Genomic DNA, 55233 nt, shown 5'->3' with positions numbered 1-55233 from the left:
TGCGGCCGGAGGGGGCGGCGCCGGCCATCGACATGCCGGCGATCCGCCGGGCGCTCCTGTCGCTGGAGCGGCACCAGCCGCTGAACGACGAGACGCGGGCGGTCCATGCCGCCGCTTTCGCCGGGGCGGATGGCACCCTGCGCGCGGTGCGGGAGGATGTCGGCCGGCACAACGCGCTGGACAAGCTAGCGGGGGCCCTGATGCGGGGCAGGGTGCGGGCGGCGGAGGGCTTCGTGATCGTCACCAGCCGCTGCTCCTTCGAGCTGGTGGAGAAGGCGGCCTCCATCGGGGCGCGGACCCTGGTGGCCATCTCCGCCCCCACGGCCCTGGCGCTGGACCGGGCGCGGGCACTGGACATGAACCTGGTGGCGGTGGCGCGGCGGGATACGGTGGCCGTGTTCCACGGGATGGAGCGGGTGCGGGACGGGGTCGCCGGCTGAGGCGTCGCGGGGTTTTCACCAGGGGTGCGCTGGCCGCCCTTCCCTCCCCTCGCTACACCTGCGGCGCTTCTCGCGAGGAGGACCGCATGAAAATCACTTGGTTCGGCCATTCGGCCTATCGGTTCGAGATCGGCGGCGCGGTGCTGCTGGTCGATCCCTTCCTGACCGGCAACTCCACCTTCAAAGGCACGGTGGAGGAGGCCTCCAGGGGCTGCACCCACATCGCCCTCACCCACGGCCACGGCGACCACATCGGCGACACGGCGGCGATCGCCAAGGCGACCGGGGCCAAGGTGATCGCGAACGCCGAGATTTGCGGCTACCTGAAGGGCAAGGGAGTCGAGAAGCTGGAGATGATGAACACTGGCGGCACGACCGACCAGGATGGGTTCAGCGTCTCCCTCACCATCGCGTTCCACTCCTCCTCCATGCCCGGGGAGAATGGGACGATCATCGACCTGGGCCTGCCGAACGGGGTGGTGATCACGCCCAAGGACCCGTCCGAGCCCGTGGTGTACCACATGGGCGACACGGACGTGTTCTCCGACATGGCGCTGATCGCGGAACTGTACCAGCCGAAGGTGGCGATCGTGCCGGTGGGCGACCGCTTCACCATGGGCGCGCGCGGCGCGGCCCTGGCGATGCGCCGCTTCCTGCCGGACGTGCCGGTGGTGCTGCCCTGCCACTTCGGCACCTTCCCGATCATCGACAAGTCGGCGGACGCCTTCATCGCCGCCATGGGCGAGGAAGGCGGGCGCGTGCGGGTGCCGGTGATCGGCGAGACCTTCGAGGTCTGAACCGGATCAGGCGGCCGGGATGAGGTGCCCGGCCGCCGGATTCCAGGAGAGGGCGACCTCGCTGCCCTCCGAGATGCCCTGCGCGGCCAGGCCGGGCAGGCGGGCGCGGAGCGGAGTGCCGCCGACGTCGCCGAGGACCAGGGCGCTGTCGCCGAAATGAACGACCGTCTCCACGGCCAGGCGGCAGGTGTTGGGGGCGCCTTCCGCCGCCAGGCCCAGCACTTCCGGGCGCAGCAGCAGGGTGGCGGCCTCGCCGGCGCGGCGGCCGGGTTGGGCGGGAATGCGGACGGGGCCGATGCCGGCGATCTCGCCCGTGCCCGCGGCCGGGTCGGTCAGGCAGATGGGCAGCAAGTTGCTGTCGCCGACGAAGCGGGCGACGAAGTCGTTCACCGGGCGGTCGTAGATCTCAAGCGGGGTGCCGGCCTGCTGGATGCGCCCGCCCTCAAAGATCACGATGCGGTCGGACATGGCCATCGCCTCGGACTGGTCATGCGTCACGAAGATGGTGGTGACGCCGAGGCTGCGCTGGATGCGCTTGATCTCGATCTGCAGGCTCTCGCGCAGGTTCTTGTCCAGCGCGCCCAGGGGCTCGTCCAGCAGGAGCAGGGCCGGGTCGAAGACGAGGGCGCGGGCCAGGGCCACGCGCTGCTGCTGGCCGCCGGACATTTCGCGCGGGTGGCGGTCCGCGAAGCGTTCCAGCCCGACGAGGGCGAGCATGTGGCGCGCCTTCTCGGTCGCCTGGGCCTTCGGCATCTTCCGCATCTGCAGGGGGAACAGGATGTTCTGCAGCGCCGTGCGGTGGGGAAACAGGGCGTAGTTCTGGAAGACGATGCCGATGCCGCGCTTGTGGGGCGGCACGCGGGTGATGGAGGTGCCGTCCACGAGGATCTCGCCCTCGGTCGCGCCCTCGAACCCCGCGATGAGCATAAGGGTGGTCGTCTTCCCCGAACCGCTGGGGCCGAGGAAGGTGATGAACTCGCCCTTCCCTGCCGTCAGGTTCACGCCGTCCAGCGCGCGGCTGCGGCCGTCATAGCTCTTGGAGAGGTTGCGCAGCTCCAGATAGGGTTTGGTCACGGGCGGGCTTCCGATCGGCGGCGCGACAGGGCGCGCCAGAGGACGGGCACGATCACCAGCGCGGCGACGGCCAGGAACAGCAGGGTGGAGACGACGGCGATGACGGGATCCGCCTGAGTGCGGATGCTGTCGAACATGCGGCGCGGCAGGGTTTCCGTGTCGCGGCCGGAAATGAAGAGGGCGACCACCGTCTCGTCGAAGCTCTGCACGAAGGCGAAGAGGGCGGCGGCGGCGAAGCCGGGCCAGAGCACGGGCAGGGTGACGTGACGGAAGGTGGCGGCGGGGCTGGCGCCGAGGGAGAGGGCGGCGCGCTCCAGCGTGCGGTCGAAGCCCTTGAGATTGGCCGAGAGCACAAGGAAGGCCATCGGCACGGAAAGCGCGGTGTGCGCGAGGATAATGCCCGGGAAGGTCTGGAGCAGGCGCACATCGGCGAGGAAGGCGTAGTAGCCGATGGCCATGACGATATGCGGCACGGCCAGCGGCAGCATCATCAACAGATTCACCACGCCCTTGCCCGCGAAGCGGTGGCGGACGAGGGCAAAGGTGGCGGGGGTGACGAGCAGGACGGTGAGGACCGAGACGGCGAGCGCGATGCCGAGGCTGTTTAGCGTCGGCGTCGTCCAGCGGGCATCGTTGAAATAGGCGGTGTAGTAGCCCGTCCACCAGCCCGGGGGCGGGAACTCCAGCGAAACGGCCGTGCTGAAGGACATGGGCACGACGATGAAGAGAGGTGCCGCGACAAAGGCGAGCACGAGAGCGCCGAGGAGGAGAAGGGCGAGGCGCATCGGTTCAGCCCCAGAGCCGGTCGAGGCCGAAGCGGCGATGATAGAGGCCGAGGATGACGAGAGTGCTGGCAAGCAGCAGCATCGCCATGGCCGAGGCTTCCCCGAAGGCCAGGAACTCCTCCACCTGCTGGCCGATCACGCCGGCCACCATCTGCTCCCGCGGGGAGCCGATGAGGATGGGGGTGACGTAGAAGCCGAGGCAGAGGACGAAGACGAGGGTGAGGCCATTCGCGATGCCCGGCGCTGCCAGCGGCAGGACCACATGGCGGATGACGCCGGCCGGCGTGGCGCCGAGGCTGGCGGCGGAGCGCGGAAGGGCGGGTTCGATCCGCTTGAGCACACCGTAGAGGCTGAGGACCATGTAGGGCAGCAGGATGTGCGTCATCGCGACGGTGGAGCTGAAGCGGGTGAAGAGCAGTTCCGGCGAGGCGAAGCCCATCCACTCGACGAACCGGGCGATGGGCCCGCGATTCCCCAGCAGCACCATCCAGGCATAGGTGCGGACGAGGAAGCTGGTCCAGAAGCTCATCGTCACCACCACCATCATGGCGGCGGCAAGGCCCTGCGGGGCGGCGGCCATGGCATAGGCCAGCGGGAAGCCGAGGACGAGGCAGCAGAGCGAGACGGTGAGCGCGGTGATGAAGGTGTCCAGCAGCACGCGCAGGTGAAAGCCGTCCGTCGCGATGGCGACGTAGTGCTCCAGGCCCCATTCGGGATCCGAGACGCTCATCACGGCCACCTGGGCGAGCGGCACGAGGAAGAAGGCGGCCAGGAAGACCAGCAGCGGGGCGAGAAGCAGCCAGGGGCGCAGGCTGCCCCCGCCCGCCGCGGCGGTGGTGGCGCTCAAGTGCCGATCCAGCGCTCGAAGCGCTGGGTGGCGGCGTTCACGTCGCCGCCGAAGTTCAGGATGTCCTGCTCGAACACCTTGTCCTTGTAGGCGGGCGCGGTGGGCATGCGCGCCGCCTCGGCCTCCGAGACGAAGTTGAAGGCGGCAGGGTTGAGCGGGCCGTTCAGCGAGTCCTTGCAGAACCCGGCCACGCGCTCCGGTTTGAGAGCGGATTCGATGAAGCGCAGGGCGTTGTCCCGGTTCGGGGTGCCGCGGGCGACCACCCAGTAGGCGCGCTCGATCTCCGCCTGATTCCAGACGATCTCCACGGGCTGGTTCTGGTCGATCAGTTCCAGCGTGCGGGCGTGCCAGAGGGCGATGCAGTCGATCTCGCCGTCCCGCAGCAGCTGCTGGGATTGCTGGCCCTGAGTCCACCACACGCGGACGGCGGGCTTGATCTTGTCCAGGCTGCGGAAGGCGCGGTTGAGGTCCAGCGGATAGAGCTTGTCGGCCGGCACGCCGTCCGCCGCCAGCGCGATGGGCAGAATTCGGGAGGCGTAGCGCTGCATGCAGCGGCTGCCCGGGAACTTCTGCAGGTCCCAGAAATCCGCCCAGCTCTGCGGGCCGCCATTGGGGTACTTGGATTTCTGATAGGCGATGACGGTGGCGAAGGCGTGGCTGCTGGCGCCGTTCTGGAAGGCCGCGCCGGCGAAGGGCGGGTTCTTCACCAGGTCGGTGTTGTCCAGCTTCTCCACCAGGTTCGCCTGGTTGGCGCGGATGATCTCGCCGGCGCCGAGGGTGGTGACATCGAATTCATAGGCGCCGCTGCGGACCTGCTGCGCCAGCTTGGCGAAGGAGACGGGGGAGACCGGGCGGATCTCCACGCCCGTGTCCTTCGTGAAGGGCTCGAAGAGGTTCTTGATGGCGGCGCGTTCCCAGATGCCGCCCCAGGTGTTCACGTGCAGCACTTCCGCCGCGCGGACGCGGCGGAAGTAGGGGGCGGCGAGGCCCGCCACGATGCCGCCGCCCAGGGTGAGGGCCGCGCGGCGGGAGAAAACCTGGGATGCCATCCTCGTCTCCTCAGTTCGGCCGGAAGGTGGCGGCGTAGAGCCGCATCCAGTTGCCACGGATGATCTTCTCGATCTCCGGCGGCTGGAAGCCCACTTCGCGCAGGCCATCGGGGATCTGCCCGAGGCCCGAAACGCCCTCCGCCAGCCACTCGGCCTTCGGCGTCCTCACCGGCTTGCCCGCGGAGGAGGCGCCGTGGTCGATGCCGCGGGTCCAGCGGCCCATGCGCATCCAGGCGTAGTCGGCGGGGGTGTTGTCGTGGCCGTAATCGGTGCCGATCGCGACCGTGTCGATGCCCGCGATGTCCACCGTGCGCGCCACCATCTCGCACCAGTTGCGGACGGAAGCGCAGTAGTAGTCGCCGGTGATGTTGCGGTAGACGGCGCAGCCCATCACGCCGCCCGTGTCGCGCAGGGCGTGCAGGATGGCGTCCCCCTTGTTGCGGCTATGGGGAACGAGGCTGGTGGCGTTGGCGTGGGTGACGGCAATCGGCTTCTCGCTGTGCGCGATGGCCTCCAGCGTCGTGCGCTCCCCCACATGGGAGCAGTCGATCAGCATCCCCGCGCGGTTCATCTCCCGCACGACTTCCTTGCCGAAGCGGGCCAGGCCGCCGTCATTCGGCTCGTAGCAGCTGCCACCGACCGCATTCTGGTTGTTGTAGGTCAGCTGCACCACGCGCACGCCGAGTTCCGCGAACATCTCCACCAGCCGGATGCGGCCGCCAAAGAGGTCCGTGTTCTGGAAGCCCAGGATAATCGCGGTGCGGCCGGATGCGTTCACCGCGTCGATCTCGGCCGGCGTGCGGGCGATGGCGCAGGTCTCCGCGTTCTCCGCGATCAGGTCGCGCCAGCGGCCGAGGGCGTCGAAGGACTCCATTGGGTCCTCCCAGAAGCCGCAGGTCACGGTCACGGCGGCGATGTTGCCGCGCCGCAGCGCCGCGAAGACCTCCGGCGTGAAGTGGCCGCACTGAAGACCGTCAATGAGCATTCGCGGATTCCGGCTTGGCGCTGGTGAGGAGGGAAAGGTCCGTGTCGTCGTCGTGGTCGGTGCGGCCGGTGATGCGGCCATCGGCCTCGACGATCACCGGGCCGGCATGGCGGCGCGACTCCGGGGTGTCGGTGGAGAGGGCGGTGTTGGAGAGGTGGTGCAGGTCCCACCACAGGGCCGGCTCCACCACCACGCCCTGGCGCAGCACGCGCTCCAGCACGGCGTCTCGCGCGGCGGTGGGCGCGGCGGCCAGCGTGATCGCGCCCTGCCCGGCCCGGAGCAGCGCGGCGTCGCGGCCCGTGGCGGGGCCTGTGCAGGCGCCGTCGGTGACGAAGACGGACAGGCCCTCGCGCGGAGCGTAGGCGCTGGCGGTGCAGAGCTCCTCCGGATCGCGCAGGTTCGTCACCTCGGCCAGGGCCGCCCCTTCCCGCGCGGCGGCCTCGCCCAGCGCGTCCAGGATCGCCGGCAGAACCACCCAGGCGTGCCCGCCGCCGGCGTCCACGGTCAGGTGGCCGGGCGCGGGCTCGGTGATGCGGAGGGCGGCGACATCGGCGGCGCGCAGATCATCGAAGCGCCGGCGCAGCAGGGGCAGGCCGCCCAGGCCGGCGGCGGCGGAATAGAGCACCACGTCACGCACGGCGGGGATCAGGCCGTGCGGAACCGTGGTGAGGAGAAGGATGCGTTCCACCACCAGCCGCACCTCGCGCGGCAGCAGGGTGACGGGGGCCTCCGTGCAGGCGGCGCTCATGCGTGCGGCTCCGGCGGATAGAACCAGTCGGGATCGGCGCCCGTGGCAAGATCGGCGGCCACCGGGGCGCCGTGGAACAGCACGCCGCGCAGGTTGCGGGCGAGGTAGTCGCGCGTCTTGTCCACCCCGTGCAGCGCGACGTTCATCAGCCGCACCATGTGCGCGGGCACGAAGTCGTCCGCCATGATGTTCACGCGCGGCTGGTGATAGGGCAGGCCCGAGAGGCTCTGCACGCGGGCCACGATCTGGCGGAGGTCCGGACGGACGAGGAGGAGGCGGGCCACGGGCTCCTCGGTGTCGCGCCCGGCCAGGGCGGCGTCCAGCGTCTGGACAAGGCCCGGCACGTCGAGGCCGAGGTTGAAGGTGCCGGGCGGGGCTTCGGCCTTCGGGCCGCGGCGCGGCTCCTCGGCGGTGGCGGACTTGTACCAGACGTGCTCGTAGGCACCCGGCCTCGCCAGGTCCATCGCCAGCGCCCAGTCGTATTCGCGCCGCAGGATGGCGCGCAGGGCACCGGCATGCATGGCGGGCTGCACCGCCATCTCCTCCGTCACGATCATGGAGCGGGCGAGGTGGTCGGCCTCCTCCGGCACCAGCTCGATCATGAGGGAAAGGAGGGTTTCCTCCGTCTCCGGGTGGAAGCGGGCGGTGACCTGTGCGGCGAGTTCGTCTAGCGGATAGGCGGCCTTGCTGCCCGTCGCGTGCAGGGCGGCGACGAGGCCGGCCACCGCCTCCAGTTCCTCCGCGATCAGGGCGCTGGGGGCAAAGGCGTCGTAAACCATGCGGTCCTCGCGCCGGAAGCGCGCGGCGCGGCGGACCAGGGTTTCCAGATTCGCCAGGCGCTCGTCAGCGGCCTGAACCGGCAGGGCGCGGGCGGCGGCGATGGCCTTCTCCCGCGCGGCGATCCAGGCGTTGATCAGGCGCGGGTGGTTGTTGATGAAGAGGATCAGGCCCAGCGCGGAGCCATTGCCGATGCCGAGGAAGCGGCGCACCTCCGGGGAAAGGGCCACCGCATCCGGCGATTGCAGCGCGGCGAGGTGGTTCGCGAGGTCGGCGGCGAATTCCCGCATCATGTAGGCGGCCAGCATCTGCGCGGCGAGCGGGTGGCGCAGCGCGTGGCCTTCCTCCAGCGCGAGGAAGGAGCGCGTGCCGAAGGTGCCGTTCCCGTCCAGCCCCGTGTTGCGCATGAGGTAGCAGGACTGCGCGACGAGCGCGGCATCCGGCTGCCGGCCGGAGGCCAGGGCCGCCACGGTGGCGTCGAAGACTCGCATGGATCGGTTGGAGCGGCACCAGATGAGCGTGCCGGGCGTGGCGCGGCCGGCATAGAGCTTCGGCAGCTCCCGCCGCGTGGTCTCCACCACCTCCTCCGTCGCCACGCCCTCCACCAGCGCCCCGGTCATGTCCCAGGTGCGGCCGATGATGCGGCCGGTGCGGCCGGCACGCTGCGGCGTGTTGGAGTAGACGAGGAAGGAGAAGGTGCCGCCGGGCGTCGCGATCTCGTAGATCGCGGTGCCCGCGGAATCCGCGCCGATGTCGAAGCGCCGGGTGGCGATCCGCCAATGCTCGGCGATGGCCTGGGCCATGAGCGCGCGGGAGGCGGAGACGCGGCTGGGCTGGAAGGCCGCCAGCCGCTCCGGCTGCATCAGGAAGGCGGGGTCGCGCGGCGCGGGCCGCGCGGTGTCGTCTTGCGGCGCGTGCGCCGCGGCGGGTTCGAGCGCGGCGCTCACGCGGGGCGGCCCTCCATGATGGCGCGCAGGCGGCGGGCCGCGGCGCAAAGGGGTTTGATCCAGCCGTCCGGCGCGAAGCGGTGGGCCGGCGCGACGAGGGAGAGGGCGGCGGCGCAGGCGCCGTCATGCCCGAAAACCGGGACGGCGGCGGCGCGGATGCCCTCCATCGTCTGGCCGGAGGAGATGGAATGGCCGCTCTGCCGCACCTCCTCCAGGACCGCGGGGTCGAGGCCGGGGGCGAGACGACGTGCTTTCGCCGGATCGAGATAGGCGAGCAGGACGCGGCCGGAGGCACTGCCCTCCAGGTCCATGGCGGCGCCGACGCGCATCTCCACGCGCAGCACGCCGCTCGGCTCCACGCGCTGCACGATGCGGGGCACGCCGTCCTCCAGCACGGCGAGGGAGGCGGCCTCACCCGTGGCGGCGCAGAGCGTCTCGAGGACGGAGAGGGTGCGATCCCCGAGCCCGGCCTGCTCCGTCGCGGCCTGGGACAGGCGCGCGGCGCGGAGGGTGAGGCGGAACTGGCCCTCGGGCGTCTGCTCCACCCAGCCAGCCGCCATCAGGGTGACGAGGCGCTGGTAGATCGTGGCCCGCCCGGCGCCGAGTTCGCGCGACAGCACGGAGAGCCGGACGGGGCGCCGGCTGTGGCTGAGGTGATCCAGCAGGGCAAGGGTCTTCAGCGCGGAGGCAAGGGGGCGGACGCCACCCTCACTCGCCGCCTCGGCCTCCTCCGGGATATCGGTTCCGTCGGGCACGTTGTATCCTGAATGAATACGATGTCTTCGAACTGAAGCGATAGTTCACCGGCCGGCGATCTCCGTCAAAAGGTTTCTGGCGCAGCGAGACGGTTTTCTCTGGGCGGCGCGGCGGAGCGCGCAGCGCTGCCGGCGGAGCAGCACGGCCGGGCGGCCTAGTATCCGCCCCGGAAATCAGCTTCGGCGCAGGTCCCTCGTGCCCGCGCTCGCCCAACCCTACCGGTTCGCCCCGCCGCCCCAGAGCACCACGCCCGCGCCGAGGAGGCAGAGCGCGCCGCCCACGAGGTCCCAGCGGTCGGGCATCCGTCCTTCCACGGCCAGAAGCCAGGCGATGGAGGCGGCGACATAGACACCGCCATAGGCCGCGAAGGCGCGCCCCGCACCAGAGGCCTCGGAGAGCGTGAGCAGCCAGGCGAAAAGGGCGAGGGAGGCGAGGCCGGGCAGCAGCGCCCAGGCGCTCCAGCCCAGCCGGCGCCAGCCCCAGAATGCGAAGCAGCCGCCGATCTCGGCAAGCGCCGCCGCGGAATAGACAAGCGCGGTTCCCATGCCGGAAAGCTTGCCATGGCACCCCCGGGAACCCCAATTCCCGGCCATGAAGCGTTTCTGGGAACAAGCTGCCATCCAACCGGTCGAGACCGGCTGGGGCATCGCCCTCGATGGGAAGCCGCTGCGCCTGCCGGGCGGCACCACCCTGCACCTGCCGAGCCGCCCGCTTGCCGAGGCCGTGGCGGCCGAATGGCATGCCGCCGGCGGCACGAAAGGCGGCGAGATGTCGATGGAGGAGGTGCCGCTGACGCGCCTCGTCGGCACCGCCGTGGACCGGATCGCGCCCGATCCCGCGCCCAGCGTGGCCGCCATCGCGGAGTACGGGGAGAGTGACCTGCTCTGCTATCGGGCGGAGGACGCGCGTCTGGCCGCGCTGGAGGCCGAGAACTGGCAGCCCCTGCTGGACTGGGCGGCGCTGCAATACGACGCGCCGCTCTACGTGGCGAAGGGCATCGCCCATGTGGCGCAGCCGCCCTCCTCGCTGCGGGCGCTGCAGGCGGCGGTGGCCGCGCACTCGCCCTTCGGGATCTCGGCGCTGGGTATCGCGGTGCCGGCGCTGGGCAGCCTCGTGCTCGGCCTCGCGCTCTCCGCCGGGCGGATCGACGCGGCGGAGGCGCACCGGCTGGCGACGCTGGACGAGACCTATCAGGAATCCTTCTGGGGCACGGATTCGGAGGCGGAGGCACGGCGGGCGCGGATCGCGGCCGATATCGCGCTCTCGGCGCGGCTGCTGGAACTCTCCCGGTGAAGGCCCGCCTCCTCCGCATCCGCGGCCGCGTGCAGGGCGTGGGCTACCGGGACTGGATGGTGCGGGAGGCGGGCGCGGCCGGGCTTTCCGGCTGGGTGCGGAACCGGGCGGACGGCACCGTGGAGGCCCTGCTGGCGGGGGAGGAGGACGCGGTGGGCTCCGTGCTGCTCGCCGCCCGCCGGGGGCCGCGCGGGGCCTATGTGGAGGGGATCGAGGAGAGCTTCGCGGAGCCGCCGGACGGGCCGGGCTTCCAGCGGCGGCCGACGCTCTGAAACGCGGGCTTTCCTGATGCGCCCCGGTGCTAACCCTGGCCGATGAGGGCCCTGTTGCGCCTTGTCCTGATCGTGCTGCTGCTGGTGGCCGTGGCGCCCGTCGTCACGGTCTGGGCCATGCAGGAACGCTTCCTCTTTCCCGCCCGGCACAATGGCCAGCCCGTCGCGGCCGCGGGGATCTGGCAGATGGAGCGTTTGGAGGTGCCCGGCTCTGGACGCCTCGCCTTCCTCTTCGCCGATGCGGCCACGGATCCCGGGGCGCCCGTGCTGCTCTTCCTCCACGGGAACGGGTCCCGCGCGGCCTGGTCCGCGATGGATACGGAAAGCCTGGCGAGGGCCGGCATTCCCGTCGTCGCCGCGGAGTATCCGGGCTATTCCGGCAATCCCGGCGCGCCTTCCGAGGCCTCCCTTCGGGCCACGGCGGAGGCCATGGCCGCCTGGGCCCGCGCCCGCTGGCCGGGGCGGCGCCTGGCGGTGCTGGGGGAGAGCATCGGTTCCGCCCCGGCCATCCACCTGGCCGCGACCGGCCGGGCCGATCTTCTGGTGATCGACAGCGGCTTCACCTCCATGTCCGCCACCATCCGCGTCCACCTGCCCTGGCTGCCGGCCGTGGGCCTGCTGAACCGGCACCCGATGGACGGCATCGCCGCCATCCGGGCCGCCATCCGCGCCGGGCGGTCGATGCCGCCGACGCTGGTGATGGTCTCCGCCGCGGACCCGGTGGTGCCGACCGCCATGGGGGAGGCGCTGGCGGCCGCCATTCCCGGCAGCACCCTCCACCGCTCGGGATGGTCAGGCCATCCGGTCATCCACGGCGATCCGCGCGCGCGGGAGGTGCTGCTGGACTGGCTGGCGGGCCATCATGGCCCGCCGGCGTGATCGTCAGCGCTGCACGTAGGCGGCGCCGGTGAAGAGATCCTTGAACTCCCGCGGCTGGGACCGCCAGTACTGCTTCGGCGCGGCCACCCGCGCGCCGAGCTTCGCCGCGGCGTGCCAGGGCCAGCGCGGGTCGTAGAGGATGGCCCGCGCCAGGGCCACGGCATCCGCGTCGCCGCCCGCGATCACCGCCTCCGCCTGCTCCGGCTCGGTGATGAGGCCGACGCCGATGACGGGCAGGTCCACCGCCGCCTTCACCTGGCGGGCGAAGGGAAGCTGGTAGCCCGGCGCCAGCGGGATCTGCTGGCGCGGGGAGACGCCGCCGGTGCTGACATGGATCGCGTCGCAGCCGCGCGCCTTCAGGGCACGGGCCATGGCGATCGTGCTCTCCACGTCCCAGCCGCCGGGCACCCAGTCCGTGGCGGAGAGGCGCATCCAGACCGGTCGATCCGTCGGGAAGGCCTCGCGCACGGCGTCGAACACCTCCAGCGGGAAGCGCATCCGGTTCTCGAGGCTGCCGCCATACTCGTCGTTGCGGACATTCGCGAGCGGGGAGAGGAACTGGTGCAGCAGGTAGCCGTGGGCGCCATGGATCTCGATGCCGTCCAGCCCGATCCGGGCGGCGCGGCGGGCGGCCTCCACGAAACCCTGGCGCACCCGTGCAAGCCCGGCATGGTCCAGGGCGGTCGGGGTGTCCTCGCCCTCGGCATGGGCTAGGGCGGAGGGGGCTTCGGTCCGCCATCCGCCGGGCTCGCCGGGGCGGATCTGCGTGCCGCCGTCCCAGGGGGCGCGGCTGGAGGCCTTGCGGCCGGCATGGGAGAGCTGGACGGCGATCGGCATGGCGGAGTACCGCCGCGCCGCCGCCAGGACCCGGCCCAGCGCCGCCTCGTCCTCGTCGGAGTAGAGGCCGAGATCCGCGGGGGAGATGCGGCCCTCCGGGGAAACCGCCGTCGCTTCCAGCACCAGCAGCCCGGCGCCGGAGAGGGCGAGATGGCCGAGATGGATGGTGTGCCAGTCCGTCGCGCGCCCGTCCTCCGCCGAGTACTGGCACATCGGGGCGATGACGATCCGGTTAGGCAGCTCCAGCGCGCCGAGCAAAAGGGGTTGGAAAAGCTGGCTCATCGGCATCTCCGGAAGTCGGGCGCCCGGGATTCGGGTCGGGCGCCGCAGACTTCCCTATCGCGCCGCCTCCGCCTACCCCACCCCTTCCTCCCGCCCGGGGACGGCGACGTCGTAGGCGTTGAGGAGGACGGAGACGAGGCAGTAGGCGCCGACGAGGTAGGTCAGCTCCGCCACGCCCTCCGCCCCGAACGCCTTCAGCGCGGCCTGATAGGTGGCTTCCGGCAGCTGCCCGCCGCCGACGAGGACTGAGGCGGCGTCGTAGGCGGCCGCCTCCTCCGCGGTGAGGTCGGAGGGGCGGTTGCCCGCAACGATGGTGGCGACTTTGGCCTCCGACAGGCCGCGGGCCGTCGCCACCTTCTCATGCGCGTAGAGCTCGTAGCGCGAGCGGAACCGGGCGCCGGTGACGAGGATAGCCACCTCATGCGCCGGTTTCGGCAGGGTCGAGTTCTCTGACAGGGCGGCGATGTAGTCCCAGAGGGGGCCGCCGAATTGCGGGAAGTGCAGCATCGGCGCGAAGGGGCCGATCAGCGCGCCGTCCGGCCGCTCCGACACGAAGCCCTGCAGCCAGCGGCCGATATCCTTGCGGAGCCGAGTGTCGAGCGGGCGCTGCGCCTCGGTGAGGGCCTCGGGTGGGATCGGGGGAAGGCGCATGGTCGGGTCTCCGGCCCCGCGGGTCCCAGGGCCGGTTCCCCGGGGCCGGCGCGGCATGCGCGGGCTAAGCGCGGCGGTCCGCGGCGGGTTCCCGGGCCCATGGCAGCCCCGCGCCTATCGCAGGCAGTCCAGCAGTGGCCCGAGCTGGCCCACCCGCCGCTCGATCACCGCCGCCCGGCGCTGCACCCGTTCGGAAGGCTGCGCGGCGGACCAGTTCAGGGGGCTTGGCAGCACCGCCGCCAGTCGCGCCGCCTCCCCCCGCGTCAGCCGGGCGGCGGGCTTGTTGAAGAAGGCCCGGGCGGCGGCCTCCGCGCCGTAGATGCCGGGGCCGAACTCCACGCTGTTGAGATAGACCTCGATCACCCGGCGCTTCGGCCAGAGAAGGGCGACCTGCGGAGTCAGCCAGGCCTCCACCAGCTTCCGCACGGGGTCGCGCCCCGGCCAGAGGAAGAGGTTCTTTGCCGTCTGCATGGTGATGGTGCTGGCCCCGCGCGGCGTCTCGCCATCCTGCCAGGCCTCCACCTCCTCGCGGATGGCGCCGAAGTCGAAGCCTAGGGACTCGCGGCAGAAGTTGTTGTCCTCCCCAGCCACCACCGACTCCGCCAGGGCGGGGGCGATGGATTCGAGCGGCACCCAGTCGTGCCGCATCCCCTCCCCCACGTCCTGGCCAATCCCTTGAATGGAGCGGATGATCATCAGCGGCGTGGCGGGCACGGGGGCGAAGCGGAAGACGCCGATCAGCGCCAGGGGACCGAGCAGAAGGACAAGAAGCAGCTGGAGCAGCCGGCGGCGCCAGCTCACCCTGTAGGCGGGACGGTGCAACAGTTCCTGGCGGCCCATGGCCCCGTGCTGGCCGCCGGCCCGCCCCGCGTCAAGCGCGCCCGGTTCCATCTTGCACCGCAGCAGGGTTTGCCCCATGTTCAGCGCGTGCCCGGCCCTGCCGTGGCCACGCCCCGGCCGCGTGAGACGGCCGCCCCGCGCAATGATGCGCGCGGCCCTGACCGGGGCGTTGCGATTTTCCGATACCTGGATGCGACCGGACACGCGGGGCGCCTCCACCCGCCCTGGCGGCCCGGGATTGGGCCGCCCCGATTGGAATCCATGACGCAGTTCAACGAGCTTGGCCTCGCGGCGCCCCTTCTGCGCGCGCTGGAGGAGGAGGGCTACACCTCCCCCACCCCTATCCAGGCCCAGGCCATTCCCGCCGCCATCGCCGGCCGCGACGTGCTGGGCATCGCCCAGACCGGCACCGGGAAGACGGCGGCCTTCGCGCTGCCGCTGCTGCACCGGCTGGCGAACGATCCGAAGCGCGCGGCGCCCTATACCTGCCGCGTCCTCATCCTCTCCCCGACCCGCGAGCTGGCCTCGCAGATCCATGAGAGCGTGCGGGCCTATGGACGGCACATCCGCCCGAGCACCGCGCTGATCTTCGGCGGCGTGCCGGAGAACCCGCAGAAGCGCGCCATGGCCAAGGGCGTGGACGTGCTGATCGCGACGCCGGGCCGGCTGATGGACCTGCTGAACCAGCGCGCCCTGAAGCTGGAGGGCATCGAGGTCTTCGTCCTCGACGAGGCCGACCAGATGCTGGACCGCGGCTTCTGGCCGTCCATCCGCCGCATCGCCGGCATGCTGCCGCGCACGAAGCACACGATGTTCTTCTCCGCGACCATGCCGGAGGACATCGCCAAGCTCGCGAAGGAGCTGCTGCCCGACCCCGTGCGGGTTGAGGTGACGCCGGTGGCCACCACCGCCGAGCGGGTGAACCAGCGCGTGATCCACACCTCGGCCGACGGCAAGCGCCGCCTGCTGGCCGATCTGCTGCGCGGCGAGGGCGTGGGCCGTGCCCTGGTGTTCAGCCGCACCAAGCACGGAGCGGACCGCATCGTGAAGCAGCTGGAGCAGGACGGCCTGGCCGCCGGCGCCATCCACGGCAACAAGAGCCAGGGCCAGCGCGAGCGGGCGCTGGAGGCCTTCAAGAAGGGCACCGCCCCGATCCTCGTGGCCACGGACATCGCGGCCCGCGGCATCGACGTGGACGGCGTGACCCACGTGATCCAGTACGACCTGCCGGAGGTTCCGGAGACCTATGTCCACCGCATCGGCCGCACGGCCCGTGCGGGCGCCTCGGGCGAGGCGGTGGCGCTGGTGGCGCCGGACGAGATCTCCCTCCTCCGCGCCGTGGAGAAGCTGACCCGTCAGCAGGTGCCGGCCGAGGGCGAGATCCCGACCGGCCCGGTGCCGCGGCGGCCGAACCGCCAGCAGCAGGGCCGTCCGCCGCGCCGCGACGGGAATGGCGGCGCGCCGCGCGAGGGGCAGCGCCACTCCCAGGGTCGCCCGGGCGGGAATGCCGGTGGAGTAAACCGCGCCGCGGGCCAGCCGCCGCGCCGTGATGGCGGCGGCCAGCGCCGGCCGGAGCCCGCGCGGGGCGACGCGCCGCGCAAGGACCGGTCCTGGCGGGAAGGCGACTTCCGCGACAGCGGCCGCTGAGACAGGGGGGCGTCCCGCGAGGGGCGCCCCTTTTTTTGTCTCGGCCCTGGAAAGGCGGATCGGGGCCTGCTCTAAGCCCTGCCGCAGACGGGGGAACGATGACCGGAATGGATCAGGCGGCATCCGGCCTTGTCGCGGGCGCGGAGGAGAGCGGGGCCTATCGCGTCTTCGGGCGCGAGGAATGGGCGGCGCTGCGGTCCAACACCCCCCTGCCCCTGACCGATGCCGATGTGCGGGGCCTGCGCGGCGTGGCCGACCAGGTTTCGCTGGCCGAGGTGGCGGATGTCCACCTTCCCCTCTCCCGCCTGCTGAACCTGCACGTCACCGCCGCGCGCAATCTGGCCTCGGTGCAGGACACCTTCCTCGGACGCCCGGCCAGCGTGCCGCCCTATGTCATCGGGATCGCCGGCAGCGTGGCAGTGGGTAAGAGCACCTTCGCGCGCCTGCTGCGGGCCGTGCTGGCCCGCTGGCCGGACCATCCGCGCGTGCAACTCGTCACCACCGACGGCTTCCTCCTGCCCACCAAGGTGCTGGAGTCGCGCGGGCTGATGCGGCGCAAGGGCTTCCCGGAGAGCTACGACCTGCGCCGCATGATCGGCTTCCTGCGCGCGGTGAAGGCGGGTGAGGCGGAGGTCTCGGCTCCCGTCTACTCCCACCTGAGCTACGACATCGTGCCCGGCGAGTCCGAGGTGGTGAGCCAGCCCGACATCCTGATCTTCGAGGGGCTGAACGTGCTGCAGACGGCGGGTGCCGCCGTGCTGGCCTCCGACTTCTTCGACTTCTCCGTCTACGTGGACGCGGCGGAGGAGGACATCGAGGCCTGGTACGTGCAGCGCTTCCTGGTCCTTCAGCGCACCGCCTTCCAGGACCCCCGCTCCTACTTCCACCATTACCGCGACCTGTCGGAGGCGGAGGCGACCGCGGTGGCGCGGGGGATCTGGCGGGAGATCAACCACCCCAACCTGGTGGAGAATATCCAGCCTACCCGCCCGCGCGCGCACCTGGTCCTGACCAAGGGACCGGACCACGCGGTGCGCGAGGTGGCGCTGCGGCAGATGTAGGTCCCTACCGCTCGGCGTGCTCCAGCATCCGCCGGGCCACCTCGCGCTCGCTCATCACGATGTGGTCCGCGCCCAGGCGCTGCAGGTGCTCCACCGCGGCGTCCGAGTGGGCGCGGGCGGTGATCTCCAGGTCCTTGTTCAGGGCACGGGCCTGCTCCACCACCTGCCCGGCCTCGAAGGCCTCCGGCACCGTCACGAAGAGCCGGCGGGCGGCGGGCAGGTTTGCGGTGGCCAGCACCTGCGGGGCCGCGGCATTGCCGAGCACCGTGGGCAGGCCATCCGCGCGGGAAAGGGCTGCGGTGGTCTCGCCGTCCTCGAAGACCAGGACGGGGCGGCCGGATTCGCGCAGGCCCTGGGCGACGAGGCTGCCGACGCGGCCATAGCCCACCACCACGTCGTGGTCCTCCATGGCCGGGACCTCCTCGGCCGCCTCCTCGGGCGGCAGCGGCACGGGGGCCGGCTCCGGCGCGGGCTGCGGCGGCAGTTCCGCCGCCTCGGGCACGGCCGGGCGGGGCGCCGCGGCCGCGCGCCGTCTCTCAACCAGTGCGAAGAGGAAGGGGTTCACGAGGATCGAGAGGATGGCGCCGGCCAGGATCAGGTCCCGCCCCTCCTGCGGCAGCAGGCCGAGCGAGCCGCCGAGCCCGGCCAGGATGAAGGAGAACTCGCCGATCTGGGCCAGGCTGGCCGAGATGGTCAGCGCCGTGCCGACGGGCCGGCCGAAGGCGCGCACGATGAGGAAGGCCGCGACGGATTTGCCGAGCACGATGATGGCGAGGGTCGCCAGCACCGCGAGCGGCGCGGTGAGGAGGATATGCGGGTTGAACAGCATGCCCACGGAGACGAAGAACAGCACCGCGAAGGCGTCGCGCAGCGGCAGCGCCTCCTCCGCCGCGCGCTGGGAGAGCTGGCTCTCGCCCATCACCATGCCCGCGAAGAAGGCGCCGAGGGCGAAGGAGACGCCGAAGAGCTCAGCCGCGCCGAAGGCGACGCCGAGGGCGATGGCGTAGACCGCCAGCCGGAACAACTCCCGCGAGCCGGTATGGGCGGCGTGGTGCATCACCCAGGGGATCACGCGGCGCCCGGCCACGAGCATCACCACCACGAAGGCCGCGACCTTGCCGAGGGTGATGACGAGCGTGACGAGGAGCTCTCCGATCGAGAGGCCCGCATCGCCCTTCAGCGCCGGCGCGATGGCGGGCAGCAGCACGAGGGCGAGGACCATCGCCAGGTCCTCCACGATCAGCCACCCAATGGCGATGCGGCCGCGCTCCGTCTCCGCGATGCGGCGTTCCTGCAGGGCGCGGATGAGGACGACGGTGGAGGCAACGGAGAGGGAGAGACCGAAGACGAGCCCGCCGCCGATGCCCCAATTGAACAGCCAGCCCAGCCCCATGCCCATCGCCGTGGCGACGGCGATCTGGCCGATGGCGCCGGGCAGGGCGATGGAGCGGACCTCCATCAGGTCCTTCAGCGAGAAGTGCAGGCCGACGGCGAACATCAGCAGGATGACGCCGATCTCGGCGAGCTGGTTCGCCAGCTCCTGGTCCGCGACGAAGCCGGGCGTGAAGGGCCCGACCGCGACGCCGGCCAGGAGGTAGCCCACCAGCGGCGAGATCTTCAGCCGGTTGGCGGCCATGCCGAAGATGAAGGCCAGGACGAGGCCGAGGGCAATGGTGGCGATGAGCGGGGTGTGGTGATCCGGCAATGGTCCATCCTGTGCGGTTCGAGTGACGCACACAGAATAATGAACGTCTCGTCATCAGGCCACCGACAAGGCCGTGACCTTCCGAAGTTTTTCTCGTTCCGCCACACTTAGCAGGGATTTGTAAGCGCCGGGTGTCAGTAAAACCGAAAACTCAGCGCCATCCAATCGCTTATCCCCCGAAAACCTCCGCCCAGGCGGACATCAAGGCCGAATCCGCCTCCTCCATCGTCGCGGGAATGCCCAGCGCGTGCAGGCTGGTCACGCCGTGCTCGCTGATGCCGCAGGGCACGATGCCACCGAAATGGGAGAGGTCGGGTTCCACGTTCAGCGCGATGCCGTGCCAGGAAACCCAGCGGGAGACGCGGACGCCGATGGCGCCGATCTTCGCTTCCCTCCCGGTGGCGCGGTCCGCCACCCAGATGCCGACGCGCCCCTCCCGCCGCTCGCCGCGAATGTTGAAGCGGTCCAGGGCGCGGATCATCCACTCCTCCAGCCCGTGGACATAAGCGCGCACGTCCCGCGCCGGGACGGCGCCATGGGGGCGTGTGAGGTCCAGCATCACATAGGCCGTGCGCTGGCCCGGGCCGTGATAGGTCCACTGGCCGCCGCGCCCGGCATCGAAGGTGGGAAAGCGGGTGTCGAGCAGGCCCTCCGCCCGGGCGGAGGTGCCGGCGGTGTAGCTCGGCGGGTGCTCCACCAGCCAGACCGCCTCCCCCGCCGTGCCGGCGCGGATTCCCGCGACGCGGGCCTCCATGGCGGCCAGCGCGTCCGGGACGGTGATGCGTTCCTCGGAAATCAGCCATTCGGGGGCCGGAACCCCGGTTGATGCCGCCGCGCTCATCGGTTATACGCCGCCCCCTGCCTGCGGTCATGGCGGAATGGTAGACGCGCCAGCTTGAGGTGCTGGTGGGGGAAACCCCGTGGAAGTTCGAATCTTCTTGACCGCACCATCTTCTTCATCAGTCCAGGCAGGTATCCCGGCCGCCCTGGCGGCGCCCGTGGGTGCCATGTAGCGCGCCGGTTGCTGCTATCCCAGGGGCCGGGAGCCAGGGCTCAGCCGCGGCCGGACCCGAATTCCGGCCCCTCGCCCACCGCGATCCCCGGCTTGTCCGAGATGCTCCGGTTCACCATTCCCGTGCCGTTGCAGGACAGGCAGGGCTTGCCCATCAGCTCGCCCGCGCCCTGGCACTCCTCGCACACCATCTCCTCGGTGCCCGGCGTGCCTCCCGGTGCGGCATCGCCCGGCCGGGCCTCGCCGCCCGGATCGTCCGATGGTCCTGGCATTCCCGCCTCCGTCCCTTGGTGCCATGCGCCGAACGCGAAGGCGTCGCCCCGGTTCCCGTCTGGCGCCACGCCCTGCACAGGGCCATAACGGCCCTATGGACGAGGATTTCCGCAAAGCCGCGCTCGACTATCACCGCCTTCCCCGCCCGGGGAAGCTGGCAATCGAGCCCACCAAGCGCATGGCGACCCAGCGCGACCTGGGCCTGGCCTATTCCCCGGGCGTGGCGGCGGCCTGCCTGGAGATCGCGGCGGATCCGAAGACCGCCTACGACTACACCACCCGCGGCAACATGGTGGCCGTGATCACCAATGGCACGGCGGTGCTGGGGCTGGGGGCGATCGGCGCGCTGGCCTCCAAGCCGGTGATGGAGGGGAAGGCGGTCCTCTTCAAGAAATTCGCCAATATCGACTCCATCGACATCGAGGTGGAGGAGCGCGACCCCGAGCGGTTCGTGGAGGCGGTGGCCGTCCTTGAGCCCTCCTTCGGGGCGATCAACCTCGAGGACATCAAGGCGCCGGAGTGCTTCGAGATCGAGCGCTCGCTCCGGGCGCGGATGTCGATCCCGGTCTTCCACGACGACCAGCACGGCACGGCGATCATCGTCGCGGCCGCCGTGCGGAATGGCCTGCTGCTGCAGAACAAGCCGATCGAGGCGGCGAAGATCGTCACCTCCGGCGCCGGCGCCGCGGCGCTGGCCTGCCTGGACCTTCTCGTGGCGATGGGCGCGCAGCGCGAGAACATCACGGTCTGCGACATCGAGGGCGTGGTCTATGAGGGCCGGGAGGTCCTGATGGACCCCTACAAGTCCCGCTACGCCCGCGCGACGAATGCGCGGACGCTGGCCGACGCCCTGCCGGACGCGGATGTGTTCCTCGGCCTCTCCGCACCGCGCGTGCTGAAGGCGGAGTGGCTGCCCTCCATGGCGCCGAGCCCGCTGATCCTGGCCCTGGCGAACCCGGAGCCGGAGATCCTGCCGGAGGCGGTGCGGGCGGCGCGGCCGGACGCGATCGTGGCCACCGGGCGTTCGGACTACCCGAACCAGGTCAACAACGTCCTCTGCTTCCCCTTCATCTTCCGCGGCGCGCTGGATGCCGGGGCCACCACGATCAACGAGGCGATGAAAGTCGCCTGCGTGGAGGCCATCGCGCGGCTGGCGCGGGCGGAGGCGAGCGAGGTGGTGGTAGCGGCCTATGGCGGCCAGGCGCCGATTTTCGGGCCGGACTACATCATCCCCAAGCCCTTCGACCCCCGGCTGATCCTGGAGATCGCGCCGGCGGTGGCCCGCGCCGCGATGGAGTCCGGCGTCGCCACCCGGCCTATCGCGGATTTCGACGCCTATCGGGAGGGGCTGGAGCGTTTCGTGTTCCGCTCCGGCGACCTGATGCGCCCGGTCTTCGCCGCGGCACGCGGCGCCGGCCGGCGCATCGTCTATGCCGAGGGTGAGGACGAGCGGACGCTGCGCGCCGTGCAGACCGTGCTGGACGAGGGCATCGCGGACCCCGTGCTGATCGGCCGGCGCGAGGTGATCGCGGAGAAGGTCCGGTCCATGGGCCTTCGCATGGACCTGGACGACAGCGTGCGGGTGATCGACCCCGCCGCCGACGAGACGCTGACGCCGCTGCTGCCCTTGTACCAGGGCAAGGTCGGCCGGCGCGGAATCCCGCCCGATGCGGCCGCCCGCGCGCTGCGCACCCGCCCCACCGTTGCCGCCACCATGCTGCTGGAGACCGGGCAGGTGGACGCCGCCATCGTGGGCGGGCTGGGCGAGTGGATGACGCATTGGCACCAGGCCTTCGACATCGTGGGCAAGCGGCCCGATGTCGGCCGGGTCTACGCGATGACGGGGGTGATCCTGCCGGCGGGCACGCTGTTCTTCGTGGACACCCACCTGCTGGTGGAGCCGGACGCGGAGCAGATCGCGGAGATGACCCTGCTGGCCTCGGAGCAGGTGCGGGCCTTCGGCGTGGTGCCGCGCGTGGCGCTGCTCTCCCACTCCTCCTTCGGCGCGTCGGATGCGCCCTCCGCCCGCAAGATGCGGCAGGCGCTGCGGCTGATCCGGGAGCGGGACCCGTCCCTCGAGGTGGATGGCGAGATGCACGCGGATGCGGCGCTGGAACCGGCGATCCGCGCACGTGCCGTGGCGGACGGTCGGCTGACGGACTCGGCCAACCTGCTGGTCTTCCCGAACCTGGATGCCGCCAACATCGCCTACAACCTGCTGAAGGCGGCGGCGGACGGCCTGCAGGTCGGGCCGATCCTGCTGGGGATGAACAAGCCGGTGCACGTGATGGTGCCCAGCACCACCGCGCGCGGCATCGTCAACCTTTCGGCGATTGCGGCGTCCCAGACGGCCTGAGCGGCGGGGCGGCCCGGTGGGGCCGCCCGTCGAACGGGCCCGTCAGGGCCTGGGCGTCGGGATGACGATGGACGAGGGGGGCGTGGTCATCGTCGGCCTGGGCGGGGCGGCGGTGATGCTGAGCCCGAGGTCCCGCACCATGCGCTCCGGCGGCAGGCCGGCCGCGCCCACCATCTCCATCATCGGCACGGGCTTGGCCGGGCGCAGCGCGATCTCGATGCTGCCGAGATCGCGCGCGAAGCTCGCCAGGGCTTCCCGCATCCGCCGCAGCTCCAGCGGTTCCTTCGGCCCGCTGCCCGGCATGGGGGTGCGGAGGGCCATGGTGGCGTAGCGCTCCCGCAGCTGGCGCTCCGGCACCCTCTCCTGCGCGGCCTGCTGGGCCAGCACGGCGCGGAGCAGCCCGTCCTCCGTGTAGCGGATGGAGAAGGCGGCGATGGACCAGTTGGCGATGAGCGCGAAGGGATCGTCCGCCGTCGGGTTCGGGGCGCCGGCCTTCGGCACCTCGACGCCCCGGACATCCATGCTGATGCCGAGGCGGCCCATGTTGGCGGCCTCGATGGCGAAGGGGTTGGCCGTCATCTGCCCCTCGGGCGTCAGCTTCGCCACCATGGCGATGCGGGCGAGGACCTCCTTGAAGCCCAGATCGGCCAGCCAGGCGCCGCCGAACTCGTCGGGCAGGTTGAAGCCGATGCCCTCCACCGCCAACGCGCTCACCTGCGTGGACGGGGCGGCGGGATCCCAGCCGCTGGTGACGCGCATCTCGCCGACCCTCACCAGGGGGGTGCCGCGGCTGCTGACCGTCAGGCCCTGCAACTCGCCGGACTGGTCCTGGCCCTGCACGGGCTGGGGCGGGTTCACGTCCTTGGCGTAGGCATGGGCCATGTCGCGCAGCGGCACGCCGGCCACGCGCAGACGGCCGAGATCGGCGGCGAAGGGGCCGGTCTCCGTGCTGGAGCCCTCCACCCGCAGACCCTCGGCGATCAGGTTCGTGTTGCGGCCCTCGCCCCAGGCATCGGCCTGCACCCGGCCCATGCGGATCGCGACATTCTCCTTCTCGACCTTCAGCTCCACCCCTTCGAGCAGGGCGGCGTCGGCGGCCAGGGCCCAGGGGTCCACCTCCGCGCCGATGCGCGGCACGACGGCGCCGGCGAGCCGGGCGCGGCCGAGGGCCATGCGGGTCTCGCCCTTGCTGCGGTCCACGAAGGTCAGGCCTTCCAGCACCGCCTCGCCCAGGCGGCCGGGGGCGTAGCCGCTGACGGAGAGCCGGCCCAGCGCGGCCTCGCCGCGTCCGGTGGCCTCCACGCGCAGCCCTTCGGCCTGGCCGGATTCGATGGCGGCGGCGGACCAGTCCACCGGCTTGCCCGGGGCGCCCGGGGGCAGGACGAGGCCGGCGAGGGTGACGCGGCCGAGGGTGGCGACCATCGGGCCGGGGGCGTCGCCGCGCTTCGCCTCCTCCAGCCGCACGCCGCTGGCGGTGGCCGCGGCGACGCGGTCCTCCGCCAACCCGTTGAGGGTGACCTCCTCCATCGTCAGGCGGTTGGGGCCCTGGCGCACGGTGACGCCGGCGAGGCGGGCGGCGCCGGTGACGGGATCGACCTGGCGCTCCCGCCACTCCACCTGGGCATCGGGGCCGAGGGCGGTGCGCAGGCGCGCGATGGCGGCGTTCAGCTGCCGGTCCGCCTCCGCCTGGGCCAGGGCGCCGGCGGCAATCGGCAGGATGAAGCAGCCCGCGAGAAGCAGTCGGCGGTTCATGCGGCGTCTCCTGTAATTCGCCGCAGGCTAGGGGCGGCGGGGGAACTGCGCCATTCAAGCATGCGCCAGCCGTTCCGCGCGGCGGTCCGGCACCCCATGTCCCCTGGGATGGCCCAGCTGCCGGTTCCCGCCCCGCCCTCTTCCGCCGTGGCCGCCTTCCTGCGGAAGGCCGCCTCGGTCCCGGCCCTGCGTACCGCGCCCTCCCCCGCGCGGCTGCTGTTTGCCGTGGACGCGACGGCCAGCCGCCAGCCGACCTGGGACCGGGCCTGCCACCTGCAGGCCGGGATGTTCGCGGCGGCGGGGCGGCTCTCCGTCAGCCTGGCCTACTACCGCGGGCACGGGGAATTCCGCGCCACCGCCTTCCTGGCCGATTCGCGCGCCCTGGCGGCGGCGATGACGGGCGTGGCGTGCCGGGGCGGCCACACGCAGATCCTGCGCCTGCTTCGTCACACCGAATCAGAGGCGGCGCGCGAGAGGCTGCACGCCCTGGTCTTCGTCGGCGATGCGGTGGAGGAGGATCCCGGCCCCATCCTGGCCGCCGCCGCGCGGCTAGGCGCCCGGGGGGTGCCAGGCTTCATTTTCCAGGAGGGGGACGATCCCGGCGCCACCCCCGTGCTCCGCGGGATCGCCCGGGCCAGTGGCGGGGCCTGGGCGCCCTTCGACCACCGCAGCCGCGACGCGCTGGCGGCCCTGCTCCGCGGCGCCGCCGCCTTCGCGGCCGGGGGGCGGGAGGCGCTGGCGAAGCTGCCGGAGGCCGCCGCGCTGCTGGCCCAGCTTCCGGCGCCGGGGGCCGGGCGATGATCGCGCTGGCCGCGGGTGCGGCGCTGCTGGCCCTGGCGCTGGGCGGGCTGGCGGCCTTTGCCCAGGCGAGCGTCACGCAGGTGAAAAGAGGGGTGGCGCTGCTGGCCGCAGGTCTCGGGCTACTCCTCGCGGCCGTGCTGCTGGTCTCCGGGCGGGCGGGGCAGGTGTTCTGGGCGGCGACGCTGTTCCTGCCCGTCCTCTGGCGGTGGTGGCGCGCGCGGCAGCCCCCTTCCCCGCTGGGCGCGGCGCCGGCGGACGAGGTGGAGACGGCGATGCTGGCCATGCGGCTCGATCCAGCCTCCGGCACCCTGTCCGGGCGTGTGCGGCAGGGGCGGCACTCCGGGCGGGACCTGTCCGACCTTTCGCTGGAGGCGCTGCACGATCTGCTGGCCGAAGCGGCGGCGGAGGACCCGGAGAGCGTGCCGCTGATCGAGGCCTGGGCGGACCGTGCCCATCCCGCCTGGCGGGATGCCGGACGGCGCGGCGCCGGCGCCGCGGACCCCATCTCGGACCGGGCCGAGGCGCTGGCGGTGCTCGGCCTGGCCGAGGGCGCGACGGAGTCCGAGATCCGTGCCGCCCATGCCCGGCTGATGCGGATCGCCCACCCCGATGCGGGTGGATCGGACTGGCTGGCGGCGCGACTCAACGCGGCGCGGGACGTTCTCCTCCGCTGAGACGACGCCTACAACCACCGGACGCATTCCCAAGTGCTTCAGGTCATGGCAAACCTGCGGCGCAACACCAGTCGGGAATCGACAAAGTGCCGAAGCCCCTCAAGAAGGCCGTCCTGCCCGTCGCTGGATTGGGCACCCGCTTCCTGCCCGCGACCAAGGCGCTGGCGAAGGAAATGCTGCCCGTCGTCGACAAGCCCCTCATCCAATACGCGGTGGAGGAGGCGCGGGACGCGGGAATCGAGCAGTTCTGCTTCATCACCGGCCGCGGGAAGACCGCGATCGTCGAGCACTTCGACGTGGCCTACGAGCTGGAGCGCACGCTGAAGGAGCGCGCCAAGGACCAGATCCTGGCGGACCTCCGGGCGAGCGCGGTGGAGCCGGGCAGCATCACCACCGTGCGCCAGCAGGTGCCGATGGGGCTGGGCCACGCCATCTGGTGCGCCCGCACCTTCATCGGCGACGACCCCTTCGCCATCCTGCTGCCGGACGACCTGATGCAGTGCGACGTGTCCTGCACCAAGCAGCTGGCCGACGCCTACCAGGAGACGGGCGGCAACGTGGTGGCCATCGAGGAAGTCCCGATGGAGCGCGTGAACAAGTACGGCGTGCTCGACGTGCTGGAGGACAAGGGCAAGCTGGTCTCCGTGAAGGGGCTGGTGGAGAAGCCGAAGGTGGAGGAAGCGCCCTCCAACCTCACCATCATCGGCCGCTACGTGTTGATGCCGGAGGTGGTCCACTATCTCTCCGCCATGGAGAAGGGCGCGGGCGGCGAGGTGCAGCTGACGGACGGCATGGCGAAGTTGATCGGAAAGCAGCCCTTCCACGGCCTGCGCTACGAGGGCCGGCGCTTCGACTGCGGCGACAAGGCCGGCTACCTGGAGGCGCAGATCGCCTTCGCGCTGAAGCGGCCGGATCTGGCGGGTGCGGTGCGCGAGTTCCTGCCGAAGTACATGGGCTGACGCCAGGGTTGGGGCGACCGCTGGTCGCGCTCCTCCCACAGGGTTCCGGGGGCGCGGCCGCAGAAGCGGGCGCGCCCTTGCCGTTGACGGGTGGGAATGAAATTCGTGCTTTCTCGCCCCGGCGCCTCAAGGCCGCCATGAAGGGCAGCATTATTCCCGAGCTGCGAGCTGCCTTGGACCCTGCCGCCTTCCGCGGATACAGGTCCCCCTACCGGTCCACCGGACATTTCTGAGACGCGAGACACCATGCCGAGCTTCAGCCACCGCTTCGACCCGACGAGCCTGCGCGAGTACGACATCCGCGGCGTCGTCGGGAAAACCCTGTCCGGGGAGGACGCCTTCGCCATCGGCCGGGTCTTCGGCTCCATCGTCTCCCGTAAGGGCGGGGCGAAGGTGGCGGTGGGTTATGACGGCCGCCTCTCCTCCCCGATGCTGGAGGAGCGGCTGGTGGCCGGGCTGATGGCCTCCGGCATGGAGGTGATCCGCATCGGTTGCGCGCCGACGCCGATGCTCTATTTCGCGGCTTACCACTTCGGCACCGACGGCGCCGTGATGGTGACGGGCAGCCACAACCCGCCGGACTACAACGGCTTCAAGTCCATGATCGGCAAGAAGCCCTTCTTTGGCACCGACATCCAGAACCTCGGCAAGATGGCGGCCGAGGGCGATGTGGTGGAGGAGGCGCAGGGCTCCTCCCGCCAGGAGGACATCGCCGAGGACTACGTGGCCCGGCTGATGCAGGATTATGACGGCGGCGAGCGCAAGCTGAAGGTGGTGTGGGACCCCGGCAACGGCTCCGGCGCCGAGATCACGAAGACCCTGGCCGCGCGCCTGCCGGGCGAGCACTTCGTGATCAACGGGGAGATCGACGGCAACTTCCCGGCCCACCACCCCGACCCGACGGTGGCGAAGAACCTGGAGCAGATCATCGCGGAAGTCGCGAAGCGGGGCGCGGACCTGGGCATCGCATTCGACGGCGACGCGGACCGTATCGGCATCGTGGACGACCAGGGCAACATCTTCTTTGGCGACCAGCTGATGGTTGTCCTGGCGCGGGACGTGCTGAAGAACAAGCCGGGCGCCACGATCATCGCCGACGTGAAGGCCAGCCAGGTGCTGTTCGACGAGATCGCCAAGGCGGGCGGCACGCCGATGATGTGGAAGACCGGCCACTCGCTCATCAAGTCCAAGATGGCGGAGACCGGGGCGCCGCTGGCGGGCGAGATGTCCGGCCACATCTTCTTCGCGGACAAGTGGTACGGCTTCGACGACGCGCCTTACTCCGCCGTGCGGCTGCTGGGGATCGTGGCGCGCATGAGCGAGAAGCTCTCCGCCGTGCGGGATGCCATGCCGAAGGTGATCAATACGCCGGAGCTGCGCTTCGACTGCGCCGAGGACCGCAAGTTCAAGGTAGTGGCCGAGGTGAAGGACCGCCTGGCCGCCGAGGGCGCGAAGGTGCAGGACGTGGACGGCGTGCGCGTGCTGACGGATGACGGCTGGTGGCTGCTCCGCGCCTCCAACACCCAGGCCGTGCTCGTGGCGCGCGCCGAGGCGAAGACCGAGGAAGGGCTGGAGCGGCTGAAGGCCGGGATCGCGCGCCAGCTTGAGGCGAGCGGGCTGGCCGCGCCGGATTTCTCCGGGGAGAATGCGGGGCACTGAGCGCCCCCCATCTTTTCTGAGGCACACTGCCGGATCGGCGCATCCTCGCGCGCCGGTCCGGCACCCCCTTTCTCCGTGGCGGGGAATTGTGACCGCTCCTGACGAGTGGCCCATGACGCAGTAGAACAGGCGCGACCACGGAGCGACCCGGATGCTGCAACCGCCCCCCGCCGAACCCGGCATGCGCGAGGAGGAGGTGGACACCCCCGCCCTCCTGCTCGACCTCGACGCCTTCGAGGCGAATCTGGATGCCATGGCGGCGCGGCTGGCCGGCACGGGCGCGAAGCTGCGGGCCCACGCGAAGACCCATAAATCCCCGGTGGTGGCGCTGCAGCAGATGCGGCGCGGCGCGGTGGGGCAGTGCGTGCAGAAGGTGGCGGAGGCGGAGGCCCTGGCCTGGGGCGGGGTGCCGGACATTCTCGTCTCCAACCAGGTGGTGGATCCGCGCAAGCTCCGGCGGCTGGCGGCCCTCTCCGGCATCGCGAAGGTGGCGGTCTGCGCGGACGACGCCGGCGCGATCGACACCATTGCCGCGGTGGCCGAGGCGGCCGGGCGGCGGATGGAGGTGCTGGTGGAGATCGATGTCGGCGCCGGGCGCTGCGGCGTCTCGCCCGGGCCGGTGGCGGTGGCATTGGCGGAGCGGATCGCCGCATCGCCGCACCTGATCTTCGGCGGGCTTCAGGCCTATCACGGTAATGCCCAACACAAGCGGAGCATCGAGGAGCGCCGCGCCGCCATTGCCGGCGCTGCGGAGGGGGTGAGGCGCACGGTGGAGCAACTGACCCAGCGCGGCCTGCCCTGCCCCATCATCGGCGGCGCGGGCACCGGCACCTATGAGCTGGAGCTGGAGGCAGGGCTGTGGACGGAGATCCAGGCCGGCTCCTACGCCTTCATGGATGCGGACTACGCCGCCAACGGGAACCCGCCGGCCTTCCGGCAGAGCCTTTTCGTGCTGGCGCAGGTGATGTCCGCCCCGCGGGACGGTGTGGCGGTCCTGGATGCCGGCCACAAGGCGGTGGCGGTGGATTCCGGCCTGCCGCTGATCTGGCAGAGACCGGGCATCCGCTATGCCGGCGCCTCCGACGAGCATGGGGCGCTGGCGGTGGAGGGCGGCGAGCGGCCGCGGATCGGGGAGAGGATGCGGCTGGTGCCCGGCCATTGCGACCCGACGGTGGACCGCTACGATTGGTATGTCGGCGTGCGGCGCGGGCGGGTGGAGTGCCTGTGGCCGGTCTCCGCGCGCGGCGGGATGGCCTGAAACGAGAAAGGGGCCGGCGCGAGGCCGGCCCCTTCCAGGACTTTGCTGCCGCGCGGCTCAGCGCCGGGCGCGGCGGGTCTCCTTCGCCGCCGGGCGGGCCGGGGCGGCTGCGACAGCGGCCGGGCGGCGAACGGCGGTGGAGACGCGGAGGACGCGACCGCCATCGCCCTGCTCCATCACGCGGCGGGTGGCGGCGGCGCTGTCGCGCGTTCCCGCCCGCAGGGCGATGGCGCGGCGCCCGCGGGGCGCGGCCGGCTCGGCCACGGGGCGGGCGACACGCATGGACACCTGGCGGATGTTCGAGACGCGCGCGATCGGCACGGAGGCGAGGGTGGAGGCCTGGGCGCGGCCGAGGACGGAGGGCGCGCGGGCCATGACGGCGGCTTCCGGCATGCGGGGCGCGGTGGGCTGCACGCCGAGGCGGGCGAAGCCGTCATCCAGCAGCATGGCCGCGTGGCGGTCCCGCTCGATCCAGGAATTGCCGCCGAAGACGGAGACGAAGACGCGCTGGCCACCGCGCTGGGCGGAAACGACGTTGTTGAAGCCGGAGGCGTTGATGTAGCCGGTCTTCACCCCGTCCACGCCCTCATACTCGCCGATCATGCGGTTGTGGCTGCGGAAGGCGTAGTTGCCGACGCGGACGCTGGCGTTGCCGAAGTAGTGCCAGCGCTCCGGGAAGTCGATGAAGAGGCGGCGACCGAGGGTGGCCATGTCGCGCGCCGTGGTGGTCTGGTCCCAGTCCGGCAGGCCGGATGCGTTGCGGAAAGTGGTGTTCGTCATGCCGAGCTGACGCGCCTTCTGCGTCATCATCTGGGCGAAGGTGGTCTCGTTGCCGCCCAGCGCCTCGCCGATGGCGACCGCCACGTCGTTGGCGGACTTCATGGTCAGGGCGTAGATCGCGACCTCGACCGGGATGGTCATTCCCGGAGGGACGCCGAGCTTGGAGGGCTGGCGGCTGTTCGCCTCCTCGCTGATGTAGATGCGGCTGTTCATGGTGATGCGGTTCTCCCGCATCGCCTCGAACAGCATGTAGAGGGTCATCATCTTCGTGAGCGAGGCGGGGTAGCGCGGCTCGTCCATGCTGGCGCCGCCGAGGGCCTGGCCGGTGCGGGCATCCATGATGAAGGAGGAGTAGCGCTCGCTGCCGATCTGGGCGGAGGCCGGGGTTGCGGCGGCGCCGAGCGCCATCAGGGCCGGGATCAGGGCAGCCAGCCAGCGCCCCCGCCTGGGCCGCGCCACGGGCAGGCGATCGCCATCCCGAAGGCCGCGTCCGGCCGCCAAACCCTGTGCCATGCAGGCTCCCCCTAGATCTCGACGCGGCCACCGCCGACGCCGTTCCGGCCCAACCCCCCAGCCGGGCCGGCCATAACGATAAAGGCGGGCCGAGCAGACTGTCCACCGCAAGTTGCAGGAAATCTCTTTAGAAAACGGAAATTACACGATTTTTGAAGTTCCGGAAAGGTTGCGCTTGCCCGGAACGAAATCGATGGTGCAGTGCAAAATTCTTGTGGACGGAAGGTCGTTGCGGTCGCTAAAAGGCCCGTGTTGCAGCGCAGCAAAGCCATGGCGACAATCATGGCCTGCCTCTACAAGTTCCAAGGAGAGAGTCACATGGCTAATGAGGCCCCCAAGGTTGCTCGTCTGGCGACCGAGACCGTGAGCACCGCCCAGCCGATGCCGGAGGCGACCACCGCCACCGCCGCCCGCATGATGCCGGGCTTCGCCGGCCTGACCGGCACCGCTGGCACCGCCGGCATGCAGACCGCCATGGAGCAGGCCGGCAAGGCCGCCCAGGACTTCGCCGAGTTCTCGCGCGGTAATGCCGAGATCATGGCCCAGGTAGCGCAGACCTGGATGACGGGCACGCAGGACATCAGCCGCCAGGCCTTCTCCTTCGCGCAGGCCCTGACCGAGCACGCGCTGGAGGGCGCCCGCGCCCTTTCCGGCGTGAAGAGCCTCAAGGAGGCCGCCGACATCCAGACCACCTACGCCCGCGGCGCCATGGACAAGGTGATGTCCGAGACGGCGAAGATCCAGGAAGCTTCCTTCCGCCTCGCCGAGCAGGTTTCCGGCCCGGTGTCTCAGCGCGTCTCCATCGCCATGGAGCGCATGGGCAAGCCGCTCGCGGCCTGAACCGCTTTTGGGCCGGTGGGGCATGCTCCACCGGCCCGGCGATCCGAAGGCCCCGGCCACCCGCCCCACCAGGGGGCTGGGGGCCGGGGCTTTTTTGCATTCCAGGGCTGCCCCTGCCCGGCCCTGGCGCCCGGCGGCAGGCGCCCCCATATCGCGGTTGCGTCGAGAGGCTTCACCTCACGCGGCGCGATCCATATCCTCAGTCCGGATATCAGGTGCGGGAGAGACGGTGGCCTTTGGCAAGCCGGCAATCCGTGAGAGCATGGCGGGGCGATGACAGAGCAGGACATGCGCCCGAGCTGCGGCCCGGGCAGTAACCCCGAGGATCCCGGCAAGGGAGGCCCGGACCGGGGCAATACCCCAACCGGGCCCAATACCCCGCCGGGCGATGGCGGGACCGGGGATGGCGGGCCGAATACGGGGGTGGTGGTCAAGGCGCGCCCGCGGACGCGCAAGCCGACCATGTACAAGGTCCTCATGCTGAACGACGACTACACGCCGATGGAGTTCGTCGTTCACGTGCTGGAGCGCTTCTTCCAGAAGAACCGGGACCAGGCGACCCAGATCATGCTGCACGTCCACCGGCGTGGCGTGGGCGTCTGCGGGGTCTTCACCTACGAGGTCGCCGAGACGAAGGTGACGCAGGTGATGGACCTGGCGAGGCAAAACCAGCACCCTCTCCAGTGCACCATCGAGAAGGACTGAGTCGGGGGGCGTGGAAGAGAATGACCCTCCGGTGAAACAAGGCGTAACCGACCTCTCCCCTCGGCGTTCGGGGAATGGGTCACAATATGACTGAGAGACTGAAAGTTGCGGTCGCCTCAAGCTTCGCGTCCAGGGGGACGCCCTGCGGGAGATCCCGGCGGCCGTTGACACAGGGGAGCGTCGATTATGCTGTCCCGTAACCTTGAACAGACGCTCCACCGCGCCCTCGGACTGGCGAGCGAACGCCGCCACGAGTACGCGACCCTCGAGCACCTGCTGCTGAGCCTCGCCGAGGACACGGACGCGACGACCGTGCTCCGCGCCTGCGGCGTGGATGTCGACAAGCTGAAGCGCGACCTAGCCGAGTTCCTGGACAAGGACCTGGCGGGGCTGGTGACCGACCGTGGGGGCGACCCGAAGCCGACCGCCGGCTTCCAGCGCGTGGTCCAGCGCGCTGCCATCCATGTCCAGTCCTCCGGCCGGGACGAGGTGACGGGCGCCAACGTGCTTGTCGCCCTGTTCTCCGAGCGCGAGAGCCATGCCGTCTACTTCCTGCAGCTGCAGGACATGACGCGGCTGGACGCGGTGAACTTCATCTCCCACGGCATTGCCAAGGCCCCGGGCCGCAGCACCACCCGCCCCGTGCAGGGCAATGCGGGCAAGGATGGCGACGGCGAGGGTGAGGGCCGCGGCAACGAGGAGCGGCGCGAGGGCGGCGCCAAGCGCGGCGGCGATGCGCTGTCGAACTACTGCGTCAACCTCAACAAGAAGGCTGGCCAGGGCAAGATCGACCCGCTGATCGGGCGTGCGGAGGAGATCGACCGCACAATCCAGATCCTCTGCCGCCGGACGAAGAACAACCCGCTCTATGTGGGTGACCCGGGCGTGGGCAAAACCGCCATCGCCGAGGGCCTGGCGAAGCGGATCATCGAGGAGGACGTGCCGGAGGTCCTGCTCAAGTCCACCATCTACGCGCTGGACATGGGCTCGCTTCTGGCTGGCACCCGCTACCGCGGTGACTTCGAGGAGCGGCTGAAGGCGGTGGTGAACGAGCTGGAGCAGCAGCCCGGCGCCATCCTGTTCATCGACGAGATCCACACGGTGATCGGTGCCGGCGCGACGAGCGGCGGCGCGATGGACGCTTCCAACCTGCTTAAGCCGGCCCTGGCCCAGGGCACGCTGCGCTGCATCGGCTCCACCACCTACAAGGAGTACCGGCAGCACTTCGAGAAGGACCGCGCGCTGGTCCGTCGCTTCCAGAAGATTGACGTGAACGAGCCGTCGGTCGAGGACGCGGTGAAGATCCTGCAGGGCCTGAAGGTCAACTACGAGAAGCACCACAAGGTGAAGTACACGCCGGAGGCCATCCGCGCGGCGGTGGAGCTCTCGGCGAAGTACATCCACGACCGGAAGCTGCCGGACAAGGCGATCGACGTGATCGACGAGGTCGGCGCCTCCCGCATGCTGCTGCCCGAGGGCAAGCGGAAGAAGACCGTCACGCTCCAGGATGTGGAGAACATCGTCGCGAAGATCGCGCGGATCCCACCCAAGAGCGTGTCCACGGACGACAAGGAGACGCTCAAGAGCCTGGAGCGCGACCTGAAGTCCATGGTCTTCGGCCAGGACCAGGCGATCGAGGCCCTCTCGGCCGCGATCAAGCTGGCCCGGGCCGGGCTGCGCGACCCCGAGAAGCCGATCGGCAACTACCTGTTCTCCGGCCCCACGGGCGTCGGCAAGACGGAGGTGGCCAAGCAGCTCGCCAAGACGCTCGGCATCGAGCTGATCCGCTTCGACATGTCCGAGTACATGGAGCGGCACAGCATCAGCCGGCTCATCGGCGCGCCCCCGGGCTATGTGGGCTTCGACCAGGGCGGGTTGCTGACGGACAGCATCGACCAGCACCCGCACGCCGTGCTCCTGCTCGACGAGATCGAGAAGGCGCACCAGGATCTCTACAACATCCTGTTGCAGGTGATGGACCACGGGAAGCTGACGGACCACAACGGCAAGACGGTCGATTTCCGCAACGTCATCCTGATCATGACGACGAATGCCGGTGCGGCCGACATGGCGAAGCCCGCCATCGGCTTCGGCAGTGCCGTCCGGGTCGGCGAGGACACGGAGGCGATCAACCGGATGTTCACGCCGGAGTTCCGCAACCGCCTGGACGCCATCGTTCCCTTCGCCGGCCTCTCTCAGGAGATCGTCGGCAGCGTGGTCGAGAAGTTCGTGATGCAGCTGGAGGCCCAGCTCGCGGACCGGAACGTGACGATCGAGCTGTCCTCGGCCGCCAAGGAGTGGCTGGCCGAGAAGGGCTACGACCGGCTCTATGGCGCGCGGCCCCTGGCCCGCGTGATCCAGGAGTACATCAAGAAGCCGCTGGCCGAGGAGCTGCTCTTCGGCAAGCTGGTGAAGGGTGGCGCGGTGAAGGTCGGCCTGAAGGACGGGTCGCTGACCTTCGACGTGGCCGAGGCGCCCCCGCCGGCCCTGCCCAAGCCCGAAGAGGGCCGTCACGGGCAGGACGGCGGCGGGAACGACGGCGACGGCGAGGCGGAACGGGAGCCCGAAGCGGCGGGCTAAACTCGGCCTGGCATCGCTGAGGAGAGGGTATGGGCCGCTTACAATCACTGATGTCGATCGCGGGCCCTATTATGGTCGCGTTCCTGATGCTCGGAGCGCTTCTGCGTTATGCGCAGAAGCGCTCCTTGAAGAGGTCCTCGGCGCTGGACGAGTTTGGCGGCGAGGACGAGGAGGGTGCAGAGGCGGGCGAGAGCAGCTTGCGCCGCATCCACCCCGACTTCATGGCTTTGCTGGAGCAGGTCGCCCTGCCGCGCATGGCGGCCAATCCGGGCTGGGACCGGCTGGATGGCGCCTACGGAGTGCCCGGCCAGCCGATCGCCCAGTTTGCCCACGGTGATGGCGTCTATGCCATCAACGGGGAGAGCCGGATGGAGGCGCTGGTCGCCATCCATAGCTGGATGCTCGAGCATCCGGACGAAGACCCCCTGATGATCGCGCCCATGCGGAAGGGTGTCGGCCGGCTGACGATTCGGCCGGAGGTGGGTTGGCCCAATCCGAAGGACATCCGCGTCGAATCTGTTTAATCCAGAATGGCCCCTTGCCCATCCCGGCTGGATTGGGAGACGTGGATTGCCTGGGTTGGACGAGGTCCCGGTTGGCTGGACGCAGTCAGGGCCGGCGTGGCGGAAGCCGTGCCAGCCATTGCCCGACATCCTTCAGCACCGGCGCCCCTTCCAGTCCCAGCGTCCGAACCGGGCTGGCCAGGGCGGCGACGATCCCGATATGTCCGAGGCCCGGGTAGAGATGGGCTTCGACCGTAATCCCCTGCGCCCGGGCCAGGGCCGAGAGCCGCGTGGCCTGGGCCGGGCGCACGGTCTCGTCGGCCTCTCCCTGGAGCAGCAGGAGCGGCGGGGCGCCGGCCATAAGCTCCGGCGGCTCCGGGGTGGCCCTGGCGCGGGCATTGGGCGCTGCGGCGAAGATTCCCTTCGGATCGTCCTCCGGCCCGAACTCATAAGGCCCGGCCAAGCCGATGGCGCCCGCCAGACCGTCGCGCGCGGGGCCGAGCCAGCGCGGATCCAGCGCCAGGGCCAGGGCGATGAAGGCTCCCGCGGAATGCCCCATGAGGATAACCCTGCGGCCGGCACCGGGGCCTAGAAGGGCCGCTTTCACGGCGGCCGCCCCGTCCTCGACGAAACCGGGCCAGCGGGTCTCGGGGAAGAGGCGGTAATCCGGCACGGCGACCAGGGCGCCGAGCGAGGCGAGCGGGCGTGCGACGAAGCCGTAGTCCCCGCGCGAGCCGGAGGTCCATCCGCCACCGTAGAAGAAGACAATCAGCGGCGCCTCCGGTCCCGCACCCTCCGGCGTGTAGAGGTCGTAGCGGCCCCGCTCGCCCGGCCCGTAGGGGATGCCGGCCTGGAGGGCCGTGCCGCCCCCCGGGGTCAGGTTATTGGCGAGGTCGAGGGCGGAGCAGCCGGCCACCGGGAGGGCAGCGGCGAGGAGAAGGCGGCGTGAGATCATCGGGAGCGCAACGCGGCGCGGCGCCGCCGTGTTGCGCTCCCGGAAATGGCCTTAGGGCCTATCCTCGAGCAGGCGCCGCATATGCGCCGCGTCCCCCGGGGACACGGCCGGGGCCGCGTTGCCCCAGGCGTTGCGGATATAGGTCGTCACCGCCGCCACCTGGTCGTCGTTCAGGCGCCAGGCGAAGGCGGGCATCGCGGGCGAGGTGGGAGCGTGCGGCGTGTAGGCGGCGCGAACGCCCTGCATCACCACACGCAGCACCGTCTCGCTGCCCTCCTGCTGCACCACCTGACTGCCGGCGAGGCGGGGGAACATGTTCGGCACCCCCTGCCCGCCGCCGGTGTGGCAGGCCATGCAGCGGTCCGTGTAGATGGCCTCGCCGATCTTCATCCGGTCGTCGGTGGCGGCGACCGGGGTGCGGGCGGGCGATGCGGGGGCCGGCTGGGGCGGTTCCTTCAGGTAGACGGCGATGGCGCGCAGATCGGCATCCGTCATCAGCCCGGTGGAGTACTCCACCACCTCTGCCATCGGGCCGGAGGCGGCGCTGCGGGCGTTGCGGCCAGTCTTCAGGTACTCGACAATCTCGTCGATGCTCCAGCTGCCGAGCCCGAGGCGCTGGTCGTTGGTGATGCTGGCGGCGAACCAGCCTTGCAGCGGGCCGCCGGCGAAGTGCTCGCTGTTGCGGTCGCCGCCCAGCATGTTCTTCGGCGTATGGCAGGCGCCGCAATGGGCAGGGCCTTCCACGATATAGGCGCCGCGATTCCACTCGGGCGAGCGGTTGGGGTCCGGGCGGAACTCGCCGGGCTCGAAGAACATCGCGTTCCAGGCGAGCATGGAGGCGCGGATGTTGAAGGGGAAGGGCAGCGTGTTGCGGTCCACCGGGTTGTGGACCGGCTCCAGCGTGTTCAGGTAGGCGTAGATCGAGTCCACGTCCCCGCGGGTCATCTTCGTGAAATAGGTATAGGGGAAGGCGGGGTAGAGGCGCGCGCCGCCGGGGCGGATGCCCTCGTGCATGGCGCGGTAGAACTCGTCCGCGCTCCAGGTGCCGATGCCCGTCCCGCGGTCCGGGGTGATGTTGGGGGTGGCGATCAGGCCGAAGGGCGTCTCGATCGGGCGGCCACCGACGAAGCCCTGCGATCCATCATGGTTCCCGTTCGGGTTCATATGACAGGCCACGCAGTCGCCGAGGATGACGAGGTAGCGACCGCGCTCGACGGCATCGAAGTTATCGGGCGCCGCCTCCGGCGCAGGGCCGAGGGTGAGGGCGGCGAGGCCGGTCGCCGCCGCGAGGAGGCCGGCCTTGAGGGACGGGGCGCGCATTAGGCCTGCACCAGCGGCTGACCGGGGTTCTTCAGGTACTGGTTAATGATGGCATCGGCCGCGTGATAGGTGAGCGCGCCGACCGTGCCCGTCGGGTTGTAGCCGGCGTTCTGCGGGAAGGCGGAGGCGCCGAGGACGAAGACGTTCGGCATGTCCCAGACCTGCAGGTACTTGTTGATAGCCGAGGTGCGGGGATTGTCGCCCATGACCGCGCCGCCGGTGTTGTGGGTGGTCTGGTAGGGCACGACGTTCCAGGGACCCTTCTTCGGTGTCGCCACGATCTGCTTGGCGCCCATGGCCCGCATGATCGGCACCATCTTCTCGGTGACGTAGGCGGACATGCGCTCCTCGTTCGGCTTGAAGTCGAAGGTCATGCGGAGCAGCGGCCGGCCGAGCCGGTCCTTATAGGTCGGGTCCAGGTCCAGGTAGTTGTCCCGGAAGGACATGACGCTGCCCTGGCTGCCGACATTGGCGGTGATGTTGTAGTTGTCCCGCGTCGCCTTCTTCCAGGCGCTGCCCCAGCGCGGCGTGCCGGGAGGCACGGGTCGCGCGGAGATTGCGCGGGCGTGGAAGCTGGTGCAGTTGATATTCGCGCCGCCGACGAAGTTCAGGCCGCCGTGGTCGAAGTTGTCGCCGTTGTACTCATCCGCCGTGGTGCCGAGCGAGCCGGCGCCTGCCCAGTGATTGAAGGCGTGGGTGTTGTCGAAGAAGCCGTTCACCGCGGAATTGGCCTGATAGGCGTAGTTCTTGCCCACCACACCCTCCCCCGAACTCGGGTCATAGGGCTTGCCGATGCCGGAATAGAGCATCAGCCGCACGTTCCAGAGCTGGTAGGCCGCCATGATGACGAGGTCGGCCGGCTGCTCGTACTCCTCGCCCTGGGCATCGACATAGACGACGCCGGTTGCGGTCTTGCCGTCCGCACTCTTGAGGACGCGCACGACCTCGCACTGGACGCGCGCCTCGAAGCCGGGATGGCGCATGAGCACGGGCAGGATCGTCGTCTGCGGCGAGGACTTGGAGTAGTTCGCGCAGCCGAAGCGCTCGCAGAAGCCGCAGTAGGAGCAGGGCGCGAGGGTGACGCCAAGCGGGTTGGTATAGGCCTGAGACATATTGGCCGAGGGCAGCGGGAAGGGCTTGAAGCCCAGTTCGGTCGCGGCCTTGGTGAAGATGTCCTGCGCGTGCTGGCCCTTCAGCGGCGGCGTGGGGTAGGCGCGGCTGCGCCAGCCCTCGAAAGGGTTCCCACCGGGCTGGATCTGGCCCTTGATGTTGCCGGCTTGGCCGGAGATGCCGGCGAGGTATTCGAACTTGTCGTAGTAAGGCTCCAGCTCATCGTAGCTGACGCCCCAGTCCTGGATCATGTGGTTCTCGGGGAAGATCCCCTCGCCGTAGCGCTCCAGGTAGTGGCTGCGGATGTTAAAGTCGCTCGGCAGGAAGCGCCAGGTGTGGCCGTTCCAGTGCACGCCGGCACCGCCCACGCCGTTGCCCGGCAGGAAGCTGCCCCATTTGCGGATGGGCAGCGCCACCTGGTCCAGGGTGTTCCGCGCCGTCACGGTGTCCTGCGAGTTGTTGACGAAGAGCTCGCCGCGGATGCCGTAGCGCAGCTCGTCGGGCGCCGTGCCGATGTTGAAGTCACTCGCCGTGTCGCGCCACGGGCCGCGCTCCAGCGCCACGACCTGCAGGCCGGCCTGGCAGAGCTCGTAGCCCATGATGGCGCCGGTCCAGCCGAGGCCGATGATGACGGCGTCCTTGCGGGGAAGACGGCGCATCAGCCGCGTGCCCCCTGGCTCGCCGCCGGGCGGTCCCATTCGGGCCGGCCGATCAGGCTGACGGGCGGCAGGGTGTAGCGCCGGTTCGGCTGAGCGATGACGTCGCGGTAGTCATACCGCGTCCCCGGAAAACCGATGAGCCTCCAGCCGACCATGTCCTTGTTCCCGCCGTAGATGGGATCGGCGAAAAAGCCTTCCATCGTGTTGTTGTAGATCAGCTCGAAGAAGTTGCTGCCGTTGAACTCGGGCGTGTTCGCCTCGCGCTTCTCCATGGAGGTGATGAGGCGATCCAGCTCCTCGGCGGAAAGCTGCTGCACCTTACGGTTGCCGAAGTTGCGGGCGACATGCGCGGCGAGGCCAGCGAGACCGCGGCGATACTGCTCCGCGAAGTTCAGCTGGTTCTGATAACCTTGGGTGGGAAGCGGGCTCGTGGACCAGGGGCCCTGCATGTACATGCCCTCGTTGCGGCCATAGGGGCCGGCGAGTTGGCGGTCGATGAAGATCGCGCAGCCGGAGTCCTTGCCGCCCGGGCTGAGATCGTCGGGCGGGATAAGACGATCCACGATCGCCTCCACCGCCGCGGCCTCATCCGCGGTGAAGAAGAGCCATGGGCCCGGCCTCGCCTGGGTGGGCGGGTAAACCTCGTTGCCCAGATAGGGCAGGCCCGTGACCGTGCGCGCATCGGCCGTGCCCACCAGGCCGAACAGCGCCGTGGTGGCGGATAGAAGGGTTCTTCGGGAGAGACGCTCGTCGGACATGGGAACCCTTTGCGCGCGGAGTGGCCGGCTTTCACGGCTCCAAGGAGCGGAGCGCGCCCAGGTTGCTGCCACGTCGGGGGCGAGCGCATTTCGTTGTGTTAACCCTTGCCCCTGAGCCGGCATGCCTGGCCGAAGTTCCGCCTGTAGAAAGGGGAGTTGGCGGATTCACGATTGCGTGGTCACGTTGCGAGTGCGTCGCGTGCGCGCAGAAGCGCCGCTTCACCGGCCGAATCGAGCTCTGGGAACTTCAGGTCCAGCGACTCCATCGCGGAGGCTACCACCTCCGCGACGAGGAGGCGCGCGAGCCATTTCCGGTCCGCGGGGATGACGAACCAGGGGGCATGGGGCGCGGCGGTGGCGCGGATGGCGTCCTCGTATGCGGCCATGTAGTCGGCGTAGCGGGAGCGGTCGGCGAGGTCGCCGGCCTGGAACTTCCAATTCTTCGTGGGCTCCTCGATGCGGGCCAGCAGGCGCTGGCGCTGCTCCTCCTCACCGAGATGGAGGAAGAACTTCAGGACCAGCATGCCCTGGCGCGAGAGGTAGCGCTCATGCGACGCGATATCCTCCAGCCGCTCCTGCCAGATCTCCGGGCCGAGCAGCTTCGGGGGGATCGACGAACCCTGGAGGATGGCGGGCTGGACGCGCGGGACCAGCACCTCCTCGTACCAGGAGCGGTTGTGGACGCCGATGCGGCCTCGGCGGGGCAGCGCCACGTCGTGCCGCCAGAGAAAGCCGTGGGAGCGCTCCAGCGTGCTGGGGGCGGAGAAGGACTCCACCTGCATGCCCGCCGGGTTCACGCCGGAGAAGACGTGCTTGATGGCCCCGTCCTTCCCGGCCGTATCGGTCGCCTGGAAAATGCAGAGCACGGACCAGTGGGCATCGGCGTAAAGGCGCCCCTGCTGCTCCGCGATGCGGGCGACGGTGGCTTCCAGCATCGCCTCCCCGTCCTTCTTGCCGAGGTCGAGGCCGCCATTGTCGTCGGTGGGATAGTGGGACAGGGCGAAGCCCTTGCCCGTGGTCACGCGGCAGGCTTCGGCGAAAGCGTGGACGGGGGACTTGCTCATGGCGGGTTCTCGCGCGGTTCGGTCCACTCCGAACGCGCGACTGCCTCAGGGGATGTCGAGGCGGATGCTGACGGGGCAGTGGTCGGAGAGGCGGCCGCGCCATTCCGGGCCGCGCTCCGCATAGACCATCAAGCGCAGGCTGTTCGGCGCCATCCAGCCACGGGCGGGGCCGCCGAGGAGGATGTGGTCGATGAAGGGACGCCCACCCCAGCAGGGGTTGGAACGGCCGGCGGTGGCGCGAGTGAGCGGCGCGGCGCTCTCCAGCGCGGGGAAGATCGTGGTGTCGCGGTCGAAGCGGCGGTTGAAGTCGCCGGCGATGGCGAAGGCTTCCCCGGCCGCCCGGCGATCCGCGATCCAGCCGGCGAGCACGGCGGCCTGGCGGGCGATGTTGTCGCATTCCCGGCCGCGGTCATCCGGCTCCCGGCAGCCGGATTGCAGGTGGAGGGAGAGGACGCGCAGCGCCGAGGCTCCCTCCCCCACCGTCACGTCCGCGCCGCGGCGGAGGGAGAAGCGGGCCTCCGGGCTCAGGTCCAGCCCGGCGAGGTCCGGGTTCCGGCGGGCGGGAAGGCCGCGGCGGACGGCGATACCTGCGCGCTGCACGTCGCGCTCATCGGGGAAGAAGAATTGCCAGCGGGCGGGATCGAGGACGAGGGCGGCGGCCTCGGGTCCGTCCACTTCCTGGATCGCCAGTACGTCGGCTTCGAGCCGGGCGGCATAGGCGCGGAGGCGCACGAGGTCGGCCGCGTCCCGCCGCACCACGTCGCGCGGCAGGGCGGGATCGCCCGCGGGGCGCGCGGTGAGCCATTCCATGTTCCAGGTGGCGAGCTTCAGCTCCGCCGCCCCGGCGGGGGCGGCGAGGAGGATCAGCGCGAGGAGGGCGCGGGCGATCACCGCAGCGGCGGCGAGAACTGCAGCCCGCCCTCGTTCCACAGGCGGTTCAGGCCACGCTCGATGCCCATGGGCTTGATGTCGCGATCCCAGGCCTCGCCGTAGTTGCCGGCAGCGCGGATGGCACGGGCGGCCCATTCCCGGTCCAGGCCCATGGAGGGGCCGACCTCGCCCTCCACGCCCAGGAGGCGACGCACGTCGGGCGAAGGGGAGCGCTTCTGCTCCTCGATGTTGTGGCCCGTCACGCCCATCTGCTCCGCGGCGACGAGGGCGTAGCCGGTCCAGCGCACCACGTCGAACCAGGCATTGTCGCCCTTGCGGACGAAGGCGCCGAGCGGCTCCATGGAGATGAACTCCGGCAGCAGAAGGAACTCGGAGGGGTTGGTCTGGCGCGCGCGGAAACCGGCCAGGCCGGTGAGGTCGCGCGTGTAGGCGTCGCACCGCCCGGAGAGGAAGGCGGCCTGGATCTGGTTGGGGTCGTCGATGATGACGGGCTGGAAGGTGCCGTCGTGCTGCCGGAACCAGTCCTGCAGCACCAGTTCCGTGGTGGAGCCCGGGGGCACGCAGATGGAGGCGCCGTTCAGGTCCTTCACGTGCTGCACCCCGAGCGAGGTGCGGACGAGGAAGCCCTGCCCGCTGTAGTAGTTCGTGCTGGCAAAGGAGAGGCCGAGCGCCGTTTCCCGCGTGGTGACCCAGGTGGTGCTGCCGAAGAGCACGTCCACCTCCCCGCTCTGCACGGAGGGGAAGCGGGTGAGGCCGGTGACGGGGCGGATGGTGACCTTGTCCGGGTCGCCCAGCACGGCGGCGGCCAGCGCCCGGCAGGAGGTGACGTCGATCCCGCGCCACACGCCCTGTCCGTCCGGGACAGAGAAAGGCGGGTTGTCGCCCTGCATGCCGCAGACCAGGCGGCCACGCGCGCGGATGGCCTGGACGGTGGGAGATGGTTCGGCGGCTTCCGCCATCACCGGCGCGAGGAGGGCCGCGGCGAGGGCCAGGCCCGGGAGGAGGCGCCACAGGCCGAGGGGGCGGGAGGCAGGCATGGCGAATCTCCAGAGGGACAGGGCCGGCATCGGGCGGCGCGGCGGCGGGGCTGTCAACGCAAGCGGCGCGCCAGGGTGGATTCGGCTATGCTGGCGCCCCGCATCGAACGGAAGATTCGCGTGACGCACGGCCTCTCCCTCCCAGCCCGCCGCCTCTGGGCCGCGCTGCTGATTCTCGGCGCGGCGGGCTGCGCGGAGGCACCGGATCGCGACGCGGTTCGCGGGATGGCGCCCGGTGCGAGCCTGGACGCGCGCGGCATGGGGCGCGGAGGGGCATCGGAGCGGCCGGCGAGCGTGCAGTCGCAGCGCGCGGTGGATCGCGGCGTGACGATCCTGACTGTCTCGCCCCGGTTGCAGACGGGATCGCAGGGCAGCCTGCCCATCATCGTCACGAGCCTGGGCGCGGAGCGGCAGGATGCGACGGGGAAGGCGCGGACGAGCCTTCTCGTCACCGTCAGCAATGCGCGGGGCTACGGCGGGTTCTCGCGCGCGGAGAGCCGGGGCGGCGGAGACATTCCGGTGCGGGTGGTCGGGCGCAGCACCGACTGCGCGGGGATCTCGGGCTGCCTCTACGTGGAAACGCTGCTGCTGGCTGTACCCGAGGAAGCGGTGCGGCAGGCGGCCGCCGGGAACGGGCTGCGGGTGCGGATCGATGGGAACGCATCCTTCGTCGAGACCGCCGTTCCGGCCGGGCATCTGCGCGCGCTGGCGGACGCGCTGGGCACCGCGCGGGGCGGCTGAGGTCAGAGAAGTGTCAGGCGATCAGCAACTGCGGCGGGCGCCGGCTCCAAAGGGCGGGCGCCGCAGGCCAGGAGGTGTTCGGCCAGGGCGTCCAGTTCGGCGGCATTCCGCGTCGGGTCGTGCCAGGGGCCGTCGCTGGTGGGGCTGCCGGGTGGAATCCAGATCACCGTCTCGTAGCGGGCACGGGTGAGCAGCACGCGGTAGGTGTTGAGGATGAAGGCGCGTTCCCCGGGGTTGCGGATGGTCTGCCAGCGCGCGCCGGACAGGTTGCGCATGTGCCATCCCTCCGGCCCGCGCAGCATGTCGCCGCCCCAGGCCAGGCCGACCTGGTCCAGTTCCAGGCCCTGGCAATCATACTCGGTGGCGTAGGTTTCCAGCGCGTCGGATGCGCGGATATCCGGCCAGCGGTCCAGGAACCAGTGCGGGATATCGGCGGCCTGCACGCCCAGCCCCTCCGCCCGCAGCCGCTTCGCGCCGGAGGAAGCGACGAGGCCGGCGCGGCGCAGCCCGCGGGAGAGGTGGCGCAGGGCGGCGCGCATGGCCTGAAGGTCGCGCGTGACGAAGTAGGGAACGCCGCCGGCTTCCTCCGCGATACGCGCGGCCGCGTCGCGATCACCGGCAAGGACGGCGTCCACCCAGGGCGCGCCCTGGGGATCGCGCACGGAGCGCATGGGCACGGTAAGGTCGAGGTCGTCGTCGATGGTGAGCCAGGGCTGTGGCCCATCGGCGAGGCGTTGCGCGGGAAGCCGAGCGAACAGGGCGCGGGAGGGGGCGACGGCCCGCCAGCCCTCCGCGGCCGCGATGACCCGGCCCCATTCCGCGAGGCCGGCCTCCCCGGTGTTGATCTCCTGCCCGTTGCCGATCAGGGCGACGACCACGGACCAGTCGCCGTGGCGGCCCATGATCTGCAGCGCATGGGCGGGCTCGCTGTCCGTCAGCTTGCTGGCGCCGCGGCGCTGGGAAGGCTTGGTGGCCTGGGCACGGTCCCAGGCGCGCTGCGCCTCGTCGAAGACGATGACGCGCTCGGCCGGATGCTCGTCCGGGCGCTCGACATAGTGCTCGAGGAAGCGGTGGACATTCTGGAGGGCGGTGACGGCCTGGCCGCGCGCCACGTTGCGGCGCCCACCGGCCAATCCGGCCTGCCGGACGAGGCTTTCGCGCAGCACCTCCACCAAGGGCGCATTGCCGGTGAGAAAGGCGGCGCCATCCTCCCGCAGCGCGCCGAAGACGATGTTGAGGCCGCACAGCGTCTTTCCCGCGCCGGGAATGCCGGTGACGAAGACGGCGAGGTGCTGCCCGGCCTCCCGTGCTGCCCGGCCTCCCGTGCTGCCTCGATGGCGCGCCGCACCGCTGCCGTGGTGCGGGTGAGGTTGGCGGCGTCGGCGCGGGCGGAGACCATCTCGGCGCTTCTGTGCCGGTCGAAGAGCATGGTCGCGGCCTCCAGCACGTTCGGTACGGGCCGATAGGGCGCGGCGAGCCAGGCGGCGTGGTCCAGCGGGGTCGCGGGTTCGCCGATGGCGGCGTGGATGGCCAGCAGTGTTTCAGCGAGCGTGCGGTTGTTCGCGCGGAAGGGCTGCGGCACGCCGTGCCAGATCAGGGGCGGGTTGAAAGGCACCGGCTGCGCGTGGGTGGCGATGAGAAGCGGAACCACGGGGAGCGCCCGGCAGCCCGCATGGAAGTCGCGCAGATCCAGCGCGTAATCCTCGGCCTGGCGTAGGTCGGCGGGGGTATGGGCGGTTGCGCCGTCCTTGATTTCCAGCACCAGCACGGCGCGGTCGGTCAGGATCACGCAGTCGGCACGCTTCTCCAGCCGCAGCAGGTCGTATTCCAGCATCACCGTCCAGCCCGCGGCCTCCGGCACGGCGAGGGCGGACTGCAGGAGGCGTAGGGTAGAGACCCAGGCGGCGCGCTGGGTGAGTTCGAGCGTGGCGTGACGTGCGGCCTGCGCGTAAGCGAGGCGGGCCGCCATCTCCTCCGGCGCGAGGACGAGGAGTTCGGCGGCCGGGAGAGTCAGCCAGGGTCTCAGGCGCGCCTCCGCGAGGGCCAGGTGGCCAGGAGCATACTCGCCACCAGTAAGAGAAAGCCTACCGCGTGCACGGCACCCGGTGCCTCACCGAGGAAGAGGATGGCGCAGGCTGCGGCGGTTGCTGGCAGGAAGGCGGTGAAGACGCCGGCGATGCCCGCGGGCGCGCGCCGCAGGCCGCCATACCAGAGGAGCAGCGCGAGCACGCTCGCCGTCAGCGCGTGGAAGAGCAGCAGCGACAGCAGCGCGGGATCCGCCAGCCGTGCCGCGGCGCCTAGTTCCGGCAACCAGGCGGGCAGCACCAGCGCGGCGGAGAAGACCTGCATCCACAAGGTCGCCGTCAGCAGCGGCAGGGCCCCGGCGGCGCGCTTGGCAAGGAGGACGTAGGCGGCCTCCCCGCAGACGGCGAGGAGGACGAGGGCATTGCCGGCCGTGCTACCCCCCTCCCCTCCCCCGCTGCGGGCGAGGACGATGGCGGCCATTCCGCCGGCCGCCAGCACGACGGCGGCCCAGCCGCGCGGGGCGATTCGCTCCCGCAGCCAGGCAGCGCTGCCGAGCGCCACCACGGCGGGCAGGGTGGCGAGGATGATGCCGCCCTCCAGCGCCGTGGTGAGGCGCAGGCCGGCGAGGAGGGCGACGTTGTAGAGGACCGTGCCGAAGGCGGCCTGCAGCAGCAGGTTCGCCATGGCGCGCCGGCCGGGCAGGAGCGCACCGTCCCGCCAGAGCGCGAGGGGCAGGAGGACGGCGCAGGCGATGAGGCAGCGCAGGCCGATGATGAGCGGCACCGGCAAGGCATCGGCCAGGGCCTTGGCGACGGCGACATTCGCGCCGACCAGAATCATGGAGGCGGCAAGCTGCGCGTAGGCAGCCTTCACTCGGCCGCGCCGTCCCGGCGATAGGGGGAGAAAGCGTCGAGCTCGGCCATCTCGGCCTCGATCGCAGTCCGCTCGTGGCGCAGCGAATCCGCCACGGCGCGGCGCAGGCCGGGATGCTGGATCAGATGCGCGGAATAGGTGGGCACGGGGCGGTAGCCGCGCTGGATCTTGTGCTCGCCCTGCGCGCCGGCCTCAACACGCTTCAGGCCATGGGCGATGGCGAAGTCGAGGGCCAGATAGTAGCAGAGCTCGAAGTGCAGGAAGGGCGCTTCCACGAGGCTGCCCCAGTTGCGGCCGTAGAGTGCGTCCTGGCCCATCAGGTTCAGCGCGCCGGCGACGGGCTTGCCGTCCTTCTCCGCCAGCATCAGCACGACCGCGTCGCCCATGCGCTCACCCATCAGCGGCCAGAAGCGGGCGGTGAGGTAGGCGCTGCCCCATTTGCGGTCCGTCGTGCTGCGGTAGAACTTGTGGAAGACGCGCCAGATCTCCGGCGTGATCTCGCTCCCGCGCAGGGCGCGCAGGGTGAGGCCGGCGGATTGCGCGTCCCGCCGTTCCCGCCGGATGGCCTTGCGCTTTCGGGAGGACAGGGCGGCGAGGAAGTCGTCGAAGCTGTTGTAGCCCTCGTTCGTCCAGTGGAATTGCATGCCCATGCGCTGCAGCCACCCGGCCTCGCCGAGCGCGTCCCACTCCCCGCGGGTGCAGAAGGTGACGTGGCAGGAGGATAGGTTCAGCGCCTCCGTTGCCTGCGCCAGGGCCTGGACGAGCGCGGCATGGGGAACGCCGGTGCCGGGGCGGACCATCAACCGGGAGCCGGGCACCGGGGAGAAGGGCACGGCGACCTGGAACTTCGGGTAGTAGTCGCCACCCGCCTGCTCGAAGGCGCGTGCCCAGCCGTGGTCGAAGACGTACTCGCCGTAGGAGTGGCCCTTCACATAGGCTGGGGCGACGGCGACGAGCGCGCCGGTCTCATCCTTCAGCGCGAGGTGCTGGGGCAGCCATCCCGTGCGCGGGCCGGTGCAGCCGGATTCCTCCAGGGAGAGGAGGAAGGCGTGGGAGGTGAAGGGGTTCCCGGTGTCGTCGCAGGCGTCCCACTCGGAAGCCGGGATGTCGGCGATCCTGGCGTGGAGGGAGAGGGTGAGTTCACCTGGCATGGGGCGGATGTGCGGTGCAGCAGGCGCGATGCAAGGCTCGTTCAGTCCGGCGTCACATGGGCGAAGGCGCCGAAATCGGCCACGGCCTCGACGCCGGTGATGTGGTCCCCCGTGACGGTCCAGATTTGCAGGAAGGGCACGCGGCCGGTGCGGCCCGAGACGTCGCGCGCGTCATAGGCGCCGCTGGCGAGCAGCCTGCCATCGGCGAGCGGCGTGAAGGATTCCACAACGATCTTCCAGTGCGGGAAGTGGCGGCGGAGGGTGGGGAAGAAGGTCCCCTCCACCTCGGCCCGGCCGCGCCAGTCGGCGCGGGGCACAGGGTAGCCGGGGGAGACGCGCCAGGAGACGTCCTCGGCGAGGATGGAGTGGTCGCCGCTCTCCATCCAGCGGCGGATCAGGGCCTCTTCCGGTGTCACGCGATCTCGAACACGGCCTCCACCTCCACCGCGGCGTCGCCGGGCAAGGAGGGGACGCCGATGGTGGTGCGGGCGTGGCGGCCGATGTCGTCGAAGACGGCCACCGCCATGTCGGAGGCGCCATTCATGACCTGGGCGTGCTGGGTGAACTCCGGCACGGCCGAGATGAAGCCGCCCAGGCGCACCACGCGCGTGATCCGGTCCAGGCTGCCGAGCACGGCCTGCGCCTGAGCGAGGACGTTGATAAAGCAGAGCTGCGCGGCCTGCTGGCCGATCTCCACCTGCACGGTGGCACCGTGCTTGCCGGTATAGGCGATCTTGCCGTCCCGCATCGGCACCTGGCCGGAGACAAAGAGCAGGTCGCCGGTGATGACGGCGGGCACGTAGTTGGCGATGGGCTTGGCGGCTTCCGGCAGGGTGACGCCGAGTTCCGCCAGCCGGGCGAGGATGCGGTCCGCGGAGGCCATCGGCTCAGCCCACCAGCTTCAGGGCGCGACGGCGCGCGGCGGGCGCCGGGGCGGAGGGCAGGTCCGGCAGAAGGGGCAGCTGCTGGGCGGCGGTGCCGACGCCGTCCGCGCCGCACTCCTCCTCGGTCGGGTCGGGCAGGATGCGGCCGCCGAGATGGTCCAGCGCCAAGCGGCGGAAGGCCCAATCCAGCACGGAGGAGGCTCGGTGGATGGCCGGGTCGCCCTCCACCACGCCGGCGGGGCCGAAGCGGGTATAGGCGAAGGCCTGCACGTACTCGTCCAGGCTCACGCCCGCGGCGAGGCCGACGGTCACGGAATGGCAGAGCGCGTCCACCATGGCGCGGAAGGCGGCGCCGTCCTTGGCGAGGGAGAGGGAGATCTCCTCCAGCCCCGCCGCATTCTCCATGGTGCGGAGGGTGACGCGGTGGCCGCCGATCGTGACCTTCCAGACGGCGCCGCGGCCGTGATGGCCGGGCACGGGAACCGGCCGGGGCTTCGGCGCGGGGCGCGGGGCGGCGGGCTGGGCGGCGACGGCCGGGGCGGCGGCGTGCAGCCAGGGGCGCAGGGCGGCCTCCATCGCCGCGCGGGCCTCTGGGCCGCGCGGGGCGAGGAGGCGGGCGGCGTCCGGCCCGGCGCGCAGGGCGGCGGCGGTCGGGACCTCCGTCACGCCGCCATCCTCCGTGGGGACGAGGCGGGTGGCGGCGGCGGCGGGGGCGAGTCCGCCGGTCTCGGCTCCGAGCAGGGCCTCCGCCAGATCGGGCGGGGTCAGGGCGAAGACGGCGGCGTGGCGCAGGCCGGGGGCTCCGGCGGCGGCATCCAGCGCGGCGCGGGCGGCCTCGGCGAGGCCGGGCACCGGGGTGGCTTCGGGGGGAGCGGGCCAGATGAGGGCCAGGGGCTCGCGGGCACCGAGATCCTCGGCGAGGTCGCCGGAGGCGGCCTCCGCCACGCCGCGGGTCAGGGCGGCGATCGCGGCGGCCACGTTGCGGGCCTCGGCCGATTCATAGTCCAGCCGCAGCCCGGCGAGCAGGCCTGCAAGGTCGGCGAAGCCGAGTCGCAGCCGGGTGGCCTTGGCGCCGCCGAGAATTTCCAGCGCCGTGACGCCCAGGCGCACGGCGGCTGCGTAGCCGGCCGAGTCGAAGCCGTCCCCATCGAGGAAGGCGGGCAGGTTCAGCACGAAGCGCGGCTCCGCCTTCGCGTCGCCGATCCAGGTGGCGGCGCCGGGGGCGGCGCGGCGGGCGAGGAGCAGGGCGCGCAGGCCGGTTGCGAAACGGGCAGCCGCACCCTCGTCCACCAGCACGCCGAGCTTGCGGCCGCGGGCGGCGGCGCGGCGGATCCAGCCCTCGGCGAGGCGCGGCAGGGCCACGGGGCCCTGCCCCGGCGCGAGGGCGGCGATCGCCTCGGCGGCGGTCTCGTCCCAGTCGGCGGGCAGGGCGACCGCGCGCAGCGGGGAATCGGGGTCGGCGGCGGCGCGGGTGCGGCGCAGCGCCACATCCTCCCACACCGTGTCGCGGATCGTGCCGTCGGCCTTCGTCATGCCGGGACAATAGGCGTCCGGCGGCCGGGGGTGAAGGGCATCGTGAAGTGCATGTCGTGGGTGGCAGGGCGTCCCGCCACAAGATCAGGTGTTCCGGCCCCCGGCTTTCATGCCGGGCCGGGGCGTGCCATATGAACCGCACAGTTCAACCCGCCCGCAAAGGCAGGAGACCTTTCCATGTCCGCCCTGCAGCGCTGGCTCTCCGGCTTCTCCGGCCGCAGGGTCGGCACCGACTCCACCGGCAACGTCTATTTCGAGAGCCGGGCCGACTACCTCGGCTACGGCCGCAAGCGCCGCTGGGTGATCTATGCCGGGGAGGTCGAGGCCTCCGTCGTGCCGCCGGAGTGGCATGGCTGGCTGCATCACACCCTGCCCGCCCCGATCGAGAACCCGCGCCCCCTGCCCTGGCAGAAGCCGCACAAGAAGAACATGACGGGCACGGCCGAGGCCTGGACCCCCAGCCCGCGGGGGCAGAAGAGCAACCACCGCCCGGTGACAGCGGGGGATTACGAGGCCTGGACGCCGGGTTCCTGATGGCGCGTCCTGATCCGGGAGATTTGGCGTGAAGGGCCGTAGCCTCGGGGAGGTCGCGGCCGGTGCCGTGGTGCTGCTCGTCGCCGTCGTCTTCCTCGTTTACGCGGTGACGAATTCGGGCCGTAGCAGCGCCGGCAGCGGGCTGGTGCTGACGGCGCGGTTCGACCGGATCGACGGCTTGTCGCCCGGGGCGGACGTGCGGATCGCCGGCGTGAAGGTGGGCAGCGTGACCGGCCAGCGGATCGACCCGCAGACCTTCCTGGCGGTGCTGACGCTGAACGTCGATTCCTCGCTGAAGGTGCCCGATGACAGTTCTGCCGAGATCACCTCGGAAGGGCTGCTCGGGGGCAAGTACGTGGCGCTGGTGCCTGGCGGCAGCGAGCGGAACCTGGCGACCGGGGGGGAGATCAAGATCACCCAATCCGCCGTCAGCCTGGAGAGCCTGCTGGGCAAGTTCATTTTCTCCATGACCCAGGGGAACAACCAGGCGAACTCGGGTGGGCAGGCCGTGGAGGCCCCGCGGTGAGCGCCGTCACCTCCCCGCTCGACGCGCCGGAGACCTGGCCCGGGGCGGATGGCCAGCCGCTCTCCTGCCGGGAGAAGCTCCGGATGCTCGAGGAGAATCATGCGGAGGTCGTGCAGGTGCTGCGCGATGCCTTCGAGGACGCGGTGCTGATGGGCGTGGACGAGGCGGCGATGCGCCGGGTGCTGACCGAGGTGGTGGCCGCGCTGCCGAGCCCAAAGCGCCCCTCCGGAGGCGCCGCGTGAGGCGCCTGGCTCTGCTGCCGTTGCTGGTGGCGCTGGCGGGGCCGGCGTTGGGCCAGGGGGCGGGCCAGGGAACAGGCTCACCCGGGTCCGACCAGGGGCCGCCGGCCGAGGCCGGCTGGGTGGCGAAGCGCGTGGCGCAGCTTCAGGCACTGGACAAGGTGACGGCGCGGATCACGGTGCTGGACGCGACCGTGAACCAGCCCGTGACCTTCGGCACCCTCTCCATCACCGTCCGCGCCTGCAGCGCCCGGCCGCCGGACGAGGTTCCGGACGCCGCGGCCTTCCTCGAGGTGCGGGACAGCACGGCGCAGGCCAGCGCGCCACCGGCCTTCCGTGGCTGGATGCTCGCCAATGCGCCCGCAGCGCACATGCTGGAGCACCCGGTCTACGACCTCCGCATCCTGGATTGCCGGTGAGCGGCGTGGCGGCGGACGCGACCGCGGCCACTTCGGGCCCGGCCATGCCGGGGCCCGATGCGGCCTTCTTCCTGGACCTGGACGGCACGCTGCTTGAGATCGCGGCGCGGCCGGACGCCGTGGTGGTACCGCCGGAACTGCCGGAGCTCCTCACCCGCTTGCAGGCCGCCCTTGGCGGGGCGGTGGCAGTGGTGACGGGCCGGGGGCTGGCGATCGCGCGCGGCTATGCGGGCGTGCCGAACCTGCCGATCGGGGCGGAGCACGGGGCCGTGCTGGATCCGGCCCTGCCGGGCGCCACGCCCCTTCCTGTCCCCTCGCCGGAATGGCGCCGGGCGGCGGATGAATGGGCGGCGGCGCGGCCGGGCACGCTGGCCGAGCACAAGACGCATGGGCTGGTGCTGCACTTCCGCCAGCGGCCGGAAGCGGAGCCGGAAGCCTTGGCGCTGCTGTCCTCCCTCCTGAAGGATGGCCCGCAGGGATTCCGGATCGTGCCCGCCCATGCAGCGGCGGAGTTGCGGCCGGCCGGAGCGGACAAGGGCGGCGCGGTGCACCGGCTGATGGCCGTGGCGCCGTTCCAGGGACGCCGGCCGATCTTCATCGGCGACGATGTAACCGATGAGGATGGCATGGCCGCCTGCGTGGAGTATGGCGGCTACGGGCTGCGCGTGCCCGATGACTTCGCGGGCCGGCCGGCGCTGGTGCGCGCCTGGCTGGGGCGCGTGGCCACCTCGCTGTCCAGAACGCCCGGCGAGGGCTGATCCGTCCCGCAGCGCAACCGGGAGGGTGGCTGGGCGGTTTAATTATGGCGAAATAAGGGGACAGGAGCCTATCCCTGCCCCGCCAGGGAGCGCAGACCGTTCTCGCTCCGCTATCGGCTGCCCATGGCGACCGGGGGCCGCCGTAGGGAAAGTCAGGAGGAGGGCCAGTGGGACGCCTCGTCATCGTCTCGAATCGCGTGGCCGTGCCGAAGCGCGGGGAGCCGGCTGCGGCCGGTGGGCTCGCCGTTGCCCTGAAGGATGCCTTCAGCAGCCGCGGCGGGCTCTGGTTCGGGTGGAGCGGCACGGCCTCGCCGGAGCCGGCCGACATGGTGCGCCACGCGCGCCGCGCCGGCGTGGACTACGCGGTGATCGATCTCTCCCAGGCGGCCTATGAGGGCTTCTACGCGGGCTACGCTAATTCGGCGCTGTGGCCGATGTTCCACTTCCGCCTGGGCCTGCTGAGCTACGACCGGGACCAGGCTGGCTGCTACCGGCAGGTGAACCAGCGCTACGCCGAGAAGCTGATGCCGCTGCTTCGGCCGGACGACACGATCTGGGTGCACGACTACCAGATGATCCCGCTGGGCGCGCAACTGCGCGCGATGGGGGCGAAGCAGCGGATCGGCTATTTCCACCACATCCCCTTCCCGCCCTGGGCCGTCTTCGCCGCCATGCCGGGGGCGGAGGATCTGATCCGCGACCTCCTCTCCTACGACGTGGTGGGCGTGCAGACGAACCGGGACCTGACGGGGCTGATCGACTGCATGGCGCAGGGCACCGGCATGAAGGTTCGCCCGGGGCCGGAGGTGCGGCTGCGCGGGCGGCGGGTGCAACTGCGGGCCTTCCCCATCTCCATCGCCACCGAAGAGTTCTCCGATCTCGCGGCGCGCAGCGTGAACTCGGCCGATGCGAAGCGGCTGGAAGCGAGCCTTGCGGGGCGGGCTATGGTGATCGGCGCGGAGCGGCTGGACTATACCAAGGGGCTGCCGGAGCGGTTCCGCGCCTTCGCGGCACTGCTGGAGCACTTTCCGGAGCACCGGGGCCAGGTGACCTACCTGCAGGTCGCCGCCCGTTCCCGCGAGGACGTGGAGAGCTACAAGGACCTCAAGCGCGAGATCGAGACCCTGACCGGGCAGATCAACGGCGACTGGTCGGACGCGGACTGGACGCCCGTGCGCTATGTCGGCCGCGCCGTGCCGCGCGATACGCTGGCGGGCTACTACCGCATGGCGAAGGTGGGGCTGGTGACGCCCCTGCGGGACGGGATGAACCTTGTCGCCAAGGAGTACGTGGCGGCGCAGGATCCGGAGAATCCGGGGGTCCTCGTGCTCTCGAAGTTCGCCGGCGCGGCGGAAGGCTTGCCGGAGGCGCTGCTGGTGAACCCGATCGACGCTGTGGGTATGGCGGAGACGATGCACGCCGCCCTGACCATGGGCCTGGATGAGCGGCGAGAACGCCACGGGGCGATGCTGCGGCGCCTGCAGGAGCACGATGTGGGCGCCTGGGCGAAAGGCTTCCTGGATGTGCTGGAAGGGCGGGAGCCGGCGAACTCGGCCCCGGAGCGGGCCGCGGCCCTCTCCGTGTTTCAGCCCCGGCTGGTTTCCCGCAGCGCCTCTACCTCCTCGGACAGCGCCTCGGGCGAGAGCACCGGCAGCCAGGTGGCGGCGCTGTCTACCGCGCGCTCCAACCGCAGGCGGTAGTCGGCCTGGGGGATTTCCTCCGCCCCGAAGCGGGCGAGGTGGGCGTTCAGGAACTGGGTGTCCAGAAGGGTGAAGCCGCCGCGCCGGAGGCGGGCGACGAGGTGCACCAGGGCGACCTTGGAGGCGTCGTCGGCGCGGGCGAACATGCTCTCCCCGAAGAAGGCGCCACCGATGCGGATGCCGTAGAGGCCGCCCACCAGCGCGCCGTCCTGCCAGGACTCGAGGGAGTGGGCGTGACCCATCCGGTGCAGGGTGTTGAAGAGATCCTCGATCTCCGGATTGATCCAGCTGTCCTCCCGCCCCGGCGCCGGGGCGGCGCAGGCGGCGAGGACGGCGGGGAAGTCCCGGTCCGCCGTGACCTCGAAGCGGCCGGAGAGGACGGTGCGGCGCAGGCGGCGCGGCAGGTGGAAGCCGTCCAGCGGCAGCACGCCGCGCATCTTCGGGTCCAGCCAGTAGAGGCGGCCGGAGGCGCGCCCCTCGGCCATGGGAAAGAGGCCGGCGCGATAGGCGCGGAGGACGAGTTCGGGGGTAATGGGCAGGGCGCGGCGGCTCATGGAGCCGATTCCGGGGGGGCCGGTCCTGGGGCGGTTTGCCGCATCGTGACAGGATAGGCACGTCCCCGGCGCGGCGCCAGCAGGCCCCGCGCCGGGATCGTGGTCACCCCTGCCTCAACCCTCTGGCATGTGGCGCGAGACGAAGCGCTCCAGCCAGTGGATGGT

The 55233-nt window shown here is 71.1% G+C and carries 56 protein-coding genes and 1 tRNA gene (2 of these 57 cut by a window edge); 25 read left to right on the top strand and 32 right to left on the bottom strand.

Features of this window, described 5'->3' with window-relative positions; genetic code table 11:
* Together fdhD and J5Y10_RS03920 are read left to right on the top strand one after the other, a co-directional pair.
* Window positions 1-440: the 3' portion of a formate dehydrogenase accessory sulfurtransferase FdhD gene (fdhD, locus tag J5Y10_RS03925; protein WP_209370898.1), read on the top strand. It extends 394 nt beyond the left edge of the window; 440 of the gene's 834 nt are visible here — the last part of the coding sequence; its start codon lies beyond the left edge, outside the window; it ends in the stop codon at window positions 438-440.
* A gap of 86 nt (window positions 441-526) precedes the next feature.
* Window positions 527-1237 carry a metal-dependent hydrolase gene (locus tag J5Y10_RS03920; protein WP_209370896.1) on the top strand — a complete coding sequence of 237 codons (711 nt, stop codon included), beginning with the start codon at window positions 527-529 and terminating at the stop codon, window positions 1235-1237.
* Window positions 1238-1243: 6 nt separating this feature from the next.
* Here J5Y10_RS03920 and J5Y10_RS03915 read toward each other — a convergent pair whose 3' ends face one another.
* The 9 genes from J5Y10_RS03915 to J5Y10_RS03875 all read right to left on the bottom strand — a co-directional run bounded on the left by J5Y10_RS03915 (window position 1244) and on the right by J5Y10_RS03875 (window position 9750).
* Window positions 1244-2311: an ABC transporter ATP-binding protein gene (locus tag J5Y10_RS03915; protein WP_209370894.1), complete on the bottom strand. Its 1068-nt coding sequence runs from the start codon at window positions 2309-2311 to the stop codon at window positions 1244-1246.
* Window positions 2308-3096, bottom strand: a complete 789-nt coding sequence (locus J5Y10_RS03910) for an ABC transporter permease (RefSeq protein ID WP_209370892.1) — start codon at window positions 3094-3096, stop codon at window positions 2308-2310. Before J5Y10_RS03910 ends, J5Y10_RS03915 begins: the two co-directional genes overlap by 4 nt.
* A 4-nt stretch (window positions 3097-3100) precedes the next feature.
* A complete protein-coding gene (locus J5Y10_RS03905; RefSeq protein ID WP_209370890.1) occupies window positions 3101-3943 on the bottom strand; it encodes an ABC transporter permease in 843 nt (280 codons plus the stop codon).
* Window positions 3940-4992 carry an ABC transporter substrate-binding protein gene (locus J5Y10_RS03900; RefSeq protein ID WP_209370888.1) on the bottom strand — a complete coding sequence of 351 codons (1053 nt, stop codon included), beginning with the start codon at window positions 4990-4992 and terminating at the stop codon, window positions 3940-3942. The genes J5Y10_RS03905 and J5Y10_RS03900 overlap by 4 nt, the downstream gene beginning before the upstream one ends.
* Before the next feature lie 10 nt (window positions 4993-5002).
* Window positions 5003-5977, bottom strand: a complete 975-nt coding sequence (locus J5Y10_RS03895; RefSeq protein WP_209370886.1) for a dipeptidase — start codon at window positions 5975-5977, stop codon at window positions 5003-5005.
* Window positions 5967-6725, bottom strand: a complete 759-nt coding sequence (locus J5Y10_RS03890; protein ID WP_209370884.1) for a hypothetical protein — start codon at window positions 6723-6725, stop codon at window positions 5967-5969. The genes J5Y10_RS03895 and J5Y10_RS03890 overlap by 11 nt, the downstream gene beginning before the upstream one ends.
* A complete protein-coding gene (locus J5Y10_RS03885) occupies window positions 6722-8449 on the bottom strand; it encodes a hypothetical protein (protein WP_209370882.1) in 1728 nt (575 codons plus the stop codon). Before J5Y10_RS03885 ends, J5Y10_RS03890 begins: the two co-directional genes overlap by 4 nt.
* Window positions 8446-9204, bottom strand: a complete 759-nt coding sequence (locus J5Y10_RS03880; protein ID WP_209370880.1) for an IclR family transcriptional regulator — start codon at window positions 9202-9204, stop codon at window positions 8446-8448. The genes J5Y10_RS03885 and J5Y10_RS03880 overlap by 4 nt, the downstream gene beginning before the upstream one ends.
* A 216-nt stretch (window positions 9205-9420) precedes the next feature.
* On the bottom strand, window positions 9421-9750 hold the full coding sequence (locus J5Y10_RS03875; RefSeq protein ID WP_209370878.1) for a YnfA family protein: 330 nt from the start codon (window positions 9748-9750) through the stop codon (window positions 9421-9423).
* A 46-nt stretch (window positions 9751-9796) separates the two neighbouring features.
* Between J5Y10_RS03875 and J5Y10_RS03870 the strand changes: the two genes are divergently transcribed.
* From J5Y10_RS03870 to J5Y10_RS03860, 3 genes are read left to right on the top strand one after another with little or no spacing between them, the layout of a single operon-like run.
* Entirely contained in the window at window positions 9797-10498 is a 702-nt protein-coding gene (locus tag J5Y10_RS03870) for an ATP12 family chaperone protein (RefSeq protein WP_209370876.1), read from the top strand.
* Window positions 10495-10770 carry an acylphosphatase gene (locus J5Y10_RS03865; RefSeq protein ID WP_209370874.1) on the top strand — a complete coding sequence of 92 codons (276 nt, stop codon included), beginning with the start codon at window positions 10495-10497 and terminating at the stop codon, window positions 10768-10770. The genes J5Y10_RS03870 and J5Y10_RS03865 overlap by 4 nt, the downstream gene beginning before the upstream one ends.
* Window positions 10771-10824: 54 nt before the next feature.
* Entirely contained in the window at window positions 10825-11649 is an 825-nt protein-coding gene (locus J5Y10_RS03860) for an alpha/beta hydrolase (RefSeq protein ID WP_209370872.1), read from the top strand.
* Window positions 11650-11652: 3 nt separating this feature from the next.
* Here the strand turns inward: J5Y10_RS03860 and J5Y10_RS03855 are convergent, their stop codons facing one another.
* From J5Y10_RS03855 to mtgA, 3 genes are all read right to left on the bottom strand, one after another.
* Complete coding sequence (locus J5Y10_RS03855) at window positions 11653-12768, bottom strand: NADH:flavin oxidoreductase/NADH oxidase (protein ID WP_342452830.1); 1116 nt, start codon at window positions 12766-12768, stop codon at window positions 11653-11655.
* 72 nt (window positions 12769-12840) lie between these two features.
* Window positions 12841-13419, bottom strand: a complete 579-nt coding sequence (locus J5Y10_RS03850) for a carboxymuconolactone decarboxylase family protein (protein WP_245214281.1) — start codon at window positions 13417-13419, stop codon at window positions 12841-12843.
* Between the two features lie 114 nt (window positions 13420-13533).
* Entirely contained in the window at window positions 13534-14463 is a 930-nt protein-coding gene (mtgA, locus tag J5Y10_RS03845; RefSeq protein ID WP_342452829.1) for a monofunctional biosynthetic peptidoglycan transglycosylase, read from the bottom strand.
* Between the two features lie 57 nt (window positions 14464-14520).
* Between mtgA and J5Y10_RS03840 the strand changes: the two genes are divergently transcribed.
* Window positions 14521-15906: a DEAD/DEAH box helicase gene (locus tag J5Y10_RS03840; RefSeq protein WP_209370868.1), complete on the top strand. Its 1386-nt coding sequence runs from the start codon at window positions 14521-14523 to the stop codon at window positions 15904-15906.
* A gap of 107 nt (window positions 15907-16013) precedes the next feature.
* The gene (coaA, locus tag J5Y10_RS03835; protein WP_209370866.1) at window positions 16014-16967 is read left to right on the top strand and encodes a type I pantothenate kinase; all 954 of its coding nucleotides are present in this window, start codon (window positions 16014-16016) and stop codon (window positions 16965-16967) included.
* 4 nt (window positions 16968-16971) lie between these two features.
* Here the strand turns inward: coaA and ybaL are convergent, their stop codons facing one another.
* On the bottom strand, window positions 16972-18672 hold the full coding sequence (ybaL, locus tag J5Y10_RS03830) for a YbaL family putative K(+) efflux transporter (protein WP_209370864.1): 1701 nt from the start codon (window positions 18670-18672) through the stop codon (window positions 16972-16974).
* A 169-nt stretch (window positions 18673-18841) separates the two neighbouring features.
* Window positions 18842-19513, bottom strand: a complete 672-nt coding sequence (gene lipB, locus J5Y10_RS03825; RefSeq protein ID WP_209370862.1) for a lipoyl(octanoyl) transferase LipB — start codon at window positions 19511-19513, stop codon at window positions 18842-18844.
* A 23-nt stretch (window positions 19514-19536) separates the two neighbouring features.
* On the opposite strand from lipB, the gene J5Y10_RS03820 reads away from it, so the two are divergent.
* Window positions 19537-19622 (top strand) — tRNA-Leu (locus J5Y10_RS03820).
* 103 nt (window positions 19623-19725) lie between these two features.
* Here J5Y10_RS03820 and J5Y10_RS03815 read toward each other — a convergent pair.
* The gene (locus J5Y10_RS03815) at window positions 19726-19956 is read right to left on the bottom strand and encodes a hypothetical protein (protein WP_209370860.1); all 231 of its coding nucleotides are present in this window, start codon (window positions 19954-19956) and stop codon (window positions 19726-19728) included.
* 95 nt (window positions 19957-20051) lie between these two features.
* Here J5Y10_RS03815 and J5Y10_RS03810 point away from each other — a divergent pair, with 95 nt between their 5' ends.
* Window positions 20052-22313, top strand: coding sequence for an NADP-dependent malic enzyme (locus tag J5Y10_RS03810; RefSeq protein WP_209370858.1), 2262 nt, complete (start codon window positions 20052-20054; stop codon window positions 22311-22313).
* A gap of 42 nt (window positions 22314-22355) precedes the next feature.
* Here the strand turns inward: J5Y10_RS03810 and J5Y10_RS03805 are convergent, their stop codons facing one another.
* On the bottom strand, window positions 22356-24065 hold the full coding sequence (locus J5Y10_RS03805; RefSeq protein WP_209370857.1) for an aq_1923 C-terminal domain: 1710 nt from the start codon (window positions 24063-24065) through the stop codon (window positions 22356-22358).
* A gap of 60 nt (window positions 24066-24125) precedes the next feature.
* Between J5Y10_RS03805 and J5Y10_RS03800 the strand changes: the two genes are divergently transcribed.
* From J5Y10_RS03800 to J5Y10_RS03780, 5 genes are all read left to right on the top strand, one after another.
* The gene (locus tag J5Y10_RS03800) at window positions 24126-24866 is read left to right on the top strand and encodes a VWA domain-containing protein (RefSeq protein ID WP_245214280.1); all 741 of its coding nucleotides are present in this window, start codon (window positions 24126-24128) and stop codon (window positions 24864-24866) included.
* Window positions 24863-25540, top strand: a complete 678-nt coding sequence (locus J5Y10_RS03795) for a J domain-containing protein (RefSeq protein WP_209371291.1) — start codon at window positions 24863-24865, stop codon at window positions 25538-25540. The genes J5Y10_RS03800 and J5Y10_RS03795 overlap by 4 nt, the downstream gene beginning before the upstream one ends.
* A gap of 86 nt (window positions 25541-25626) precedes the next feature.
* Window positions 25627-26499, top strand: coding sequence for a UTP--glucose-1-phosphate uridylyltransferase GalU (gene galU, locus J5Y10_RS03790; protein WP_209370856.1), 873 nt, complete (start codon window positions 25627-25629; stop codon window positions 26497-26499).
* 246 nt (window positions 26500-26745) lie between these two features.
* Window positions 26746-28158 carry a phosphoglucomutase/phosphomannomutase PgmG gene (pgmG, locus tag J5Y10_RS03785; RefSeq protein WP_209370855.1) on the top strand — a complete coding sequence of 471 codons (1413 nt, stop codon included), beginning with the start codon at window positions 26746-26748 and terminating at the stop codon, window positions 28156-28158.
* A gap of 151 nt (window positions 28159-28309) precedes the next feature.
* Window positions 28310-29416 (top strand): DSD1 family PLP-dependent enzyme, encoded by a 1107-nt coding sequence (locus J5Y10_RS03780; RefSeq protein WP_209370854.1) that lies wholly within the window; start codon window positions 28310-28312, stop codon window positions 29414-29416.
* A 57-nt stretch (window positions 29417-29473) separates the two neighbouring features.
* Here J5Y10_RS03780 and J5Y10_RS03775 read toward each other — a convergent pair whose 3' ends face one another.
* On the bottom strand, window positions 29474-30709 hold the full coding sequence (locus J5Y10_RS03775; RefSeq protein WP_245214279.1) for a D-alanyl-D-alanine carboxypeptidase family protein: 1236 nt from the start codon (window positions 30707-30709) through the stop codon (window positions 29474-29476).
* Between the two features lie 318 nt (window positions 30710-31027).
* On the opposite strand from J5Y10_RS03775, the gene J5Y10_RS03770 reads away from it, so the two are divergent.
* The 4 genes from J5Y10_RS03770 to J5Y10_RS03755 all read left to right on the top strand — a co-directional run bounded on the left by J5Y10_RS03770 (window position 31028) and on the right by J5Y10_RS03755 (window position 35358).
* Window positions 31028-31549, top strand: a complete 522-nt coding sequence (locus J5Y10_RS03770) for a phasin family protein (protein ID WP_209370853.1) — start codon at window positions 31028-31030, stop codon at window positions 31547-31549.
* Window positions 31550-31822: 273 nt separating this feature from the next.
* Window positions 31823-32254: an ATP-dependent Clp protease adapter ClpS gene (gene clpS, locus J5Y10_RS03765; RefSeq protein WP_209370852.1), complete on the top strand. Its 432-nt coding sequence runs from the start codon at window positions 31823-31825 to the stop codon at window positions 32252-32254.
* Window positions 32255-32440: 186 nt separating this feature from the next.
* A complete protein-coding gene (clpA, locus tag J5Y10_RS03760; protein ID WP_209370851.1) occupies window positions 32441-34834 on the top strand; it encodes an ATP-dependent Clp protease ATP-binding subunit ClpA in 2394 nt (797 codons plus the stop codon).
* Window positions 34835-34884: 50 nt separating this feature from the next.
* Entirely contained in the window at window positions 34885-35358 is a 474-nt protein-coding gene (locus J5Y10_RS03755; RefSeq protein ID WP_209370850.1) for a hypothetical protein, read from the top strand.
* An 85-nt stretch (window positions 35359-35443) separates the two neighbouring features.
* Here the strand turns inward: J5Y10_RS03755 and J5Y10_RS03750 are convergent, their stop codons facing one another.
* The 7 genes from J5Y10_RS03750 to J5Y10_RS03720 form a co-directional block, all read right to left on the bottom strand.
* Window positions 35444-36292, bottom strand: a complete 849-nt coding sequence (locus tag J5Y10_RS03750) for an alpha/beta hydrolase (RefSeq protein WP_209370848.1) — start codon at window positions 36290-36292, stop codon at window positions 35444-35446.
* A gap of 51 nt (window positions 36293-36343) precedes the next feature.
* Window positions 36344-37612: a c-type cytochrome gene (locus tag J5Y10_RS03745; RefSeq protein WP_209370846.1), complete on the bottom strand. Its 1269-nt coding sequence runs from the start codon at window positions 37610-37612 to the stop codon at window positions 36344-36346.
* A complete protein-coding gene (locus tag J5Y10_RS03740; RefSeq protein ID WP_209370845.1) occupies window positions 37612-39381 on the bottom strand; it encodes a GMC family oxidoreductase in 1770 nt (589 codons plus the stop codon). Before J5Y10_RS03740 ends, J5Y10_RS03745 begins: the two co-directional genes overlap by 1 nt.
* Window positions 39381-40139 (bottom strand): gluconate 2-dehydrogenase subunit 3 family protein, encoded by a 759-nt coding sequence (locus tag J5Y10_RS03735; protein WP_209370843.1) that lies wholly within the window; start codon window positions 40137-40139, stop codon window positions 39381-39383. The genes J5Y10_RS03740 and J5Y10_RS03735 overlap by 1 nt, the downstream gene beginning before the upstream one ends.
* A gap of 179 nt (window positions 40140-40318) precedes the next feature.
* Window positions 40319-41203 (bottom strand): PPK2 family polyphosphate kinase, encoded by an 885-nt coding sequence (locus tag J5Y10_RS03730; RefSeq protein ID WP_209370841.1) that lies wholly within the window; start codon window positions 41201-41203, stop codon window positions 40319-40321.
* A gap of 45 nt (window positions 41204-41248) precedes the next feature.
* Window positions 41249-42133: an endonuclease/exonuclease/phosphatase family protein gene (locus J5Y10_RS03725; RefSeq protein WP_342452828.1), complete on the bottom strand. Its 885-nt coding sequence runs from the start codon at window positions 42131-42133 to the stop codon at window positions 41249-41251.
* Window positions 42091-43131 carry an amino acid ABC transporter substrate-binding protein gene (locus tag J5Y10_RS03720; RefSeq protein ID WP_209370839.1) on the bottom strand — a complete coding sequence of 347 codons (1041 nt, stop codon included), beginning with the start codon at window positions 43129-43131 and terminating at the stop codon, window positions 42091-42093. Before J5Y10_RS03720 ends, J5Y10_RS03725 begins: the two co-directional genes overlap by 43 nt.
* A gap of 87 nt (window positions 43132-43218) precedes the next feature.
* On the opposite strand from J5Y10_RS03720, the gene J5Y10_RS03715 reads away from it, so the two are divergent.
* Entirely contained in the window at window positions 43219-43872 is a 654-nt protein-coding gene (locus tag J5Y10_RS03715) for a hypothetical protein (RefSeq protein ID WP_209370837.1), read from the top strand.
* Window positions 43873-43874: 2 nt separating this feature from the next.
* Here the strand turns inward: J5Y10_RS03715 and J5Y10_RS27720 are convergent, their stop codons facing one another.
* The 6 genes from J5Y10_RS27720 to J5Y10_RS28325 form a co-directional block, all read right to left on the bottom strand.
* Complete coding sequence (locus J5Y10_RS27720; protein ID WP_408901571.1) at window positions 43875-45104, bottom strand: DNA/RNA helicase domain-containing protein; 1230 nt, start codon at window positions 45102-45104, stop codon at window positions 43875-43877.
* A 790-nt stretch (window positions 45105-45894) separates the two neighbouring features.
* Window positions 45895-46770, bottom strand: coding sequence for a DMT family transporter (locus tag J5Y10_RS03705; RefSeq protein WP_342452827.1), 876 nt, complete (start codon window positions 46768-46770; stop codon window positions 45895-45897).
* Window positions 46767-47921, bottom strand: a complete 1155-nt coding sequence (locus J5Y10_RS03700; protein WP_209370835.1) for a GNAT family N-acetyltransferase — start codon at window positions 47919-47921, stop codon at window positions 46767-46769. The genes J5Y10_RS03705 and J5Y10_RS03700 overlap by 4 nt, the downstream gene beginning before the upstream one ends.
* 41 nt (window positions 47922-47962) lie before the next feature.
* Window positions 47963-48337 carry a nuclear transport factor 2 family protein gene (locus J5Y10_RS03695; protein WP_209370833.1) on the bottom strand — a complete coding sequence of 125 codons (375 nt, stop codon included), beginning with the start codon at window positions 48335-48337 and terminating at the stop codon, window positions 47963-47965.
* Entirely contained in the window at window positions 48334-48804 is a 471-nt protein-coding gene (locus J5Y10_RS03690; protein WP_209370831.1) for a RidA family protein, read from the bottom strand. The genes J5Y10_RS03695 and J5Y10_RS03690 overlap by 4 nt, the downstream gene beginning before the upstream one ends.
* Window positions 48805-48808: 4 nt before the next feature.
* Entirely contained in the window at window positions 48809-50338 is a 1530-nt protein-coding gene (locus J5Y10_RS28325) for a TSCPD domain-containing protein (RefSeq protein ID WP_209370829.1), read from the bottom strand.
* Window positions 50339-50515: 177 nt separating this feature from the next.
* Between J5Y10_RS28325 and J5Y10_RS03680 the strand changes: the two genes are divergently transcribed.
* The 6 genes from J5Y10_RS03680 to J5Y10_RS03655 all read left to right on the top strand — a co-directional run bounded on the left by J5Y10_RS03680 (window position 50516) and on the right by J5Y10_RS03655 (window position 54514).
* A complete protein-coding gene (locus tag J5Y10_RS03680) occupies window positions 50516-50872 on the top strand; it encodes an NADH-ubiquinone oxidoreductase subunit NDUFA12 family protein (protein ID WP_209370827.1) in 357 nt (118 codons plus the stop codon).
* 28 nt (window positions 50873-50900) lie between these two features.
* Complete coding sequence (gene mlaD, locus J5Y10_RS03675; RefSeq protein ID WP_209370825.1) at window positions 50901-51398, top strand: outer membrane lipid asymmetry maintenance protein MlaD; 498 nt, start codon at window positions 50901-50903, stop codon at window positions 51396-51398.
* Window positions 51395-51640, top strand: coding sequence for a hypothetical protein (locus tag J5Y10_RS03670; RefSeq protein ID WP_209370824.1), 246 nt, complete (start codon window positions 51395-51397; stop codon window positions 51638-51640). The genes mlaD and J5Y10_RS03670 overlap by 4 nt, the downstream gene beginning before the upstream one ends.
* Entirely contained in the window at window positions 51637-52056 is a 420-nt protein-coding gene (locus tag J5Y10_RS03665; protein ID WP_209370823.1) for a DUF2155 domain-containing protein, read from the top strand. Before J5Y10_RS03670 ends, J5Y10_RS03665 begins: the two co-directional genes overlap by 4 nt.
* A complete protein-coding gene (gene otsB, locus J5Y10_RS03660; protein WP_342452826.1) occupies window positions 52053-52814 on the top strand; it encodes a trehalose-phosphatase in 762 nt (253 codons plus the stop codon). Before J5Y10_RS03665 ends, otsB begins: the two co-directional genes overlap by 4 nt.
* Window positions 52815-52981: 167 nt before the next feature.
* On the top strand, window positions 52982-54514 hold the full coding sequence (locus J5Y10_RS03655; protein ID WP_209370819.1) for an alpha,alpha-trehalose-phosphate synthase (UDP-forming): 1533 nt from the start codon (window positions 52982-52984) through the stop codon (window positions 54512-54514).
* On the opposite strand, the gene aat is transcribed toward J5Y10_RS03655, so the two are convergent.
* Both aat and accC read right to left on the bottom strand, forming a co-directional pair.
* Window positions 54400-55068, bottom strand: coding sequence for a leucyl/phenylalanyl-tRNA--protein transferase (gene aat / locus J5Y10_RS03650; protein WP_209370811.1), 669 nt, complete (start codon window positions 55066-55068; stop codon window positions 54400-54402). The two genes, J5Y10_RS03655 and aat, sit on opposite strands and share 115 nt — an antisense overlap.
* Before the next feature lie 114 nt (window positions 55069-55182).
* Window positions 55183-55233, bottom strand: partial view of an acetyl-CoA carboxylase biotin carboxylase subunit gene (accC, locus tag J5Y10_RS03645; protein ID WP_209370809.1) — the final stretch only. 1308 nt of this gene lie beyond the right edge of the window; the window shows 51 of its 1359 coding nt (coding positions 1309-1359); its start codon lies off the right edge, out of view — the gene reads right to left on this strand; it ends in the stop codon at window positions 55183-55185.

The sequence above is a fragment of the Roseomonas indoligenes genome (assembly GCF_017813365.1).
In the GTDB taxonomy this organism is placed as follows: domain Bacteria; phylum Pseudomonadota; class Alphaproteobacteria; order Acetobacterales; family Acetobacteraceae; genus Roseomonas; species Roseomonas indoligenes.
Note: the sequence above shows the minus strand (reverse complement) of the source record. Positions and strands in the feature narration are given on the sequence as shown.

Excerpts from the sequence above, each read along its gene's own strand:
- J5Y10_RS03775 (WP_245214279.1), bottom strand. The coding sequence starts at position 30,709 with ATGGCACAGGGTTTGGCGGCCGGACGCGGCCTTCGGGATGGCGATCGC.
- J5Y10_RS03805 (WP_209370857.1), bottom strand. The coding sequence starts at position 24,065 with ATGAACCGCCGACTGCTTCTCGCGGGCTGCTTCATCCTGCCGATTGCC.
- J5Y10_RS03770 (WP_209370853.1), top strand. The coding sequence starts at position 31,028 with ATGGCTAATGAGGCCCCCAAGGTTGCTCGTCTGGCGACCGAGACCGTG.
- J5Y10_RS03900 (WP_209370888.1), bottom strand. The coding sequence starts at position 4,992 with ATGGCATCCCAGGTTTTCTCCCGCCGCGCGGCCCTCACCCTGGGCGGC.
- J5Y10_RS03800 (WP_245214280.1), top strand. The coding sequence starts at position 24,126 with ATGCGCCAGCCGTTCCGCGCGGCGGTCCGGCACCCCATGTCCCCTGGG.
- J5Y10_RS03795 (WP_209371291.1), top strand. The coding sequence starts at position 24,863 with ATGATCGCGCTGGCCGCGGGTGCGGCGCTGCTGGCCCTGGCGCTGGGC.
- J5Y10_RS03755 (WP_209370850.1), top strand. The coding sequence starts at position 34,885 with ATGTCGATCGCGGGCCCTATTATGGTCGCGTTCCTGATGCTCGGAGCG.
- J5Y10_RS03840 (WP_209370868.1), top strand. The coding sequence starts at position 14,521 with ATGACGCAGTTCAACGAGCTTGGCCTCGCGGCGCCCCTTCTGCGCGCG.
- coaA (WP_209370866.1), top strand. The coding sequence starts at position 16,014 with ATGGATCAGGCGGCATCCGGCCTTGTCGCGGGCGCGGAGGAGAGCGGG.
- J5Y10_RS03745 (WP_209370846.1), bottom strand. The coding sequence starts at position 37,612 with ATGCGCGCCCCGTCCCTCAAGGCCGGCCTCCTCGCGGCGGCGACCGGC.
- lipB (WP_209370862.1), bottom strand. The coding sequence starts at position 19,513 with ATGAGCGCGGCGGCATCAACCGGGGTTCCGGCCCCCGAATGGCTGATT.
- J5Y10_RS03735 (WP_209370843.1), bottom strand. The coding sequence starts at position 40,139 with ATGTCCGACGAGCGTCTCTCCCGAAGAACCCTTCTATCCGCCACCACG.
- J5Y10_RS03680 (WP_209370827.1), top strand. The coding sequence starts at position 50,516 with ATGTCCGCCCTGCAGCGCTGGCTCTCCGGCTTCTCCGGCCGCAGGGTC.
- J5Y10_RS03740 (WP_209370845.1), bottom strand. The coding sequence starts at position 39,381 with ATGCGCCGTCTTCCCCGCAAGGACGCCGTCATCATCGGCCTCGGCTGG.
- pgmG (WP_209370855.1), top strand. The coding sequence starts at position 26,746 with ATGCCGAGCTTCAGCCACCGCTTCGACCCGACGAGCCTGCGCGAGTAC.
- J5Y10_RS03690 (WP_209370831.1), bottom strand. The coding sequence starts at position 48,804 with ATGGCCTCCGCGGACCGCATCCTCGCCCGGCTGGCGGAACTCGGCGTC.
- J5Y10_RS03720 (WP_209370839.1), bottom strand. The coding sequence starts at position 43,131 with ATGCCTGCCTCCCGCCCCCTCGGCCTGTGGCGCCTCCTCCCGGGCCTG.
- aat (WP_209370811.1), bottom strand. The coding sequence starts at position 55,068 with ATGAGCCGCCGCGCCCTGCCCATTACCCCCGAACTCGTCCTCCGCGCC.
- J5Y10_RS03815 (WP_209370860.1), bottom strand. The coding sequence starts at position 19,956 with ATGCCAGGACCATCGGACGATCCGGGCGGCGAGGCCCGGCCGGGCGAT.
- J5Y10_RS03700 (WP_209370835.1), bottom strand. The coding sequence starts at position 47,921 with ATGCCAGGTGAACTCACCCTCTCCCTCCACGCCAGGATCGCCGACATC.
- J5Y10_RS03855 (WP_342452830.1), bottom strand. The coding sequence starts at position 12,768 with ATGAGCCAGCTTTTCCAACCCCTTTTGCTCGGCGCGCTGGAGCTGCCT.
- J5Y10_RS03730 (WP_209370841.1), bottom strand. The coding sequence starts at position 41,203 with ATGAGCAAGTCCCCCGTCCACGCTTTCGCCGAAGCCTGCCGCGTGACC.
- J5Y10_RS03890 (WP_209370884.1), bottom strand. The coding sequence starts at position 6,725 with ATGAGCGCCGCCTGCACGGAGGCCCCCGTCACCCTGCTGCCGCGCGAG.
- J5Y10_RS28325 (WP_209370829.1), bottom strand. The coding sequence starts at position 50,338 with ATGACGAAGGCCGACGGCACGATCCGCGACACGGTGTGGGAGGATGTG.
- J5Y10_RS03910 (WP_209370892.1), bottom strand. The coding sequence starts at position 3,096 with ATGCGCCTCGCCCTTCTCCTCCTCGGCGCTCTCGTGCTCGCCTTTGTC.
- clpS (WP_209370852.1), top strand. The coding sequence starts at position 31,823 with ATGACAGAGCAGGACATGCGCCCGAGCTGCGGCCCGGGCAGTAACCCC.
- J5Y10_RS03780 (WP_209370854.1), top strand. The coding sequence starts at position 28,310 with ATGCTGCAACCGCCCCCCGCCGAACCCGGCATGCGCGAGGAGGAGGTG.
- J5Y10_RS03870 (WP_209370876.1), top strand. The coding sequence starts at position 9,797 with ATGAAGCGTTTCTGGGAACAAGCTGCCATCCAACCGGTCGAGACCGGC.
- J5Y10_RS03920 (WP_209370896.1), top strand. The coding sequence starts at position 527 with ATGAAAATCACTTGGTTCGGCCATTCGGCCTATCGGTTCGAGATCGGC.
- J5Y10_RS03715 (WP_209370837.1), top strand. The coding sequence starts at position 43,219 with ATGCTGGCGCCCCGCATCGAACGGAAGATTCGCGTGACGCACGGCCTC.
- J5Y10_RS03875 (WP_209370878.1), bottom strand. The coding sequence starts at position 9,750 with ATGGGAACCGCGCTTGTCTATTCCGCGGCGGCGCTTGCCGAGATCGGC.
- J5Y10_RS03895 (WP_209370886.1), bottom strand. The coding sequence starts at position 5,977 with ATGCTCATTGACGGTCTTCAGTGCGGCCACTTCACGCCGGAGGTCTTC.
- J5Y10_RS03750 (WP_209370848.1), bottom strand. The coding sequence starts at position 36,292 with ATGATCTCACGCCGCCTTCTCCTCGCCGCTGCCCTCCCGGTGGCCGGC.
- J5Y10_RS03850 (WP_245214281.1), bottom strand. The coding sequence starts at position 13,419 with ATGCGCCTTCCCCCGATCCCACCCGAGGCCCTCACCGAGGCGCAGCGC.
- clpA (WP_209370851.1), top strand. The coding sequence starts at position 32,441 with ATGCTGTCCCGTAACCTTGAACAGACGCTCCACCGCGCCCTCGGACTG.
- J5Y10_RS03810 (WP_209370858.1), top strand. The coding sequence starts at position 20,052 with ATGGACGAGGATTTCCGCAAAGCCGCGCTCGACTATCACCGCCTTCCC.